Annotated in this window: 25 protein-coding genes and 7 pseudogenes (1 of these 32 cut by a window edge); 12 read left to right on the top strand and 20 right to left on the bottom strand. The window is 70.5% G+C overall.

The window, feature by feature from the left end:
* Both Sri02f_RS41035 and Sri02f_RS01675 read right to left on the bottom strand, forming a co-directional pair.
* Positions 1-468, bottom strand: a 468-nt coding sequence (locus tag Sri02f_RS41035) for an enoyl-CoA hydratase/isomerase family protein (RefSeq protein ID WP_167467462.1), incomplete at its 3' end; no start/stop codon positions are given.
* 596 nt (positions 469-1,064) lie between these two features.
* Complete coding sequence (locus Sri02f_RS01675) at positions 1,065-2,369, bottom strand: YhgE/Pip domain-containing protein (protein WP_245970311.1); 1,305 nt, start codon at positions 2,367-2,369, stop codon at positions 1,065-1,067.
* Between the two features lie 379 nt (positions 2,370-2,748).
* Here Sri02f_RS01675 and Sri02f_RS01670 point away from each other — a divergent pair, with 379 nt between their 5' ends.
* The 7 genes and pseudogenes from Sri02f_RS01670 to Sri02f_RS01640 all read left to right on the top strand — a co-directional run.
* A complete protein-coding gene (locus Sri02f_RS01670; protein WP_108999232.1) occupies positions 2,749-3,297 on the top strand; it encodes a hypothetical protein in 549 nt (182 codons plus the stop codon).
* A 288-nt stretch (positions 3,298-3,585) separates the two neighbouring features.
* The gene (locus Sri02f_RS01665) at positions 3,586-4,197 is read left to right on the top strand and encodes a VOC family protein (protein WP_307721019.1); all 612 of its coding nucleotides are present in this window, start codon (positions 3,586-3,588) and stop codon (positions 4,195-4,197) included.
* Between the two features lie 321 nt (positions 4,198-4,518).
* Entirely contained in the window at positions 4,519-5,127 is a 609-nt protein-coding gene (locus Sri02f_RS01660; RefSeq protein ID WP_108999230.1) for a DJ-1/PfpI family protein, read from the top strand.
* A gap of 1,235 nt (positions 5,128-6,362) precedes the next feature.
* Positions 6,363-6,785, top strand: coding sequence for an SRPBCC family protein (locus Sri02f_RS01655; RefSeq protein ID WP_108999229.1), 423 nt, complete (start codon positions 6,363-6,365; stop codon positions 6,783-6,785).
* A gap of 53 nt (positions 6,786-6,838) precedes the next feature.
* On the top strand, positions 6,839-7,498 hold the full coding sequence (locus tag Sri02f_RS01650; protein ID WP_108999228.1) for a glycosyltransferase: 660 nt from the start codon (positions 6,839-6,841) through the stop codon (positions 7,496-7,498).
* Between the two features lie 698 nt (positions 7,499-8,196).
* Positions 8,197-8,377, top strand: a pseudogene (locus tag Sri02f_RS42510) (IS5/IS1182 family transposase); the annotation flags it as partial.
* Positions 8,378-8,444: 67 nt separating this feature from the next.
* Positions 8,445-9,200, top strand: a pseudogene (locus Sri02f_RS01640) (MFS transporter); the annotation flags it as partial.
* Positions 9,201-9,736: 536 nt separating this feature from the next.
* On the opposite strand, the gene Sri02f_RS01635 reads toward Sri02f_RS01640, so the two are convergent.
* From Sri02f_RS01635 to Sri02f_RS01620, 3 genes are all read right to left on the bottom strand, one after another.
* Complete coding sequence (locus Sri02f_RS01635; protein WP_218029828.1) at positions 9,737-12,361, bottom strand: right-handed parallel beta-helix repeat-containing protein; 2,625 nt, start codon at positions 12,359-12,361, stop codon at positions 9,737-9,739.
* A 566-nt stretch (positions 12,362-12,927) separates the two neighbouring features.
* The gene (locus Sri02f_RS01625; RefSeq protein ID WP_108999226.1) at positions 12,928-15,648 is read right to left on the bottom strand and encodes a glycoside hydrolase family 2 protein; all 2,721 of its coding nucleotides are present in this window, start codon (positions 15,646-15,648) and stop codon (positions 12,928-12,930) included.
* Between the two features lie 140 nt (positions 15,649-15,788).
* On the bottom strand, positions 15,789-16,970 hold the full coding sequence (locus tag Sri02f_RS01620) for an ROK family protein (protein WP_108999225.1): 1,182 nt from the start codon (positions 16,968-16,970) through the stop codon (positions 15,789-15,791).
* 225 nt (positions 16,971-17,195) lie between these two features.
* Here Sri02f_RS01620 and Sri02f_RS01615 point away from each other — a divergent pair, with 225 nt between their 5' ends.
* Positions 17,196-18,650, top strand: a complete 1,455-nt coding sequence (locus tag Sri02f_RS01615) for an APC family permease (protein WP_108999224.1) — start codon at positions 17,196-17,198, stop codon at positions 18,648-18,650.
* 259 nt (positions 18,651-18,909) lie between these two features.
* Here Sri02f_RS01615 and Sri02f_RS01610 read toward each other — a convergent pair whose 3' ends face one another.
* From Sri02f_RS01610 to Sri02f_RS01595, 5 genes and pseudogenes are all read right to left on the bottom strand, one after another.
* Entirely contained in the window at positions 18,910-21,129 is a 2,220-nt protein-coding gene (locus Sri02f_RS01610; protein ID WP_108999223.1) for a trypsin-like peptidase domain-containing protein, read from the bottom strand.
* A 20-nt stretch (positions 21,130-21,149) separates the two neighbouring features.
* Positions 21,150-21,461 (bottom strand): trypco2 family protein, encoded by a 312-nt coding sequence (locus Sri02f_RS42505; protein WP_245970338.1) that lies wholly within the window; start codon positions 21,459-21,461, stop codon positions 21,150-21,152.
* A gap of 180 nt (positions 21,462-21,641) precedes the next feature.
* A pseudogene (locus tag Sri02f_RS01605) lies at positions 21,642-21,939 on the bottom strand (transposase); the annotation flags it as partial.
* A gap of 219 nt (positions 21,940-22,158) precedes the next feature.
* Positions 22,159-22,266: pseudogene (locus Sri02f_RS44320) on the bottom strand (transposase); the annotation flags it as partial.
* A gap of 1 nt (position 22,267) precedes the next feature.
* Positions 22,268-22,390, bottom strand: a pseudogene (locus Sri02f_RS01595) (IS5/IS1182 family transposase); the annotation flags it as partial.
* A 124-nt stretch (positions 22,391-22,514) separates the two neighbouring features.
* On the opposite strand from Sri02f_RS01595, the gene Sri02f_RS01590 reads away from it, so the two are divergent.
* Positions 22,515-23,165: a hypothetical protein gene (locus tag Sri02f_RS01590; protein WP_108999222.1), complete on the top strand. Its 651-nt coding sequence runs from the start codon at positions 22,515-22,517 to the stop codon at positions 23,163-23,165.
* Positions 23,166-23,523: 358 nt separating this feature from the next.
* Here the strand turns inward: Sri02f_RS01590 and Sri02f_RS01585 are convergent, their stop codons facing one another.
* Positions 23,524-24,330 (bottom strand): sensor histidine kinase, encoded by an 807-nt coding sequence (locus Sri02f_RS01585; protein WP_159106647.1) that lies wholly within the window; start codon positions 24,328-24,330, stop codon positions 23,524-23,526.
* 315 nt (positions 24,331-24,645) lie between these two features.
* Between Sri02f_RS01585 and Sri02f_RS01580 the strand changes: the two genes are divergently transcribed.
* Positions 24,646-25,704 carry a cytochrome P450 gene (locus Sri02f_RS01580; RefSeq protein WP_307721020.1) on the top strand — a complete coding sequence of 353 codons (1,059 nt, stop codon included), beginning with the start codon at positions 24,646-24,648 and terminating at the stop codon, positions 25,702-25,704.
* 134 nt (positions 25,705-25,838) lie between these two features.
* On the opposite strand, the gene Sri02f_RS01575 is transcribed toward Sri02f_RS01580, so the two are convergent.
* From Sri02f_RS01575 to Sri02f_RS01530, 7 genes and pseudogenes are all read right to left on the bottom strand, one after another.
* Complete coding sequence (locus Sri02f_RS01575) at positions 25,839-26,999, bottom strand: alpha/beta hydrolase (protein ID WP_108999220.1); 1,161 nt, start codon at positions 26,997-26,999, stop codon at positions 25,839-25,841.
* The gene (locus Sri02f_RS01570) at positions 26,996-29,506 is read right to left on the bottom strand and encodes a thioester reductase domain-containing protein (RefSeq protein ID WP_108999219.1); all 2,511 of its coding nucleotides are present in this window, start codon (positions 29,504-29,506) and stop codon (positions 26,996-26,998) included. The genes Sri02f_RS01575 and Sri02f_RS01570 overlap by 4 nt, the downstream gene beginning before the upstream one ends.
* Positions 29,507-29,624: 118 nt before the next feature.
* On the bottom strand, positions 29,625-44,687 hold the full coding sequence (locus Sri02f_RS42180) for a type I polyketide synthase (protein ID WP_167467461.1): 15,063 nt from the start codon (positions 44,685-44,687) through the stop codon (positions 29,625-29,627).
* Positions 44,688-44,904: 217 nt separating this feature from the next.
* Complete coding sequence (locus Sri02f_RS01545; RefSeq protein WP_108999218.1) at positions 44,905-46,656, bottom strand: fatty acyl-AMP ligase; 1,752 nt, start codon at positions 46,654-46,656, stop codon at positions 44,905-44,907.
* Between the two features lie 275 nt (positions 46,657-46,931).
* Positions 46,932-47,483: pseudogene (locus Sri02f_RS01540) on the bottom strand (IS6 family transposase); the annotation flags it as partial.
* 459 nt (positions 47,484-47,942) lie between these two features.
* A complete protein-coding gene (locus Sri02f_RS01535; RefSeq protein ID WP_245970303.1) occupies positions 47,943-48,842 on the bottom strand; it encodes a hypothetical protein in 900 nt (299 codons plus the stop codon).
* 246 nt (positions 48,843-49,088) lie between these two features.
* Positions 49,089-49,673, bottom strand: a pseudogene (locus tag Sri02f_RS01530) (transposase); the annotation flags it as partial.
* A 55-nt stretch (positions 49,674-49,728) separates the two neighbouring features.
* Here Sri02f_RS01530 and Sri02f_RS42005 point away from each other — a divergent pair.
* A complete protein-coding gene (locus tag Sri02f_RS42005; RefSeq protein ID WP_174855564.1) occupies positions 49,729-50,013 on the top strand; it encodes a hypothetical protein in 285 nt (94 codons plus the stop codon).
* A gap of 302 nt (positions 50,014-50,315) precedes the next feature.
* Here Sri02f_RS42005 and Sri02f_RS41625 read toward each other — a convergent pair whose 3' ends face one another.
* Positions 50,316-50,525: a hypothetical protein gene (locus Sri02f_RS41625; RefSeq protein ID WP_167467459.1), complete on the bottom strand. Its 210-nt coding sequence runs from the start codon at positions 50,523-50,525 to the stop codon at positions 50,316-50,318.
* Positions 50,526-51,402: 877 nt separating this feature from the next.
* On the bottom strand, positions 51,403-52,260 hold the full coding sequence (locus Sri02f_RS01520; RefSeq protein ID WP_108999216.1) for an alpha/beta fold hydrolase: 858 nt from the start codon (positions 52,258-52,260) through the stop codon (positions 51,403-51,405).
* A gap of 60 nt (positions 52,261-52,320) precedes the next feature.
* On the opposite strand from Sri02f_RS01520, the gene Sri02f_RS01515 reads away from it, so the two are divergent.
* A protein-coding gene (locus Sri02f_RS01515) for a TetR/AcrR family transcriptional regulator (protein WP_108999215.1) crosses the window boundary here: on the top strand, positions 52,321-52,844 show its 5' portion. The gene runs 67 nt beyond the window's last position; only the first 524 of its 591 coding nucleotides appear in the window; the start codon lies at positions 52,321-52,323; its stop codon lies beyond the right edge, outside the window.

Below are 52,844 nucleotides of genomic sequence, written 5' to 3'. Positions count from 1 at the left end.
CCCCCCCCCCCCCCCCCCCCCCGCGCCGGGCAGGGCGCCGGTTCCGCACTCGAACTGACCGAAGACCGCGTTCTCACGCGACGCGAAGGTCATGTCGCAGGCCAGCGCGAGTTCGTTGCCGCCGCCGCGGGCACGGCCGCGCACCTTGGCGATGGTGATCACAGGAACGCGCGACAGTCTGTGCAAGAACATCCCGAGTGAGGCGTCACCGGGTCCGCCCGCCTTGGCCGCCTCCGCGGTGTACGGAGGGACCGCGGTGAGGTCCACGTGGGCTGAGAAGTAGTCCGGCGACGCGCTGTCGATGACGACGACGCGCACGTCGGCGGGGTCGTCGTCCAGCGTGTCGACGAGGGAGACCAGGTCACGAACGAGATCGACACCGAGGAGGTTGAGTGGGCCGGCGTCGAGGGTGGCGGACAGAACGCCGTCTTCGAGTCGAGTCCGGATCGAGGAATAGGCGAACGCCATGATGACTCCGTTGAGTGAGCCCGGTTGCGGGACTCGATTCGAGCGCGTGGCGCTTCTGCCGTAAGTCGAGGGACGACGAGCTGGAGGGATGGGTGTTCGGATGGTCGCCCTGGTGGTCCGTTTTGTGGCCGCCCGGACAGGCGGCCATACCGGGCCGCCCACTGGACGTGCGGTATGGATGTCCGAAGGGGGGTTTCCTGGCCGCCGCGCCTTCAGGACTGCCGCCGGCGGGTGAATCGCCGTGCACCGGGCTGGCGTGCGATCGCCCGGGCGCAACGACGCGGTCATGCGCACAGAGGACGCGGAGTAACTGGGCATGCGCCTGACCAACAGCATGCGACTCCGGCCACTTCGCCTGGGAGGCCGACACCCGTGCTGACGTCACTAACCGCTGGTGGGAGGCCAACTGACCCAGGCCCGGCGGACCGCGGTGCGGCAGGGCCAAAGGCTCGCACCGGCTGTTGAACGCTCCACGTGCTTGCACTCCCTCGACAGGTTGCCGCGTGTGCTGTGGGACCTGGTAGTCGCAGGTGGCCGACGCAGCTTCTTGTTCGACGGCTGTACGGTGTGCCCACTCTCGGGCGGTTCGGGGCCGATCACGCTGTCTCACCGGGTTGTGCGGAAGGCCGCGCGGTCAGGCGGTGCAGCCCTTTGCGGTCGTAGTAGAGGGTCATGGCGAACCCGAACAGCAGGGCGAGGACAACGCCGATGGCGATCATGGACCAGCCGCGGGTCAGGCCGGCGTCGGCCCGGGCGTCGAAGTAGAGGATGGATCGCACGCCGTCACTGAGTTGCCGCATCGGTTCGAACAGTGCCAGGAAGCGGTAGAAGCCCGGAACGGCATGGAGGGGAATCGTCGCACCCGAGGACGGCAGGGCCAGGGCGATGAACACGAACATGGACACCACCTGGCCGATCCCGCCGAAGGCCGCGTTGATGGCCTGCACCCCCAGGCCCACGGCCAGGCTGGCGCAGTAGGAGAAGATCCACAGCAGCGGCAGGTGCGATGCGTCCATGCCCAGAATCGTGATTGCGGCGATCATCAACAGGCTGGTGGTCAGCACGGTGATTCCCGCGGTCATGAGCATCTTCAGCAGCAGCGTCTGTGTGCGGCTGATCGGCACCGTCGGCCGCCGGGTGTGCCACGGGCCGATCTCGTTGTCCGTATAGCCCAGGCCCGCGTCGACCCCGCTGTTGATGATGTTTCCGCCCACGAACCCGGTGAGCACCAGGAGCAGGGTGAAGTAGAAGGCGCTCAGGCCGAGGCCGCTGTGCCTGCCGATGGGGTGGCCCACCCGAACGGTGACACCGATCGGGTCGCCCAGCAGCGTACGAGTCCTGGCGTCGGCGCCCTGGCTGGATGCCTGGGTCGTCAACTGCCGGCCGATGGTCAGGGATGCCTGGTGAGCCGCACGCTGGGTGATCTGACTGGCCAGGGAGGAGCCGAGGCTGCCCAGCCCGGGGTTGGTCAGGACCGTGAGGGAGGGCCGCGCCGAGGCTCGGGGCGTCGTCAGCGCCGCCACCGAAGTGGTGAAGTCGGCTGGGATGACCAGGGCGCCGTAGACCTGGCCCGACGCCAGCTGGTCCTGCATCTGCGCCTGGCTGAGCCGACGCCACTGCACGGTGCCCGCTGGGGTCGATGCGACGACCGACCGGCTCATCTGCGCGCCCAGGGCCTGTTGCTGTCCGGGCAGCGGCGGCCCCTGGTCCGTGTCGACCAGGGCGATCGGCAATCGGTGCAGATTTCCGTTCGGGTCGAGGATGCCGCCCATGTAGAGCAGCGTCAGGAACAGCGCCACCAGCGCGCACAGGATGGTCGGCACCAGCCACAACCGCCCATGACGCGCCACAGCAAATGCGCGCGCGAGCGCTTGCCGCTGCCCGGAACCTGCCGAGGTCATGGAACTCCAATGGAAATACGGCCCTGCGCTGTCGGGATTCGCCTGCGGGGGTCGGCTGTTCGCAGGAGCCACACGCCTGTGCATCAGCTGTCCGCACCCTTGGACGTAGGCGAGTAACCGCGGACCCCGTAGGGACGATAACCATCTGTCGGCAGGGCATCACTCAACGACACGGCCGATGCTCGCGTCGAGCGTGGGTGACGGCAGTCACGAAACGAATCTGCACGTCGCCCCGCATGCACCCACGGTCCCTCGCCGCCTGCGCTCGCGGACGTTCGCCGGCCGCCGGATACTCGATGCGGGCGGTATGCCTGTGCGCCGCGGCCCGGGTAAGGAAGGGTGTCATCGTTTCGGCCCTGACCGACATGGAGATTGCGTCATGCGCTCCCGAAGAAACCCGCTGACTCCCCTCGCGGCGGTCACGGCCGGCCTGCTGGCCGGGGCGGTGGGAACGGTGTGTCTGGATGCCGTCCACTACCTGAAGTACCGTCGCTCAGGCGGGACGGACAGCCCACTCGCCTGGGAATTCGCGCCGGTCGAAAGCTGGGAGAAGGCCCCCGATCCGGGGCAGGTGGCGAAGCGGGTCATCGAGGGTTTCACCCAGCGCCGGCTTCCTGAGGGGTCCGCCTGGCTCACGAGCACCATCGCTCACTGGGCCTACGGCTCAGCTGCGGGCGCCGCCTATGGCATCGTGGCCGGATCGCTGCCCAGACCTTCCCCTGTCCATGGCGTGCCGTTGGGTGCCGCGGTGTTCGCCGGTGACTACGTCACCCTGCCGATCGCAGGGCTCTACAGGCCGATCTGGCAGTACGACACAAAGGTCCTGGTCTGGGATCTCGGCGCACACGTCGCCTACGGCACCGGCACCGCGATCACCTTCTGGCTGCTCACCCGACTCGCCTCCGGCGCCGTCAGAGACAGCCCGTAGCCGCCTGCCGGCCACGGCCATGCCCATGTCCGCCACCCGCGTCTGCTGATGCACACAGTTCGCTTCGGGCCCGCTGCCCGGACACCGACAGCCCACGCGATCACGCCTGAGGGCCGCGGAGGCCCCAGGAGGCCTCGCAATGCCGGACGGAGCCGAGCGCGTGGCACGCATCGCCGCCCGGGTAGCCCAGGCCGCCGACCGGCCCCCCCGGGCGTGGCCCGCGTCCGGCGTTGCGAGTCCCGTCGTCACGGCATCTCGTACGCACCCAGGAGGTGTCAGTCAATGGACATGAAACTTGAAGTCGTGGTGGTGCCGGTGTCCGACGTCGACCGGGCCAAGAGCTTCTCCACGCGACTGGGCTGGAGACTGGACGCGGACGTCGCCCCGGACGAGAACTTCCGGGTAGTGCAAGTGACGCCGCCGGGCTCACCGGCATCGGTCATCTTCGGCACCTCGGTCACGTCCCAGGCACCGGGCTCAGCTCAGGGCCTGCACCTGATCGTGGACGACATCAATGCCGCACACGCTGAGCTTGATCGGCTCGGCGCCGAGCCGAGCGCGGTGTTCCGCGACGCCGGCGGCGTCTTCCACCACGCCGGGACAAAGGCCCGGGTGCCAGGACCGGATCCACAGCGGACCAGCTACAGGTCGTTTCTGTCCTTCAGCGACCCGGACGGCAACGGCTGGCTTCTGCAGGAGGTCATCAGCCGGCTTCCGGGACGCCTCGATCCCGCGACCACGACGTTCGCCTCTGCCGAGGACCTGGCGAGCGCCCTGCGCCGTGCCGCGGCCGCGCACGGGGAGCACGAGAGCCGCATCGGTGCGGAGGACGAGAACTGGCCGGACTGGTACGCCCAGTACATGGTGCGCGAGCAGGCAGGGACCGAACTGCCGTCGTGATGGCATCGCTCTGCAGGAGACCGGGACCGGCTCCTCTTCACAGTCGAACGTCGCGGCGGAGGAGGACGAGGCACTTGCCGTGGACGCGACCGCCCTTGTCCGCCGACTGACGCATGCGTGCAGCCGGGCCGGAGGGCCTCGGGGAGCCGGGGGAGGGGCGAGGATCGCCTGATCGGTCCGGGAGCCGTGCGTCGGGACCTGATGTGGGCAGGCGCTCGAGCGATGGTCGGCAGGCCACCGGCAGCAGATTGGCCCTCGTCCGGAACGGGCGGCCCCGGGGAGACTGCTGATGGCGCGGATGCCGTACGTGAAGGAGTTGCGATGCAGGTAGCGGTGGTCACCTTCGACGGGTTCAACGAACTCGACAGCTTCATCGCTTCCGCGCTGATCAACCGATGCCGCGGGGATGGCTTGGAAGCGCTCATCACTACGCCGACACCCGTGGTCACGTCGATGAACGGCGTCGAGGTGACGGGGCAGCGCCCGATGGAGTTCGTTACCGAGGCCGACGTCGTGCTGATCGGCAGCGGCGTGAAGGCGCGAGAGGTGGTGGCCGACGAGCAGCTGATATCCGAGCTGCGGCTCGATTCGTCGCGCCAGCTCATCGGCGCCCAGTGCTCCGGCGCTCTGGTGCTCGCCCGCCTGGGGTTCCTGGACGGCATGCCGGCGTGCACGGACAGGAAGACCCGGCCCTTTGTCGAAGCTCGCGGCATCCCTGTGCTCGACGAGCCGTTTCACGCAGAGGGGAACATCGCCACGGCGGGCGGTTGCCTGGCGTCCCAGTACCTGGCCACCTGGGTGATCACTCGCACGCTCGGGGAGGACGCAGCACGCGACGTCCTCGACTACGTGTCCCCAGTCGGCGAGAACCAGGAGACGATCGAGCGCGCCCTGCGCGCTGTCCACTCCGCCGAAGGCGCACTCGCCTGACGCCCACGCGATCGTGCACGGCGCGGTCGCAGGCGCCACCGTCACTGCGATCGGCCCATCGGGATACGGAGCGGCTGACCACTCCCGCCCAGGATGGACCGATGCCAGGAGCTTGCTCAGGGCCCAGGCGAAAGAAGGCCCCCCGTGGACGATCCTGTGCGGGGCGAGAAATGTGGAGTGGGCCCCGGTGTGGCGGCTGTCCGGGGACCAGCTGAAGAAGCCGGCAGCTGGTGGATCGGAGTATTCGGCACGCGTCGGCACCGGGCTGCGACATCGCGAGCAGTGAAGGACCGGCCGTCGTGCCACGGCCGTCGAGGCGACGTACTCGGACGGACGGCCCGTGGCAGTGGTCGGCGGCGCGACTCGGCAGGCCGAGCGGCACTGTTCTTGGCCCGAACGTCTGAGCCGGTGTACCTGAGCCGGTGTACCTCCTGGTCCGAGGAGGCGATCTTGAGCATTCGATGGTCGATGTCGAGCTGTCTGATCGACGCGATCACCGCCGACCCGAGGGTCCGTGTGCAGGTACCAACAGGTACCAACGGGGGTGGTCGGTATGCCCGCTGACTCCGGGATCACGGGACTCGATGCAGTGGACCGCACGAGCCGGCGGCGCTCCATCGTGGCGGTCAGCGCCGTGTTCGTGTTCATCGGTGCCGCACCGCGTACGGATCGGCTCGCGCAGCAGCCGGCGATGGATCCCGACGGCTTCCTGCTGACCGGACGGGACGTCGCTCTCCCGGCTGACCACCGCATGCCGCTACCCTTCGAAACCAGCATGCCCGGCGTGTTCTGTGTCGGTGATGTACGCAGCGGGAGCGTGAAGCGAGCCGCCGCTGCGGTCGGCGAGGGATCCGCAGCAGTGCGGGCTTGTCTTCGATCGACGCAGAGTCCACGGGGCCGAGGTTGTGTGACGGCCGGCACGGGGACTCGGTGGCAGTCCAGGACGATGTCGACTCCCAGGTCCCGACCGGGCTCCGCGGCCAGTCGCTGTGATCAGCCCGCCTGCGGCAATGCCCGCCTTCCTCACTCCGCGAGACCACGCCGGTCCCGGACACGACCACACGGGTGCGGGCTCGCAACCTGCTGGTGCAGAGCGCTGGGCAGAGGTGCATTCTGGAGGAAGTTGGCCATTCCGGCCATTGCGGACCGGCGGCGGCGAAGTGAGCCAGGCACGCGAGAAACGAAACACCGAAGGCGCCGGCAGGCCGTGGTCATCTCGAACCAGGGAGCAATTCATGCCATCCCTACACTTCCACGTGAACTCCTCGATGAGCCCGGACGAGGTGATGGGTGTGCTGACGAACTTCACCCCATCCCGTGTCGAGGAGTGGTCGTCCATCGATGCCGAGCACTTCCAGGTTCACGAGCGGGGTGAAACCTGGGCGGAGGTGACCGAGGGGAACGGCAAGTCGTGGGAGCGTGCACGCTACGAATGGGACCCTTCGGCGAACAGGGTCACCGTCACCACTCGTGACTCGGTGCCCTTCGGCTCGGGGGGCTGGCAGTTCCAGATGACTCCCACGGACAACGGCACCCGCGTCGACGTCAGACTCGAGCGGCACCCCACCTCGTTGAAGTCAAAGGTGATGTCCTCGATCATCCCCTTCGCCGGGCCGGTGTTCCGCAAGTCCTTCAGGGAACCTCTGCACACCACGTAGTAGCGCGGTCGCTGAAGACGCACCCTCGCCGACATCTCCGAGGGGATCCGCTCATGACCACGGCGAAAGACCTGTTCATGAGCGTCATCGACCCGCGAATGGAAGCGGTCGTCGTCGGCAGCGACCTGCCCGGCCCCGTCCGGCCGGTCGCGGACGCGGTACGCGACGGCGACCGGCCGTTTCCCGTACGGGTGCTGTACGAGCCGACTCCCGGGCTGAGCGCGGGCCGCAACCGCGGGATCTGCGCGGCCCGCGGCCGGTACAGCGCCATCACCGACCCCGACATCACCTCTGCCTCCGGCCGGCTGCAGGCCCTCGCCGACGCCATCGAGGAGGAGAAGGTTTTCGCCGTCGGGGGCCGCACCACCGTGCAGCATCCGGGCGGTCAGGCCGTGGCCCTGACGAAGGCGCTGCGGGAGTGCCACGGCACGGTGGACTGGCCCGGAGGCCGGGAACTGGCCGTGTGGCCGTACTGGGTCACCGGCTGCAATCGGCTTTTTCACCGTCAGACCGCGCTGGACATCGGCCTGTTCCGAACCGATCTCGGACGCCGGGGCCGGTGGATGGCCGACTGCGAGGACCGGGAGTTCATCGACCGGGCCCGCCAGGCCGGCCACCAGATTTTGATCGAGCCGACCGCGATTGTCTCCCACCCGGTCTACCGCCCGGAGACGACCCTCGGGTACTTCGTCCGCCAGACCATGCGCACATGACGTTCTCCGGCCACTGTTGCTCCTGCATCTCCCGCTCCTCGTCCCGCGATGGACATCAAGACCGTGCACGCGCATGCTAGAAGAAGGACTTTTTTACGCTCGAATTGCCGGGTTGTTCGTACGCCTTCCGCGCCAGGTCAAGTGTGACGAGGTGCCGTTTGATTGCTGCTCGCGAACTGGGAAGGTTAAGTCGACTTGCAGAAAGGATCGTCTGATGCCTATCGGATTGACCCCAACGACTCTGGACGTAAACGCCACGGATCAGAACGGGAACCAGGTAACTAGGTTCGGCTTCACAAGGTTTGATGATGGCGGTAATCCTGTGGAGGATTTCTGGTTTGATCACATCCATGGGGACGACGGTCCTGGGGTAGTCACGTCGGATCCTTTCCAGAGCCTGTTTGCTCCACAATCCGGCGATCAAGGTGCGTTGTCATTGCTGGACCTACCAGATGCAAGGCTACTCACACTGACAGACGAAGAGGCGCCACCCACCATTCCGCAGCCAGAGTGGCCTGTGAAGCTCTTCCTGGGTGGGTTCGTATTTGCACAATGGACCCTCGACTTCAATGCGCCAGTTGACTCCTTCGATCTCGACGGTCGGTGGGCAAGGCCGCCTCAGCCGTAAAGGTCCGATGGCGGAACTGAGTAGCACCGCATCCCGTAAGCGATTTCAAATGAGGGATGGTCTTGGGCCCGTGGCTGGTGTGATCACGGCGTCGGGGCCGTCTTGGACAGCCCCGTTTCACCGGGCTGAGTCCGCGCATCTTCGGCAAGTTGGTGAATCAACTGTGCCGCGAGGGCACCGGGACGCCGGGCCGTGGTCGGCCCTGGAAGCTTCCGCTGCAGGACCGGGTGCCGCTGGTGGTCGCGTACTGGGGGCACCTCGGATTCGCGCCGTGGGTGACCACGGTCCACGAGCCCCAGTTGGGCCAGGCGGCCGATCTCCGCCGTCCCCCTCGGCTCCGTACTCGGCGTGCCGGCCGGCACCTTCATCGGCGACCTGACCGGACGGCGCACCGCGTTCGTCGCCATGGGCGGCCTCACCGTCGCCGTGCTGATCATGCTGCTGATTGTCATGCCGCCCCTGCCGCCCCGTCAGACGACTCGCCTGACCGTGCTGCGCGGCATGCTCAACAGCGTCGCCACCCGCTTCGCGCTGCTGCTGACCGTGCTGGTCGTCCTGGCGCACTTCGGGACCTATACCTACGTCACCCCATTCCTCGAGCAGGTCACCAACGTCAGCTCCGGGCTGCTCACCGTCTTCCTGCTCATCTACGGCGTGGCGGGCATCCTCGGCAACTTCCTGGGCGGCTCATTGGTCACGCGCCACCCGCGCGCCACCTTGGGTGCCGCCGCCGGCATGATCGCGGTCGCCACGTTGCTCCTTCCCGTGCTGGGGCAGTGGAAAGCCGGAGCCATCGCTCTCCTCGTCGTCTGGGGCGTGGGCTACGGGGCCGTTCCCGTCTCGTCCCAGACCTGGTTCACCAAGGCGAGCCCCGACACCCCCGAGGCTGCGTCCGTCATGTTCACCGCTTCCTTCCAAGCCACGATCTCCCTCGGCGCCCTGCGCGGCGGCTTCGTCGTCGACGCCGGCTCGCCCCCGACGGTCATGACCCTGGGCGGCATGACAGCCGTACTCATGGTCATGGCCGTATGGGCCCACTACGCCCGACACTTGACCTGGCCGGTCAACGATTGATCCCACACGGCCACTTGTGACCCGACCGGCACGCCCCGGACCCGGCCGAACCGCGTACGGCCGGGGCGGCCGATCTGGGATCCTCACCCAAAGCGACACCGAAGTCGTCCTTCGCGCCTATCTGCAGTGGCGCGCGGACTTCGTGATCGGGACGCGTCCAGGCCGGCAACGCGCGGCGTAAGCCCACCTTCGGCACACGACACAGCGCCGCGGCCCGGCCCCGGGGCCGCGGCCTTCAAGAACACCTCACCGTCGCCCTGTAGAGCCCCGACGACGTGCCGACCGGGGAGTCTGTCTCGCCCGGGATGTAGTCGAAGTTGGGGGTGAGCGTTCCGAGCATGCTTTTCCTCACCGTCGAGCCGACGTGAGCGGTCTCATGAGTGCCCTCCCCCGACGCCCACCCGTGGAGGTGGGCGTACCGGGTTCGGACACGGGATCAGTCGGTTCCGGCAGCAGCCTCAGGTCGAGGGCCTGTCCTCGACCGTCGGCGGAAGCGGCCGGCGTCGGGCTGCGGGGTCCTGGACGGCTTCGGTGGGCTACCCGGCGGTCGTGGTCCCGCTGACCGTGGCCGCGGGGCCCGTGCCCGCCGCCGTGACCGCGGCGACCGTGACGGTGTAGGCCGTGCCGGGCTTCAGTCCGCCGATCACCCGGAACATGCCCTTGGCGGAGGGCTGGGTGACCAGGACGTCCCGGCCGGTCACCGCGATCGGGTCGCGTCCGTCGGAGACGGTCACCCGGTATCCGATGATCTTCGCGTCACCCGTACCGGTCGGCGGGGTCCAGACGAGGGTGGCGGCCGTGGCCGCGGTGCGCAGCTTCGGGCTCGTCGGCGCGGCGGGCAGCGCGCTCGCGGCCGTAGGTCTCAGCGGCGCCGAGGCGAGCGAGGGAGCGCCGGTGCCCTGGCCGTTGCTCGCGGCGACGGTCACCGTGAAGGGGCCGCCGCCCGCCGGCAGTCCGCCGATGCGCAGCAGGGCGGTGCGTTTGAACTCGGCGGCGCCGACGGACTGTTGGGCTACCTGACGGCCCGCGGGGTCGTACGCCCGTGCCGTGTAGCCGGTCACCGGCGAACCGCCGTCCGCGAAGGTGGGGTTGAAGGTCACGTACAGCGCGTCGGCCCCCGCCGTGCTGGTGCCGACCCGGGTCGGCGCCTCGGGCACGGAGACGCCGCCGACGCGCAGGGTCAGCAGGTGCCGGTAGGCGGGTTCGAGTCCGGCGTTCGCGAGGACGTCCGGCGGTGCGTCGGACAATCCGGCCATGATCTTGTTGCCGCGGGTCACCAGGCCCTTGTTGTCCCCGTCGGCCGTGCCTTCCTCCCACCAGTTGTCCTTGATCAGGGTGGGGTCGTTGTTGCCGAGGCCGTCGCGGTAGTCGGTGTGCCGGGAGGCGACGTTGGCGTAGGAGGCGCGGTAGAGGACATTGCCCTCGACGGTCTCGTAGGTGCAGCCGTTGTCGGTGTAGACGCTCTTGCCCAGTCCCCACTGGTCATGGATGACGTTGCCGGTGACTTTCTCACCGTCGGTCAGGGAGGTGCCGGTCAGGCCCTGGGTGTAGACGCCGCCGCCGTCGTCGAGCAGTTGCATGTAGTCGAAGACCAGGTTGTCGCGTACGACGTTGTCATGGCTGGGATTCGGGGTCGCGGGTTCGCCGATCTTGTCGGGCCAGCCACCCCAGCCCATCGAGATCGCCGAGTAGGCGACGTGGTCGATCTGGTTGTGGGCGATGGTGGTGTGCTGGGTGTAGCCGTTGAGGATGCCCACCCCGCCGTGGTACTCGCGGGGCAGCCCGTAGAGGTGGTTGTCCGTCACCCGCACGCCCGACGCCGGGGTCTGTCCGTCCACTCCGCCGATCTCCAGCCCGTTGCCGGACACGTCGGTGAAGACACTCCCGCTGACCGAGGAGTCCGCGCTGCCGGCGGCCAGTTCCAGTCCGGAGGCGCCGAGATGGGCGAAGACGTCGTCGGTGAACTCCACGCGCTGGTCGTGGGCGAAGGAGACATTGCCCGGCATCCTGGTCCAGGAGGCGAACGGGCAGGTTCCGCCCTGGACGTACTGGCACAGACCCTGTGTGGCCCAGCCGTGGTCGCCGGTGACCGTGTAGCCGGCCTGGATCTCGGAGAAGCCCTCCGGCCGGGACGGAGTCAGCCAGGTCGCGTAGCTGAACCGGATGCCGCGGAAGGAGATGTCATGGACGGGGGAGTCCGCGGTGCCGCGTCCGTCGAGCAGTTTCTCGGCCGCGGCTGCCTCGACGTCGGCGCGGCCGAGGTCCTCGCCCTGACGGGGAAGGTAGTAGACCGTGTGGTCGCCCTTGTCGAGGTACCACTCGCCGGGCTGGTCGAGGAGTTCGTAGGCGTTCTCAACGTACGACGGCTTGCCGCCGTTGGTGAGGCGGCCGGGGCCGACCATGCTCACCGTGCGGCCGGGGATGTCGGGGAACTCGACCCGCTTGTTGGAGTTGTCCCAGCAGGGCTGCGCCATGGTGATGGCGGTGCCGTCGGCGGAGGCGATCGGGCAGCGCGGCTCGGTCCACTGGCCGAGCCCGTTGCGTTCGATGTTCCACAGGGCTTCGCCGCTGGTGTAGACGAACTCGGCGTCCTCGGGGTGCTTCCAGTGGGCGAGGCCGTCGGAGGAGGCGGTGTAGCCGGTCGCGGTCTGGGTCAGCGTGACCGGCACGGCGCCGCGGGCCCGCTGGGCGCGTACTCCGTCGACGTACAACTGCCGAGTGCCGGTGAGTCCTCGGGGAGCGGGAGCGGCCCACAGGCCCTTGTGCCCCGGGGCCCGGTGCCATCCGGCAACCCGGAGCCCGCCGCTGATGACCGAGTCGCCGACGCCCTGCCAGATCACCCGGTGCCCGTTCGCCCCCGAGTCGCGGGCGTCCAGCACGAGCGGGCCGGTACGGCGATAGGTGCCCGGCGCGAGATGGACCGTCAGGTCGGCGCGCATGCCGGCGACCCGGCCCCGCACCACGTCCCGGGCGCGGTCCAGCGTGCGGACGGGGTGCCGGGCGCTGCCGTCGGCGTGGTCGTCGCCTCGGGGTGCCACGTAGACATCCGCGGATGCGGCGGGGCCCGGAGTGGCGAGCGAGTGAGCGGCGAGCGCCGGTGGGCCGAGGGTCAGGACGGTGGATACGAGGGTGACGAGGGCGGCTCTGCGGCGCGTGGGCATAGACCCCTCCCGTGGGATCACCGGAACTCAACCCAGGGAAAGGTAGGACCACTTAGATCTCAGGTCAATACAGACTGCGGCATTACGGGCCACGGATCGACGTTTCTCGATAATTCATCGGGCCATTTCAGTCGAAGCGAAGGGCGCCCCGGGTCTGGAAGGGGGGTTGGTCGGAGGAAACGATGCCGCCATGTCCGACCAGAACACCCTCGGCTTGCCGCAGGATCCGGGCTTTCGGCAGGAGAGGCCTGAGGCCCCGCCTCAGGTGCCGTTCATCGGCCACTCGGGCTGGCACGAGTCTCGGTGTCCGAGTCTTCCGCCGCCTGGATGGCGCGGTGGGCGACCATGGGGGACGGGTCGACGCGGGCCGTTCTGCGGCAGTACGAGCGCAGCAGTCCGTGGGGGTCGGCGGCCGCCACCCCGCGCTGCCTCGCCGGGCCGGGCCGGGAACACCCTTGCGGTGGTGGGCGCGCACCGCGAGAGACACCGCTCGTCATCGACGACACCGGGCCCAACGTGACCTGAACCCCCACGGGGGTGGGCCGGGCCGGCCCACCCCCGTCGGATCAGGCCGCCGGAACCGTGCGCTCCGGTGTGTTCCACCCGGAGACCCGCACCCGCGGCTGGGACCCGTGCAGATCGGTCGTCCGGTACGTGGCCGTCAGGGTGACCGACTCGCCGGGCCAGAGACCGACCTCGTTGTCGGACCACCGCACCGGCAGCACCGGCTTGCCCGCCCCGTCCACCAGGTGCACGTCCGTCAGCAGCGACGGCGTCCTGCCGCCGTCCGTGTTGCGCACGGTGACCGTCGTGGTCGACGTGTCACCCGACGAGGTCGTCGACGCCGTGGCAGACACCGGCGCCTGCGCCATGGCGCTCAGCCCCTTCAGGTCCGCGTAGCTCGTCGTGGGCGTGTAGTACCAGTCGGTGTTGTCCCAGTCGAGCGTGTCGGGCTTGGTGGAGAGCCAGTAGACGTTGCGGCTCACCTCCTTGCCCGTGGAGTCGCTCAGGACGAGGCGTGCGAGGTACGTCGGCGACAGACCGCTCACCGAGGAGGGCAGCGTGAGCGCGGTGCCGCGCGCACCGTCGCCGCCGACCGTCACTCCGGTGACGGTCTTGTCGTACTTCTGCGTGCCGTCAGTGCTGAAGAGCGTGGCGCGGGCGGTGAGGCCGGACGCGGAGGCGTGCCGGTTGTTCACCACGACGACCGACCGGTCGTCGTAGGAGTACTGGACGTGCAGCGGCTCGTTCGCCTTCTTCGCACCGAAGTACGCGCCGCCCTGGTCGAGGTAACGGTCCATCAGCTGCCAGTGGAGCGAGGTCCAGCCGCTGTTGAACATCCAGTAGACAACCCCGGTCGACGGCTTGGAAGAGTCGCTGGCGTTGCGTCCGTACGCCTCGAACTGGGCCCGGACGTTCTCGTACTGGGCTAGCTGTGCTTTGCGTACGTAGTCGGTGAGGCTGCTGGGGGCTCCGTAGCGTTCGGTCAGCGCGTCGTCGTAGAGCTTCAGGGTGCTGAAGGTCGACGACGGCGACCGGTGGTACTGCTTGGCGCTCGGGTTCTTCCAGAGGGTGTCGAGTTCTGCCGCGCTCATCATGCGGCGCAGTGTGTCGAGTGTGGGGATGTCGGGACCCGCGCTGGTCTCGGAGTTGAAGCCGGTGGCGCCGCCCTCTCGCTTGGCGTACCAGTAGTTCGGCGGGATCCAGTCGTAGGGGCCGGACATCTTCATGCCTGAACGTCCGCTGACAGGTGAGGATGTGTCGGAGGCGGCCGCGACCACCGGGGTGGGCCAGTCGGCGGCCTTCAGTGCGTCGAGGTAGGTATTCTCGGTGGTCGCGTCGGGAGCGAAGTCGCTGCCGATGAGGAAGGAGATGACGCTGGGGTGGTCACGCAGCCGGGCGGCCTCGGCGGCCATCGACGCCCCTGCGACCGGGTAGTCCTCGGCGGTCCACTTGTCGCCGGGCTCGCCGCCGTTGACGTTCCCCTCCCATTTGTCGCAGCACTCCCAGCCGGGCAGCGTGAGGATGCCGTAGCGGTCCGCGAGGTCGAAGAACTCGTCCGGCTCGATGTGCCCTTCGAGGCGGACGGTGTTAAGGCCGAGGTCGAGCGCGTACTTCAGGCGGTCCTCGGCGTATGTCCTGTCCCAGCGAAGGTACTCGTCGGGCGACCAGCCGCCTCCCCTGATGAGCAGCTTGCGTCCGTTGACGCTGTACTGCCGGGCGCCGTCGGAGTCGAGGGGGGCCTTCACGTCGCGGATACCGAAGTTCTCGTGCGCCGCGTCCGAGACGATGCCGGCGACGGACGCGCTGAGGTCGAGGGCGTACAGGGGTTGCCCGCCCATTCCGGCGGGCCACCACACCTTCGGCGAGGCCAGTCGCAGCCCGGGGACCTCGGCCGGAGCGAAGGTGACCGTCTTGGTCGCGTGGGCGGCCAGGAACACGGACTTGCTGAACGAGATCGCGCCGATGCTGCCCGAGACGGTGGTCGTGACGGGCGAGTCCGAGTCGTTGCGGGCCCGGGCCTTGACCGTCAGGTCCGCGGTGGAGAGGGACGGCACATCGAGTCCGGTGACGACGTGCGCGTCGCGCAGGGCGACCGGGCCGCCGCGCCGCACCAGCACATCGCGGACGATCCCCATGTTCTCGTCGGGGGGCGGCTGCAGCCAGTCGATCCAGCCCATGGTGAGGTTCTTGCGGGGGTCGTTGCGCTGGATGCGGAAGGCCACCGTGTTGGTGCCCGGGCGCACCAGTGAGGTGACGTCCAGCTCGTGTCGGGTGTACGTGCCCGCCATGTCGGCGGCCTTGGCGACCTGCTGTCCGTCGACGTAGACGTCGGCCGCCGAGATCACCCCGCTGAAGTCCAGATACGTGCGCTCGGAGGTGTCGGCGACCGTGAAGTCCGACCGGTACCACCAGGGAACCTGGAAGTCGGCCTTGGGGATCTGCCGCTGGTTGGTCGAGTAGAACGGATCGGCGTATTTCCCGTCCGCCAGCAGCGCCGCGAGCACCGTGGAGCGGGAGCCCGCCGGATACCAGCCGCTCGCCGGATACCCCGGGGAGGAGACGGCCGCCGCGGAGTCGGTGACCTTCGCGGTCGACTGGATGGTGTAGCCGGACAGCGCGGTGGCACTGCCGGCGCGGGAGGCGACGGCGGTGGTCTGCGTCCGGTAGCGGGGCGGTGCCGCGTCGCGGGCACCGGCCCACGCGCTCGTGGAGAGCGTACAGAGCAGGCCCAGGGCGACGGCTGCCGTGGCGAGGCGGGTTCTGGCGGCAGGGCGGTGGAACACGTCTGTCTCCTAGAGAGGTGGGGAGCATCCGCGCTACGGCACTGCAGTTCAAGCGTTCAAGTTAGGAAACTTTACTAACCAGCCTCAAGCTAGGGGGCCGGGCGAGACGTGTCAATCACCTTTGCCGGTATGCGAGTTGGTCAGGACGCCGATCGGCGCTCGAACACCACGTCCCGCGCCGTCCCCAGGGCCGTGGCCACCGCGCCCAGCAGCACCGCGTCCTCGCCGAGCCGGCTGGGCACGATCTTCGGCCGCAGGGGGGTGAGCGCGCGTAGGTTCTCCCGTACGGGCCGCAGCAGCAGGTCCACGCTGTGCCCCACGCCCCCGCCGAGGACCACGAGATCCGGGTCGAGCACGGCCGCGGCCGCCGCGACCGTGTGCGCGATCCGCTCGCTCTCCAGCTCAACCGCCTTGACCGCGGCGGGATTTCCCTGCCGGGCCGAGTCGAAGACCGCCTTGGCGGTGAGCTGCCCGGTCATCCCGAACCTACGCGCCGACTCCACGACCGCCACTCCCGAGACGGCGTCCTCCAGCGTCCGGAGCCGCTGCTGCCCGGGCCACGGCAGGAACCCGATCTCCCCGGCACCGCCGTGCGCCCCGGAGAACACCCGGCCCTCGCTGACCACGCCCATGCCGAGCCCCGTACCGATCATGATGTACGCGAAGAGCCTGCTGCCCGCGCCGACGCCGTACGTGTACTCGCCGAACGCCGCCAGATTGGCGTCGTTGTGGACCTCCAGCGGTACGCCCAGTTCCTCACGCATCCGGTCGACCAACCCGGCCCGCCCCCAGCCCGGCAGATGCATCGCGAAGCGCACCCGCCGCCGCTCCGCGTCGTACACGCCCGGCGTGCCCACCACGGCGTGGGCCACCTCGTCCTGGGCGACACCGGAGTTCGCGACCACCTGCCGCGCTGTGGCGACCACGAGATCGGCCAGGCCTCCCGAGGAGCGGGCCCGGTTGCGCACGTCCGCCCGGGCCACCAGCTCGCCGTCCAGGTTGGCGACCGCCACGCGCAGCCAACCGCGCCCGATATCGATGCCGAGCGCGTACCCCGCGGACGGGTCCGGGGCGTAGAGGACGGCGACCCGGCCGCGTTCCGGCGCGTGCGTGCCGACCTCGCGCACCAGGCCCGCCTCCGCCAGGGCCGCCAGCGCGCTGGAGACGGTCGGCTTCGACAGGCCCGTCTCCCGGGCGAGTTGCGCGCGTGAAGCGGCGCCGGCGGAACGCAGCCGGTCCAGGAGCAGGCGCTCGTTGGTGCTGCGCAACCGCTGACGGTTCCACGGCTGATCCGGCTGCTCGGCGACGTCGCTGGCGGGCATCGCACCATTCTCACGCATGTGGGACACCCTCTTGACGCATCTAGTAAGGCTCCTTAACTTTATCGCCCAAGCGAGAGTCAGTGCCCGAGAGCCGGCTCTCAGCCTCGCCGGGTGAGCCAAGGGGAGCCCTGCGTCGGCCGGATACCTGCCGCCCTTGATCCGTCGGCCGCCGAGTGGCGTCGGTCGGCCCGTCGCACCTCTCCCGCGTCCGCTTCAGGAGGACCCATGTCCGGTAGCCCGCCACCCGAGGGCGGCTTCGTCCGCCGTGTCGGCCTGTTCCAGGCCACCACCATCAACATGAGCCAGATGTGCGGCATCGGGCCGTTCGTGACGATCCCGCTGATGGTCACCGCGTTCGGCGGCCCGCAGGCGGTGATCGGCTTTCTCGCCGGTGCGCTGCTGGCCCTCGCCGACGGCCTGGTCTGGGCCGAACTGGGCGCGGCGATGCCAGGCTCCGGCGGCAGCTATGTGTATCTGCGCCAGGCCTTCCAGTACCGCACCGGACGGCTGATGCCGTTCCTGTTCGTCTGGACGGCGATGCTCTTCATCCCGCTGATCATGTCCACCGGCGTGGTCGGCTTCGTGCAGTACCTCGGCTATCTGGCACCGGACATGGGCAAGACGACCGGCGATCTGGTCGGCCTCGGCATGATCCTGCTGGTGATCGTCCTGCTGTGGCGGGGCATCGAGCACATCGCCCGGATCACGGCCGTGATGTGGACCGTCATGATCACCTCGGTCCTCCTGGTGATCGTGGCCGCGGCCACCGACTTCAGCGCGGACCTGGCCTTCACCTACCCGGCGCACGCCTTCGACCTCACCAGCAACCACTTCTGGCTGGGCTTCGCCGCGGGCCTGACGATCGGCGTCTACGACTACCTCGGCTACAACACGACCGCGTACATGGGCGCCGAGATCAAGGACCCGGGCCGTACACTGCCCCGCTCCATCATCTTCTCCATCCTCGGCATCATGGCCATCTACCTGCTGCTGCAGATCGGCACGCTCGGCGTCATCGACTGGCACCGCATGAAGGACGCGGGCGACATCGCCTCCACCTCCGTCGCCTCGGCAGTCCTGGAGGAGACCTGGGGCAGGGGCGCGGCCGACACCGTCACCGTCCTCATCCTGATCACCGCCTTCGCCTCCGTCTTCACCGGCCTTCTGGGCGGCTCCCGGGTACCGTACGACGCGGCCCGCGAACGGGTCTTCTTCCGCCCGTACGCCAAGCTGCACCCCAGGCACCGCTTCCCCACGCTGGGCCTGGCCACCATGGGGGTGGTGACGGCGATCGGTTTCCTCATCGGCCGCCACACCGACCTGGCGACGCTGATCCAGCTCCTCACCACGGTGATGGTCCTCGTCCAGGCGCTCGCCCAGATCGCCGCGGTGACGGTCCTGCGCAGGCGGCAGCCGAACCTGCGCCGCCCGTACAAGATGTGGCTGTATCCCCTGCCCAGCCTGCTCGCCCTGGTCGGCTGGCTGGTGATCTACGGCTATGCCGACAAGAACTCGCCCGGCCGCCATCCCATCGAATGGTCGCTGGCCTGGCTGGCGCTCGGCATCGTGGCGTACGTGCTGTGGGCGCGCTTCGAGAAGGTCTGGCCGTTCGGACCGAAGGAGATCACGGAGGAATACCTCACCGCGCCGGTCCCGGACACGGAGTCCGCACAGGCGTGAGGGAGGGGCGGGCGTGCGGGTGCCCGTGCTCGGATCGCTCGTCTGGGGGCGCGTGGCCGGCTGGCGACTTCGTCCGCTACCTGGCGGACTTTTGCCATACTGATCTGTCGCCGCGAACAGGGCGATTGGCAAGAACCTGAGGAAGAGTCACTTCCGACTCTCGCACGACAAGGCGAACGCCGTCCGTTACGGAGCCGGTGCGCGGGCGGTGGTAGGGGTCGCTCGGAGGCTCCTGAGGTCTCTCGAACGCGCATTCAGCTCACCATTCGAGGCCGCCCAGGTCGTCCGGGCTTTCTGGGCCTTCCCGGAAGTCCGGTGGTTGGTTCGGGCTGGTGTCGGGGGGGAGGGGCTCGTCCAGGGGGCCCTCGACAGTGAAGCCGAACGGCTCGATATCGGGGTCGAGCAGAGCCGGTGGAGCGGCATCGGGTCCAGGGAAGGGCGGTTCTTCCGGTCCCCGCGTGAACCACTCGGGAAGTCCGTAGCCCAGAGCGTCCGCGATGTGGCGTGCGAGACCGGTCAGGCCGGGACGGTGGGAGGCGCCCAGCAGCAGGGTTTCCAGACCCGCTTGGCGCTGGTCCCGGCTCAGTCCCGGAGCCGTGAGGATGGAGCGCGTCAGCCCCGGATCGTCGTGCTCGGCGGATTCGATCAGATGGGCGGACAGGGCGTGCGGGCCGAGGCGGCCCCACTCGGCGTCGTGCGAGGGGTAGAGGGCGCGCAGGAGGCGGTGCAGCGGCCTGAGCTGGTCGGGCCTCGGCTGGTCGTCCCCCCAGTGTCGGTAGTGCGCGCTCCGGCCCGCTCTGAGCGCGGCCGCCGCCTCGCGCACGTCCCGGCCGCCGCACAGCGTCTGCGTGACGACGAGCGTGCGCAGCAGTTCCAGGGTCTCGCGGTCGTCAGACAGTCCGAACACCCCGGCGCCGCGCATCCAGTACCGCTCCTCCCTGGCCAGGACGACCTCAAAGGGAGACGCCGGTGTCGCGCGGCCGGAGGCGGCTCCCTCGAACGCGGTGATCGCGGCCGCGCACGCCGCGAGGCTGAGGGAGAACGGATCCGTCGGCGGACGGTCGGGAAGATGCTGGTAGATGGCCGATTCAAACAGAAAGTTGAGCGGATCTTCTCCGTACAGCCGCCGTACGAAGGCATGGGCGGCATCGGACAGGGACACCGTCGGGTCGTGGTCGCCCGGCTCCAGCGGCCCGATCCGGAGAGTCTTGTCGCCGTCGGCGCGGAGGCCTGCGTGCTCGCACTGCCGCATGGCTTCGTCGTGGAACGGCTCCGCGACCCGGGACAGCAGAAGCAGCCTCACCGGGACCCGGTCGCGGCCGTAACCCCCCAGTGCCCGCAGGACCAATCTCAGCCACGCGGGCCGGGTCTCGGCGTAGTCGATCACCAGCAGAATCGGACGGGCGCTGGTGGTGAGGGGGTGCAGGGCCGGTGGGGGCGAGGCGCGGGGTGGTTCGGTCCGCAGGAATCCGGTGACCCATTCGTCGCCCAGGCACTGCGCCAGCTCGACGGCCAGCCTCGTCTTTCCGGCGCCCATCGGACCCGTTACCGTCATGAAGTCGAAGGGGCGCGGCGAATCGGCCCATTTCCTGAGGTGGTGCTGCTCCGGGCCGCGCCCGATGAACGGCACTGTTCGGATGCGCGGATGGAGGAGGTAGGAGACCGACGGCCCGCCCTCGTAGGGCGTCGTCAGGGCGCGCGGGCCGGGACGGGGAGGCGCCTCCAGCAAAGGCTGCAGCTCGACGGATTCAAGAGCAGGTACCTCGCATTCCGGCCCGCACGGCGCCCTGAGCGCGGAATGCGGGTCGACCGATCCAGGTCTGGGCGACTCGCACCCCGTCCCGCACAGCGCCGTCCGGAAAGAGGCGTCCCGAAGCAGCAGAGCTACGGGTACGGCGTTGACCCGCGCCGCGTGAAAGCCGTCCGGGACGCTGCGTACGACAGCGATGAGCAGCGGACCGCAGAATACGGCCGCGCCGGACATGCCGCTCCAGTCACTACGGCGTTCCAAGGGCGCCAGCTGGATCTGGTAACGGGAGCTGAACTTCAGGGTCGACGCGTCGACCGTTCCAGAGACGCCCATCGGCTCCCGCCCGTGCGGTGTGGCCTGCACCTGGGGAAAGCCGATCACACCGCAACCGGCGGGGTGCTGCGGATCGGCGCCGGTGAGCTCGCCGTAGCGGACCGGGGAGGTGAACGAACGGTCCGTGGACACCGCCAGCAGTGCAGCGTCCAGACACTCGTCGTGCCAGATCACGTAGGCCTGTACCCAGTCGGCGCCCTCCACCATGAACCTGACCTTCGCCGCCCGGTCGCGGCGTGAATCACCGTTCCTCACTACGTGGCCCGAGGTGAGCACAAGGCCGGCATCGACCTCGTACCCTGATCCGTAGGAGCCGTTTTCGCCCAGGACTTCGGCGACTGACGCCGCGTCGAAGGTCACGCCTCTCCCTCCCGTTTGCCGGTCTCCCCTAGTCATGGCCCCGGCCAAGCCGCGTTTCAGCGCCCTCCCGGCCGACGCAACTGATCCCGGCGCACGCGATCCCTCACCGGCAGCTCCCCACCGTCCCTGTCTGTTACGCGGAACCGGACGGTGATGTGCTGGGCACGGGTCCCAGCCGACTCGCCCCCGGCGTCGGCCGACAGCACGAACGCCTTCGCCCCGCCGCCGGCCCTCATGCTGCGACGCAACTCGATGGCGAAGTCGAGGACCACCTCTTCCGGAACGAACCTCACATCGCTGCCCACACCCTCGTCCCTGGCGCCGGCGAGCCCAGCGCGCACCGCGGCGATCGCCTCCGATAGCTCCATGCCGTCCGACTCCATGCGGTCCCCCGCCCCCGTCCACGACCGGTCCGGTCCTGCTGCCCATTGTGCGGATACACGCCGCGGGCGCCAGAGGGCGTCTGAGGCCAGATGACCGTCAGTCGCAGCAGAGCGCCGAGCGTCGATGCCGAGGGCACCAGCGGAAGCCAGACCGTGATGATCCGGCCCGACAATCCGGTCGTAGAACTCAAGCGCGATCCATTTGAGCCGGGCGAAGACGCCGAGTCGTATCCACTCATCGCGGCGGTTGCGGATGGTGGTCGCCGAGCGGGTCGTGTCGGAGATCGCCTGGTAGGAGCAGCCGAACCGCAGGAGCTGCGGCAACTTGTCGAACACGATCCGGTCGCTGCCGGCGGCGGTGGCAACCCAACGGATGGGATGGATCGATCGTAGGGTGCTTGGGCAACAACGCCGCGAATTGGTCCCACAGCGGGTCGGTCAGCCATGAAGGAAGAACGGGCACAGGTCTCCCACTGGTCACAGAGCGTCCCAACTCCGTGATCACCGAGACCTGGCCTGCCTCGATGCCGGCGCTCCCCATGCCGCCCATCTGCGCGAGCTCTGAATCTAACGGCGAATCCGACGATCACGAGGGCCACGTCAAGTGGCCGACAACGCTGTGGAGTTGGAGACCGTGGAGCCTGTCGAGAAGGGCCTGTCCGGGCCGCCCGTGTCCGTGTCGGATGAGCCCTTCCAGGGCGGACTCCAGGACCCGCTTGGTCAGCTGCTGCAGCAGCCCGCCCTGCCCGGTCAGCTGCAGTCCCTCTCACCGGGCCCGCTCCACCAGCATTGCCCGAGTAGAACGGCCGGTCGGCCGCGACCCGGTCGATGGGCAGCAGGGTGCCGTCGGGCAGGACGAACGCCTTCCTCGACGCGGTGCGGGCGGCTTGCTCGAGCGTGGGTGCCAGGGCTGCGAAATGGTTCGAGCCCCGGGAGCCCGCGCCCGTCGGCTGAGGGCTACGGACCGTCAGAAGTCGTGCCCCCCATTGGCCCGGATATGGTCGGGGCGCTCTTGCGGACCGGTCCTACGCTGGAGGCATGGCCACCGATCCCTTGCTGAGACAAGGCCCCGACTCGACGGATCTGGTCCTGCGCGCCGGCCCGGTCGGATCGGCGTGGAACGCGTTGACCTCGGCGGGGGCGGCGCTGTTCACTCCGTTAGTCCTGGGCGTGCCGACCCTGCTCGTCGCCTTCTGGATGGCGCTGGCCGGGGCGCGGGCGTCGACCGTGTTCGTGGTGGTGGGAGTGATCGCCGGGCTGGAGTACCTGATCGGCTGGCCGGTGTTGGCCTTTTCCAGGGCCCGCGACATTCTGCGGGTGGAGTTCGCGCCGGCCGGGGTGCCCGCGTCCCTGCGGTTGGTTCGGGCCGCCGGGCCGGATGGCTGGCTGCCCGTCAAGGCCCTGCGCGAGGTGCGGCTGACGCACAAGGTGGTGGAGCCGTACCAGGGGGACTACAAGCCGGCCGTCTCCACGCTTGCGCTGGAACTCGTCCTGCGGGGCGTCCGGGAGCAGCTCGCGCTCCCGTTCGGGGGCGACCCGCAGCGGCTCGCCGACGCGCTGGAGGCCCTGCTGGGCCCGGCTGGGATTGTGGTGGAGCTGCGCACCGAGCGCAGCACGCGCGCTCGGCCGCAGCCCAACTCCGGCTGGACCTCCGGCGGTTCGGCCTCGGCCGGCTCGGGTGGCGGCTGACGCCGGGCTGCGTCCCCTCCTCGCTCCCGGCTTCGAGAGGGAAGACCGGGGCCATCTGCCATGACAGACGGTCACCGGAAAAACATGACCCGACAGTCCCGGCATCTTTGCCCCGCAACGACCGGCCTTTTGCTGACCGCCCTGGTGACGGTCGCGAGCGTTCCACCTCGGTTACGACTCACGGTTGTCGGCCAGGTCACGCTGGATGATCCATCGGTTCCCATCCATCCGGCGGGCGCTCGCGGGGAGTCGGGGGGCCGGCCGGGTGGCCTGCTCCACGGGGCCGCCGGCGTGGTGGGTCATGCGCGCCGCTCAATGGGCAACAGGTCTCCCGTGCCTTCGAACGCCACGCTTCAGGTCAGCGCGGCCGGGGCACCACGGCGCGCGTTCCGCCGCCGTCGGTCTCGGTGAGCGTGATCCTGGCGCCGTGCGCTGTGGCGATCTCCCGGGCGATGGGCAGCCCGAGTCCGGTGGAGCGGGTGCCGTGTCCCCGGTCGGCGTCGAGGCGGACGAAGCGGTCGAAGACCCGCTCGCGTTCCTCGACCGGGATTCCCGGTCCGTCATCGCCGATCTCGACCCGGATGGCGTCCGGTTCGGCCCCCGCCGTGAGGGACACCCTCGTCCGTGCGTACCGGGCGGCGTTGTCGATGAGGTTGCGGAAGAGCCGGGAGAGGTCCTCCGGGTTGCCGGTCACCGTGGTGTGCGCCGGGACCGTGAGCTCGGTCTCCAGGTGCGGCGCCGTGGTGGTCGTCCGGATCTCGGCGAGCAACGCGGACAGGTCGACGGTTTGCCGGCGCGCGGCCGGCTGTCCGGCGTCGGCCCTGGCCAGAACGAGGAGCTGGGAGATCAGCGCTTCGAGGCGTTCGGTCTGCCGGGCGGCGCGTGAGGCGATGTCGGGCCAGGGCGCGCGGTCGGGGTGTGCGAGTCCGACCTCGAGGCCGGTGCGGATGGCCGTCAGGGGGCTGCGGAGTTCGTGGCTGGCGTCGGCGAGGAAGCGGCGTTGCCGTGCGGCGGAGTCGTCCAGCCGGGCGAGCATGTCGTTCATGGTGCGGGCCAGGTGGCCGATCTCGTCGGTGCCGGGCTCGGGGACGCGCTGGGACAACTCGGTGGCAGTGATGGCGGTGGCGGTGCGAGCCCTGCCCATCAGCCATCGGTCATCGGTCATCGGCCACAGGGTGGGCAGATCGCTGGAATCGAGCCCTTCTCTTTGACTGGATATGGACAATCGCTTTCCGGCCGGGTGATGCGAATATATTGGTATCGATCTTCCGCCGAGTCGTGACGACCTGCGGAAACCACTCATCCTCCCGGAGGAAAATTGTCTCTGGAGAACAGTGCAGTTATGCCCGGCGCGCCCGGCGACCCGTTAGTCCCGATGCATTGTCCGCGCGTAAGTGAACCGCTGGGGCCGCCCTTTCTTTCCCGGTTGGGCACAGGGACGCCGGTTTGGGTGGTCAGGCGCCACGCGGACGTGCGCCAGATGCTCGCCGATCCGCGGCTGAACAGAGCTCATCTCTTTGCTGCCGACGCGCCCCGACTCACGCCTTATCCAAACCTGCTGGACAACCCGGATATTCTGAATAATCTGGACGGAATTGAGCACCAGCGGCTGCGTCGCACGGTGAGCCGGACCTTTACGCCCCGGGCTCTTGCCCGATGGCGGCCCTGGGTTTCCTCGGTGGTCGACGAGCTGATCGATCGGCTTGTCGAGAGCGACCGGCCGGTGGACCTCATCGGCGGCTTCGCCCGTTCGTTACCCGTCGCGGTGTTCAGCCGGCTGATGGGCCTCGACGGTCTTGACAACAAGCGTCTGGCCTACTGGGGTGACCATGCCTTCGCCGCTGCGGCCTTTCCGTCCCATCAGGTCCAGGAGGCGTTGACGGACTTCATCGCCTTCGGCACCGAACTGGTGGCGCAGCGTCGTGCCGATCCTGGCGAGGACCTGGTCAGCACGCTGGTCCAAGCCGCCGACGAGGACGACGAGGTGACGGAGCAGCAGATCGTCTCTCTGGTCATCCTGTTGGTGATGGCCGGGCACGAAGTATCGACCACTGTGTTCGGCAACACCCTGGTCTACCTGCTCACCGACGGCCGGGCCACCTGGCGCGAACTGGGCAGCGACGAGAGCAAGGCCCCGGCGGCCGTCGACCAGCTGCTGCGTGGCATTCCGATCAGCGACCGGGATGTGCTCCCGGGATTCCTGCGCCGTGCGGTGGAGGACGTGGAGATCGGCGGGGTGGTGATCCCGGCGGGCAGCGTGGTCGCGGCGGACACGATGTCGGCCAACCTGGATCCCGAGGTCTACCCGGAGGACTGGCGGGTCGAGACCTTCAGTCCGCTGGACACCCCGCATCTCGCCTTCGGCGCCGGCCCGCACTACTGCCTGGGCGCCTGGTTGGCGAGGCTGGAGATGGAACTCGCCCTGCACCGGCTGCCCAAGCGCCTGCCCGGACTACGGCTGGCCGTGCCCCTGGAGGCGATCGAGTGGCGCGAGGGCCTGCTCACCCGCAGCCCGCAGAACCTCCCGGTCACCTGGTGAGGCAGCGGTGAGGCAGCGGTAAGGCAGGTGAGGGTGAGAGACGCGTTCGTCCTCACCCTCGGCCTCGCCGCGGACACACGTCGCGTCCGTGCCGTGCTGGGCCGGTCCGCCGTACGGCGGCCCGGCCCGGATCGTCACCGCCGCCTGTCGAGGAAGTCCAGGATGTACCCGAACACGTCGAGCGCGGCGCCCCGGCCGAGGAACGTGTCCAGGTGGCCGTAGCCGGGGATCTCCCGGTAGGTCACGTCCAGTTGGGGCTGGCGATGGGTGAGGACCTCCTGGCAGAGCTTCTGGGAGTCCAGCCACAGTTTGTTCTCGCTGCCCGCGATGAGCAGCACCGGGGTGTCGATACGTCCGGCGGCGTCGAGGGCGTTCTGCGGCAGCGCCCGGTAGCGGTGGTCGGTGTCGTGCCAGCGGACCACGCTCCGGGCCAGTTCGATACGGCGCAGATGCGGCACGATCCACAGCGGTGCCGGGCCGAACAGATCCGCCAGCCGGTCGTGGGTGGTCTCGGTCAGGTTGTCGTGGACGAAGAGCGAGGCGCCCATGCCCCAGGCCGAGTTGTGCAGCATCTGGCAGGTCGGGTCCGGGCAGTCAGCCTTGAAGGAGGCCAGCGCGAAGAGCGGGGTGTACTTGGACCACAGCCCCACCCTGCGGAAGTCGACCGGCACGTGATCCAGGCGTTTCTTCAGCAGTTCGTGCGCCACCGACATGCTCAGCGACATACGGCCCGCGAGTTTCGGCGTCAGGAACACGCCCTGCGAGACCACGCCCGCGAGCCCCGGGACCAGGCCGGCCGCCATGCTCATCGACAGGGTCATCGAGCCGATGCAGTGCGCGACGGCGAACAGCGGCCGGTCCCCGATCCGCTGCCGGATGTGGGAGACGGCGTCGGGGATGTCGTACAGGGATACGTCGTCGTACGTGTACTTCCGGCCGGTCTCGCTGTACGGGAGACGGCAGCTGCCCCGCCAGTCGAGGAGCCACGGCTCGTACCCGCCGTCCAGCAAAACATCGACGAGGTTGCGGGTCTCGGGCAGCAGGAACATGTCGGCGGACGCGGTGTGCCCGTGCAGGAGCAGTACGGCGGGCCGGTCATCCCGGGTGTTCCGGTCGGTCCCGCCGGGTCCGATGCGGGTCAGGCCGAGGCGGACGCCGTCCCTCGCGTGGAACGGGATCTCCTCCACGGACGCCGGGTCGAGACGGTGGTACAGCGGCCGGAGGGCGGCGCCCGTGCGGACCTTGCGGACGAGGGACCTGCTGCCGGCCGGCCTGGGGGTCCTGGAGAGGATCATCGGTTGCGCTCCGTGAAGTTCGGGTTCTGACGCAGGTCGAGCAGGTCCGCCGCGGCCCGGGCGAAGGGACCGAGCACGCTGCGGCCCGTCTCCATGCCGAACCAGGCGAGCCAGGTGAGCTTCGCGGCCCGCTTCTCCTGGGCGGTGAGCCGTGGGTCGACCTTGATGCCGTCGATCTGGTCGCGCACGTAACTGTCGGAGGGGACGACGATCTCGCCCTCGTACCGTGCGGGTTCCTTCTCGACGCCGATCCTGACGGTCAGCGCCCGGGTCTGCCGCCACACGTCACGGCGGGCGCGCATGAACTTGCGGCCCTCCAGCCACCAGTCGCGCCCGTCGGCGTCCCGCAGCCACAGCCGGTACAGCAGGAACGGGTGCCGCAGCCCGTGCTCCAGCGGAATGCCCTCCTCCGGGCGGACCCAGGCGTCGCCGTGCTGCACCACCAGCGGTTCGGGGTGCAGGGCCGTGCAGACCAGCTCGCCGCTGACATCGATCCGGCGCTCCTTCACCAGCTGGTACATGCCGGCGATGGAGAGCGTGAGCGCCATCGAGCAGGGGGTGTCGGGGCGTTCGCCGACCGGGCCGACCGTGCCCTCGATCGTCTCGGGGAACCACAGGTACGGCTGGTCGTCCTTGTGCGGGAGCCGGGACAGGCCGTTGTCCGCCAGCCGTTCGAACGTCTTCAGCTGGAGCTGGGCGCCGTAGCGGACCGCGGCCGGCAGGCCGAGCGCCTCGACGAGCGCGTCGGTGCGCTCGGTGGTGGCCGCCGGTCCCTTCAGCGTGGCCTCACAGAGCTTGAGGGCCGTGGGGCTCTGCAACACCCGGGTGAGGAAGTCCAGTTCGGGGATCGGCTCGGTCTGGAGCCGGTCCAGAGTGTCCATGCGCCACTCGTCCCAGTCCATGACGCGCGCGTTCATCCCGCTGAGCGCCATGTCCCCTACGGCGTCGTCCAGGGTGTTCGGCACACCGGTGAGGTTGTAGTCGTACCCCCAGGCATCCGGTTCGCAGACGACGCCGACCGCGACGCGGCTCACCCAGTCGACGGGCGCCCCGTTGAGGTAGCGGAAGGCGGGCATGGTGCGGAAGCGGGCGAATGCCGAGAACAGGCCGCTGCTCAGGTCCTGCGGGTTGTAGGCGCCGGTGAGGGTGTGGCCGGCGATACCGCCGGGACGCAGCGCGCTGACCACCAGCCCGTGGTCCCGGGCCCGGCGCAGCGCGACCTCCGCGGCCCACTTCGTCTGGTCGTAGCCGGAGACGAGCCGGTCCACGTGGGCGAGGGGGTCGTCCTCACCCATGGCGGTGATGCCGACCTGGTTGAAGACGGCGATGGAGGAGATGTGGTGCAGCGGCTTGGGCCGGCCGGTCGCCGCCAGCTCCGCCAGGGTCAGCGCGCCGAGGACGTTGCTGCGGCGCAGTGACTGGTAGCCGCGCAGGAAGTCCACGGCGGCGGCCACGCCGACGATGCTGTCCAGCTCGTACGCCAGGGCGTTCCACACGTCGTCGGGGAGACCGAGGCGGGGTTCGCGGATATCGCCGGGCAGGACGGTCACCCGGCGGCGGACCTCGGCGGACCACGGAATCTCGTAGCTGCGCAGCGCCTCGCCGAGCCGGGCGACGGCCGCCTTCTCGTCGGCTGCGCGGACCAGGCAGTAGACGTGGGCGTCGCTGTGCCGCAGCAGGTCGAGGAGCATATGGCCGCCGAGGAAGCCGGTGGCGCCGGTCAGCAGGACGCGGGTGGGCGGCAGCGGCTCGGGGACCTCGGTCCACGGGAGGCGGTCGGCGAGGGAGAGGTCGGCGAGGATCTGGTCGAGGTCCTCGGGGCGGGCGGTGGTGTGGGGGGCGTCGGCGCTGGTGAGCGTGGTGGGGAACGCGGGGGTCGCCGAAGGGTGGGACACGGGGCGGTGGGTGTGGGGCGCGGGCGCGGGGGCGGTGCCCGCCGCGGAGAGAGGGAGGGCGCCGCGGAGGGCGGGGACGGGAATCGGCTTTACGTCAGGTGTCGCCGGCCTTCCGTCAGGTGTCGCCGACCTGATGTCGGGTGCTTCGGGCGTCGCGGGTGCTTCGGCCGTCCCGGTGGCCTTGAACCAGCGGGCGGCCAGGGACCGGGGGCGGGCGTCGGCGAACACGTCGTCGAGGGCGATCGTCAGGCCCAGCTCGCGTTCGAGCGTGGCGACGAGTTCCACCGCGTGGACGGAGGTTCCGCCCGCGTCGAAGAAGTCGGCGTCCGGTGACAGCCGCCCGTCAGGCAGATGGCGGCCCGCCTCGGCGGCGATGGCGGCGGCCAGACCGTCCACGGTCCGCGGGGGCGCGGTGGCGCCCGCACGCGGGCCCGACCCGTCCGCGCCCGCGTCGCCCGGCTCCGCGGCCGGCAGGGGCGCCGACGTGGTCATGACCTGGGCCAGCAGGTCGCTCACGCTGAGCCCACCGCCACCCCGTTCGATCGACTCGCCGGCCGGACGCCGTCCCCGTCCGTCGCCGTACGCCGTTGTGTCCTCGTTCAGGTCACGCATCAAGAGCCCTTCGCGGTGTGCTTGTCGTTCACGGTGTGCTGCTCCTCCGTCGTGCGCGTGGTGCGTGTCGTGCGCTCGTTCCGGCGGTTCCCGTCGTTACGGCCGTTCCCGTCGTGGGTCACCGCTGCCAGGACCGAAACGCGCGCAGCTGTTCTGGTGTCGTCACCAGGCTCAGCCGTTCGTCGTCCTGATCGCCGCCCCCGAGTGCCGCGATCAGCCGGCGGGCCGGTACGTTGCGCGGGGTGCGTTCCGCCGACAGGCGGATCTTCGTGCAGTCCAGTTCCTCGGCGCGGCCGGCCAGCCAGCCCAGCAGCCGTTCCTCGACGCCGCGGCCCAGGGCCCGGCAGCTCATCGCCCAGCCCAGGACGTCGAGTTGGTCGCCGTCCCGGCGAACGGCGATGAGTCCGATCTGGCCGTAGTCGCCGAACCGGTCCCGGGCAGCCGCCGTCCACACCTCACCGGACCGCCGCCACCGCTCCAGGTCACGGCCGTCCGCCGAACGGGCCCGCATCGTGAACTGGTTGGTGCGGCGCACCAGTTGCTCGGCCCGCTGGACGTCGTCCCCCGTCAGTTCCCGGATGTCGACCTCCAGGCCCAGCTGGGCGAGGAACTCCTCGAAGCCGGCGCTCTCGCGTACGGCGTCGCGCTCCCGTTCCTGCTCGTAGAACTGCGCCCGCCGGGAGTCCTCCGCCGTCGCGGCGAGGGGCACCATCGGCCACAACCGGCCCAGGAACTCTTCCAGTCCGCCGACCGGCGGGCAGGTCACGGACAGCACCTGAGGGAGCGCCGCACGCACGCCCGCGATCTCGACCGGGTTGTCGTCCAGGAACAGGAAGCTGTCCGTTCCGAGGTTCAGCTCCCGTGCCGCGTTCGCCAGGCGATCCGACTTGGGACCCCAGGTCGCGGAGAACACACTGAAGTGCTCCTCCTTGAGCAGGCTGTCCGGGCGGTTCAGGACCGCCCGGACGGTGGTCTCGTCGTTGTTGCTGACCAGGACCAGCAGGGTGCCCGCGGCCCGCCACTGGAGGAGCCTGCGGGCGAGCAGGGCACGGGGACCGGTCAGGTCCACCGCCTCCGGGCCGGCCTCCCCGGCCACGCCGCTCCACAGGGTCTCGTCGCCGTCCACCGCGATCACCTTCGGCGCGGGGCGCCGCACGGCCCGGACGACGTCCGCCAGGGTCAGGGCCACCGCCGCCTGGAAGGGCGGGGTGAAGGGGAGATGGGCGAGCCGCTCGGTGCCGGGGTCGAAGACCTTGTCCACGGCGTGGTGCCGGGTCCAGTCGTCGGGCCGCAGCACCGCGATGCCGGGCGTCTCGGACAGCTCGTCTGCGATCTCCTGTTCCCAGCGGGCCAGCCGTTCGTCCGGGGCGGCTGTCGGCAGGAAGCCGACGACCAGGGGCTTACGGGTCCGCTCGGCCAGGGCGCGCAAGGCCTTCGGGTACTGGGTGCGCAGTTCGGCCAGGATCGTGTCGTCGACCGGGCCGAAGCGTTCCAGGTCCGCTGCCCGCAGCAGGGCCACGCCCACCGCCGCCGACGGGTCGGCGAAGACCCCGGCCGGATCGTGCAGGCTCGCCAGCACCTGGTGGTACGGGGCCTCCGCCACCGTGAGCGGGTCGCCGTCCGGGGTCCCGGCGCCGAGGGCCGCCTCGCACATCGCCGGGAGGTTGCCGAGCGCGAAGGTGGCGGCGAGCGCGAGGGTCGGCCGTGGGGTCGGGGCCGGGCGTACCGGGAGGGTGGGGTCCTCGGCCGCCTCGGTGAGCAGCCGCAGGAACTCCTCTCCCAGTGCGGTGGTGGCCGCCTTGTCAAGGATGTCGAGGTTGTGGTCGAGCCTGATCCAGCCCGCGTCCGGGATCATCGTGATCATCAGGTCGAGGTCGGAGTAGCCCGTCCCGACCGGCAGCATGGCCAGCCGGTCGAACCGGCCGCCGCCCGAGGCCCGTACGAAGTTGAAGTACACCTCGACGAGCGGTGCGTTCGGCCGGTGAAGTCCCTGTGCGGCGAGCGTGGGCAGCACGTCCGAGAACATGGCGCCCCGCGTGAGCACCCGGTTGAGGCGGCTGTCGGTGCGGCGCAACACCTCCGCGACGGATTCCTCGCCGCGGGCCTCGGCCGGGAAGGGCACCGGCACTCCGAAGAAACCGATCGCGTCGAACGCGTCGGCGTGGATGCGGGTGTCCACGGGGACGGCCAGGACGAAGCGGTCCCGCTGCCGCTCGCGTGCGAGGAGCACGGTCAGGATGCCCAGACAGAAGGCGGCGGGAGTGATCGCCAACCGGCTCGCCCGCTTCGATACCCGTTCCATCAGCTCGTCGGGGATCGCGAGGGTCACGCCGCCGGCCCGGAAGGACCGCGTCTCGGGACGAGGCCGGGACAGCTCCAGGTCGAGCCGGGCGCTGCCGTCGAACGCGGCGCGCCACTCGGCCGCCCCCGGGTCGGGGAGACCGTCCCCGGTCTGCTGCGCCTCGATGAGCAGGTCGATGTCCCGGTTGGTGACGGTGTCGTCCAGCGGGGTGCCGGACAGTTCGGCGTCGATCTCGGTCGCGACGAGCAGCAGCGACTGCAGGTCGCTCACCGCGTGGTGGGCGCCGAAGACCAGGATCTGGCCGCCCTCGGCACCGCCGTCGAGCAGCTCGAAACGCCACAGGGAGGAGGCGGTGAGGTCGAACGGCGGCTCCAGAAGCGCCCGCAGCCGTTCACCGGCGTCCACCGCGCCGTCCACGGTCGTGTTGTGCTTCAGCAGCGGCACTGCCGTCTCCCGGTCCACCCGCAACTGCCGCTCACGTCCCGTGCCGTCGACGATAGCCGTACGCAGGGCCGCGTGCCGTGCCGCCAGCCGGCGCAGGATCTCCGCCAGCGTGTCGCCGGTGGTCTGCGTCGTCAGCCGTACGGCGAGGCCGATGGCGTGCGCGGCGCTCGGGACGCCCTGCTGGGCGGTGCGCAGCAGGCGTACGACGTCCCGGGTCGCGGACCGCAGCTCGGTCTCGGCCACCTCGGGCCGGGCCGGGCCGGCGGCGGTGCCGGCCGTGGGCTCCCCGTCCGCCGCGGCCCTGGTGGCGCGCTCCGGCAGAGCCTCGCCAAGGGCGCGGGCGAGGCTGCGGATGTCGGCGGCCGAGAACACGGTGGCGGCGGGCAGCCGGACGTCCAGGTCCCGGGTGAAGGCGTTGCGCAGCCTGACCAGCATCAGGGAGTCCAGGCCCAGTTCCTTCAGGGCGGTGGTCGGGGACAGCTCGGTGGCCCCGCCCGAGACTTCGCCGACCCTGGCCCGTACATAGGCTTCGAGACGTTCGGCGCGGTCCTGGTCCCCGGTTGCCGTGAGCACCCTCCTGGCCAGGTCGTCCGAGCCGTCCGGGACGTCATCCGCGGAGACGCCGACGACATCACCGAGGATCGGGAGGGCCCGTGCCAGGTCCGGGTCGTGCGCGAAGGTCTCCCGGTCCAGGGCGACGGGGGCGAGCTGGCGGCGGCCGGAGGACAGCACGCGCTCGAACAGTTCGCCGCCGTCTCGAGGGGACAGGCCGACCAGTCCGGACCGGCTGGTCGAGGCGGCCCGGACATCGGACCCGGCGACCATGCCGACGCCGGTCCACGCACCCCAGTCGAGGCTGAGCGCGGCGCGTCCGAGGTGGGAGAGATGGTGCGCCCAGGCGTCGAGGAAGGCGTTCGCCGCCGAGTAGGGGCTTTGGCCCGCCGAGCCGAACAGGCCGGCCACGGAGGAGAAGAACACCAGGCTCTCGGCCTCGGGGACCAGCTCGGTGAGCAGGACGGTGCCCAGCGTCTTGGGAGCGAGGACACGCAGGACACGCTCGTCGGTCAGGTTGGGCACGGTGGCGTCGTCCAGCACACCGGCCGCGTGCACGACACCTGTGATCGGCCCGAGCGCGGTGCGTACGGTGTCCAGCGCGGCGTTCAGTCCGGCGCGGTCGGCCACGTCCGCGTGGGCCACATGCACGCGTACACCGCGTTCCTCGAGTGCCGCGATCCAGCCCGCCGCCTCGGCCGAGGGGGTGCCCCGGCTCATCAGGGCCAGCCGCCGGGCGCCGAGCCGCACCAGCCGCTCGGCGATGACCTGGCCGAGTCCGCCCAGGCCACCGGTGACCAGATACGTGCCGTCCGGGCGGACCCGGGCGCCGCTCGTGCCGCCGGTCTCGTACGCGTGCGCGTCGTCCGGGCGGGTGCGGGCCAGCCGGGGCACCAGGCGCCCGGTGTCGCGCAGGGCGACGAGAGGTTCGTCGTCGGCGTGGCGCAGCTGGGTCCACAGGGCCTCGGCACCGCCGTCGGACGGCAGGTCGACCAGCGTGACCGACAGCTCCGGGTACTCCTGCGCCACCGCGAGACCGAAGCCCCAGGCGAGCGCCTGCTCCGGGCGGGTCACCTCGGTGCTGCCCCCGGCGGCCTGACTGCCCCGTACGACCATGAACAGGCGGGGCGAACGGCCCCGGGAACCTTCGGCGAGCGCCCGCACCAGGTGCAGCGGGACAAGGACACCCAGCCGGGCCGCCTCCGCCACCGTGTCGGTCGGGTCGGCCGTGCCGACGGCCGGGGCGTCGAGCGCGGACAGCAGCACCACCCGCTCGGGCGCTCCGCCGTCCCCGAACGCCTCGTCCAGCAGGCGGGACAGGTGCTCCGGGTTCAGCGGGTCGAGGAGATACCGGCCGGGAGCCTCGGCCGTGAACGTCGTGGACCTGCGAGCCACGACGTGCGGCGCGTCGCCCAGGCGCGCCGCGAGGTCGTCGGCCACGCCCGTGTCGTCGGCGAGGATCAGCCACGGGCCGCGCGTCGGCGGCTCCTGGGCGGCGGGCCGGGGCTGCCAGCGGGTCTCGAAGAGGGCCTGGTCGAGTGGGGACGACGCGGCCAGCGTGAATTCCCCGATCTCCAGGAGGGGGCGCTCCTCCTCGTCCAGGACGGCGAGGTCCAGGGTGAGGCGGTCGCCGTCCACGGTGCGCAGCCGGCAGGCCGTCCAGGCCGGTGCGGTGCCCAGGCCGGTGAAGCGGAGCCGCCCGAGCCCGGCCGGCACGAACGTCCTGCCGGACGGTGTGTCGCCGGGCAGGGCCACCACCTGGAGGGCCGCGTCGAGCAGCGCCGGGTGCAGGAGGTGCCCGCCGCGCGCCTGTTCGGCGAGACGGCCCAGCGCCTGACGTCGTCCCGCCCGGCCTTCCCGGACGAGGCGGAAGGCGGGGCCGTAGTCGAGGCCGGCAGCGGTGAACCCGGTGTAGACGGCGGACGCGTCGACCGGATCGGCGCACTCCTCCCGCAGCGCGGCCGGGGTCAGATCGGCGAGGGGCTCGGCAGCGTCGGCGGCGGGGCTGTCGGCGGTGGGGCCGACGAGACCGGTGACGTGCGGTGTCCACGGGCCGGGCCGGCGGCCGCCCGCGGTGGCGGGCGGGGTCGGCCGGGAGGCGATGGTGAAGGCACGGGAGCCGTCCGCCTCCGGCCGCAGGACCAACTGCACCTGGACCGGCGTCTCGGCCTCGAGACGGAGCGGTCCCACGAACCCGACATCGGTCAGCCGCAGTTGCCGGCTGTCCCCGTTGCCCTGGCCGCGCAGGCCGTTCCCGCCGTCCTGGACCACGGACGCCGCTTCGAGCGCCATCTCCAGGAACGCGGCGGCGGGCAGCCAGACCTCGCCGGAGACGCGGTGGTCGGCCAGATAGGCGAAGCGGGCGTCGCGCAGGTCGAGGGTCGTCTGGAAGACGTGCCGGCCGGGTTCGTCGCTGGGCTCGACGTGTGTGCCGATCAGGGGCGTACCGGAGATCCCGGCGGTCTCGGCGGAGCCGGGTGTCAGCCAGTGCCGCTCGCGGGTGAAGGGGTAGGTGGGCAGGTCGACACGGTTTCCCGAGGGGAACGCGACGGACCAGTCAGGAGTGTGACCGGCCACGTACAGCTCGCCCGCCCGGCGCAGCAGATCCGCCATGTCACCGCCGTCGCGGCGCAGCGAGCCGACCGTCACCGCGGCCACGCCCGCCGAGGCGGCGATCTCCTCGATCGACGCGGCCAGCGACGGATGCGGGCTCAGCTCGACGAAGTACCGGTAGCCGTCGTCCAGCATGCGCCCGATGGTGTCGGCGAACCGTACCGGCTCGCGCAGGTTGGCGTACCAGTAGTCCGCGTCCAGCAGTTCACCGGGCACCGGCTCGGCCAGCACCGACGAGTAGAGCGGGACCCGCGGCTGCCCCCCGGTGACGTTCGCGAGCGCGTCCAGCAGTTCCGCGCGCACGGCTTCCATCCGGGGGCTGTGCGAGGCGAACGGCGTGCTCAGCCCGTGGACCTTTGCCCCGCGCTCCTCGCAGTCCCGGCGCAGCCGCGCCAGGGCGTCCACGTCACCGGAGACCGCCGTGGAGTGCGCGTGGTTGACGGCCCCGATGAAGAGTTCGCCCTCGTACGGGGCGAGCAGCGCCTCCACCTCGGCCGGGGAGAGTCCCACGGCCAGCATGCCGCCCCGGCCCACCAGCGGCGCGACCGCGGCGGCCCGCCGGATCACCACAGCGGCCGCGTCGTCCAGCGACAGCGCGCCCGCCGTGTACGCGGCGGCGATCTCGCCCAGGCTGTGTCCGACCACCGCGTCCGGCGACACTCCGAGGGCGCGCCAGGCAGCGGCCAGCGCGGCGTTCACCGCGAACAGCACCGGCTGCAGCACCTCCGTACGGCCGAAGGCGGCTTCGGCGTCCGCCGAGCGCAGTACGTCGACGACCGACCATCCGGCATGACGCCGGATCGCCTCGTCGATGCGGGACAGCTCCTCCCGGAACACCTCGGACCCGGCCATCAGGTCCGTGCACATGCCCGGCCACTGACCGCCGTGCCCGGAGAACACGAACGCGACCTTGCCGTCGGCCCCGGTGGGGGAGCCCGACGGCCGGACGTGCCCGGCCGCCAGGGCGTCCAGTTCCGTCAGCAGCCCGTCCCGGTCGTCCGCGACCACGGCCGCGCGCCGCTCGAAGTGACTGCGATGCCGGGCCAGTGTGAACGCCACATCCTGCGGCGGCAGTTCGGCCCCTGCCGCTCCCTCTGCCCGGGCCGTCCGCTCGGCCAGCCCTGCCGCCTGGGCGCGCAGGGCGGTGTCGTCGCGGGCGGAGAGCACGAACAGCCCCGGTCGTCCCGCGGCGGGCAGGGCGGACCCGACGGACACGGCGGCCTGCGTCCTGGTCTGCGAGGCGATGGGCGCGGTGGTCCGCGAGGCGGCCTGCGGGGTGGCCTGTGGGGCCTCCTCCACGATCACGTGCGCGTTGGTGCCGCTGATCCCGAACGAGCTGATCCCGGCCCGCCGTACCCGTTCACCGTCCGCCGGCCAGGCGACCTCCTCCCGAAGCAGCCGCAACCCGCTGCTCTCCCAGTCCACATGGCGGGTCGGTATGTCCGCGTGGAGGGTCCTCGGCAGGGTGTGGTGCCGCAGCGACTGCACGACCTTGATCAGTCCGACGATGCCCGAAGCCGCCTGCAGATGCCCGATGTTGGACTTCAGCGAGCCCAGATGGAGCGGCCGGTCCTCGGGACGGGAGCCGCCGAACACCGCTGCCAGGGCGTTCGCCTCGATCGGGTCCCCCAGCGTCGTACCCGTGCCGTGCGCCTCGACGAAGTCGATGTCCCCGGGGGCCAGCCCGGACTGTTCCAGCGCGCGTCGGATCACCTGCTCCTGCGCCGGACCGTTGGGAGCGCTGAGCCCCTGACTGTGACCGTCCTGGTTGACCGCCGTGCCGCGCAGCACGGCGAGCACCTCGTCGCCGTCCCGCCGCGCGTCGCTCAGCCGCTTCAGTACGACCATGCCGGCGCCCTCGCCCCACACGGCGCCGTCGGCGTCGTCGGAGAAGGACCGGCAGCGACCCGTCGGGGACAGCCCGCGCAGCCGGCTGAACTCGACGAAGATCTGCGGCGTGACCATCAGCGTCACGCCACCGGTCAGCGCCAGGTCGCACTCGCCCGAACGCAGCGCCTGCGCCGCCAGATGCAGCGCCACCAACGACGACGAGCACGCCGTGTCCACGGTCAGCGCCGGCCCGTGCAGGCCCAGGGAGTAGGCGAGCCGGCCCGAGGCCACGCTCAGCGCGGAACCCGTGCCGACGTAGCCGTTGAACTGGTCGAGCCGGGAACCGGCCGAGTACTCGCTGCCGAACAGCCCGAGATAGACCCCCGTGGTGCTGCCAGTGAGGTCCGCGGGCACGATCCCGGCGCGCTCCAGGGCTTCCCACGCCGTCTCCAGGAGCAGCCGCTGCTGCGGGTCCATCGCCGCCGCCTCGACCGGGGTGATCCCGAAGAAGGCCGCGTCGAAGGAGTCGATCCCGTCGAGGAAACCGCCCTCCCGGACGTAGGACTTGCCCATCACCTCCGGGTCCGGGTCGTACAGCGCGTCCACGTCCCAGCGCTCCGCCGGGAACGGGCCCACCGCGTCCCGTCCCTCCACGACGAGGCGCCACAGCCCCTCGGGGTCACGGACTCCGCCGGGCACGCGACAGGCCATGGAGACCACGGCCACCGGTTCGTCGGTCGCGGGGGCCGGCACACGTGGCCGTACGGCGTCGGACACGGTCGGCGTGGCGTGGTCGGCCTCGGCCCCGGACCCGGGCAGGCTCCGCAGCAGGTACTGGGCGAGCCGGGCCGGCGTCGGGTGGTCGAACAGCAGCGTCGCCGGGAGCTTGCGGCCGAGGCGGGCACTGAGGCGGTTGCGGAGTTCGACGGCGAGGAGCGAGTCGAGGCCGAGGTCACGCAGGGGCCGGCCGAGGTTCACGGAGCCCGCCGCGTCCAGGTTCAGGACATCGCAGACCTGCTCTCGGACCAACGCGGTGACCTGATCGGCCCGTTCGGGCGCGGGAAGGCGGGCCAGCCGGTCCGCGAGGTTTGTGCCGGCCTCCTGACCGGCGACGGCGACCCGGCGCAAGGGGGCGGGCGCCCGGATCAGGCCGCGGAGCAAGGGCGGAACGGGCCCGGTGAGGCGGTCGGTGTCGAGCTTCGCGGGGATCACGACGGAAAGGCCGGTGTTCAGCGCGGAGTCGAGGAGAGCCATTCCCTCCTCGGCGGTGAGCGCGTCGGCGCCCGCCCGGGCCAGTCGGCGCAGTTCCGCCTCGCCGAGGTGAGCGGTCATCCCACCGCGCGGGGCCCACAGGCCCCAGGCGAGCGACACCGCGGGCAGCCCGACCGACCGCCGTCGCCCGGCGAGAGCGTCCAGCCCGGCGTTCGCGGACGCGTAGTTGGCCTGGCCCGCGTTGCCGATCACCCCGGCCAGCGAGGAGAACAGGACGAACCACGCCAGGTCGAGACCGGCTGTCAGCTCGTGCAGCACCACCGCGGCGTCGGACTTGGGGCGGGCCACCGTCGTCAGTCGTTCCGGTGTGAGCTGCTCGACCACACCGTCGTCGAGGACACCGGCCGCGTGGATCACCGCCGTCAGCGGATGCTCCCCGGGTATGCCCGCGAGGAGTGCGGCGACCGCGTCCCGGTCGGCGACGTCGCACGCGGCCACGGACGCCGTGGCGCCGAGTCCGCCGAGTTCCTCGGTGAGTTCGCGCATACCGTCGGCATCCGCGCCGCGCCGGCCGACGAGGAGCAGTCGGCGGGCGCCGTGCCGCGTCACCAGATGCCGGGCCACCAGCCGGCCCAGGGTGCCGGTGGCGCCGGTGATCAGTACGGTGCCGTCCGGGTCGAGTGGCACGGGGACCGTCAGGACGATCTTGCCGGTGTGCCGTCCCTGGCTCAGCCGGCGGAACGCCTCCGGGGCCCTTCGCACGTCCCACACCGTGAGCGGCGGCGGCGTCAGCACGCCCTCGCCGAACAGCCGCAGCACCTCGGCGAGCAGCTGCCCGATCCGTTCGTGCCCCGCCTCCCACAGATCGCAGGAACAGTAGGATGTGCCGGGGTACCGGGCGGCCGTCTCGTCCGCGTCCCCGATGCCGGTCCTGCCCAGCTCGACGAACCGGCCGCCGTCGGCCAGCGTCCGCAGCGACGCGTCCGCGAACTCGCCCTCGAGCGAGCCGAGCACGACGTCCACGCCCCGTCCGTCCGTCGCCGCCCGCACGCGCTGTTCGAACTCCAGGTCGCGGGAGGCCGCGATGTGTGTCTCGTCGAGGCCCTGGGCCCGCAGTGCGTCCCACTTCCCGGGACTCGCCGTAGCGAACACCTCGGCCCCGAGATGCCGGGCGAGCTGCACCGCCGCCATGCCCACCCCGTCGGCCGCGTCATGGATCAGCACCGACTCCCCGGCCCGCAGACCGGCCAGCTCCACCAGACCGTGGTACGCGCTCAGATACGCCACCGGCACCGCCGCCGCCTGCGCGTACGACCAGCCATCCGGGATGCGCGCCATCGTCCGGTGGTCCGCCACGGTCACCGGACCCAACGCGCCCCCGGGCACCAGCCCCATGACCCGGTCGCCGGGCGCGAGGCCGCGCACCTCCGGGCCGGCCTCCGTCACCACGCCCGCGATCTCCCCGCCGAGGCCCGGTCGGCTGTCGGCCGTGCCGAGAGCGACGGCCACGTCGCGGAAGTCCAGACCGGCGGCACGTACGGCGATCCGGACCTCGCCCGTCCCCAGGGGGCGGCCGATGTCGTCGTGGGGGACGAGTGTGAGGCCGTCCGGCGTCTTGTCACCGGTGGCCTCCAGCCGCCAGGCCGACGCCCCGTCGTCCGGGACGACCAGTGTCCCGCGACCCGTCAGGGGGGCCAGCCGCGGCGCGAACGGCTTCCCGCCGCGAACGGCGAGTTGGTGCTCGCCCGTGGCCAGGGCGGTCGCGAGCGCGGGCCGCCACTCGTCCGACCCGTCGTCGAGGTCCACGAGCACGAACCGGCCCGGGTGCTCCGACTGCGCCGAGCGCACCAGCCCCCATACGGCTGCCTGCGCCGGGTCGGGGGCGTCGTCGTCGGGACCGGTGGTGACCGCGTGGCGGGTGACCAGCAGCAGCCGGGTGTCGGCGGAGAGGCTGGCATGCACTCCGGCCAGCGCCTCGGTGACGGTGGGGCGGATGAGAACGGCCGTTTCCGGGACGGCCGTTTCCGGAGCGGTGCTGTCCGGAGCAGTGGGTTCCGGAGCAGTGGGTTCCGAGATGGCATCGTGCGGGGCTGTGAGGTCTGGGACGGTGGCTGCCCGGGCGGCCGGCACCGCGGCAATCCGTTCCACCTCGGTCCACTCCACCTCGTACAGCGAGTCGAGCCGAGGGACCGGGAGGGCACCGGACAACTCGCGCAGGGCGAGGGAGTCCACCGTGACCACGGGCGCGCCCGTGGCGTCGACGGCGAGCAGGGCGAGCTCGCGGTCCCCCGTGCGCCGCAGCCGCAGCCGCAGCCGGGACGCGCCCGTCGCGTGCAGCCGAACGCCGGACCAGCTGAACGGCAGCAGGGCCCGGGACTCGTCGTGATCCCCCGCCCGCAGCGCGTGCAGTGCCGCGTCCCACAGGGCGGGGTGCAGGCCGAAGCGGTCCACGCCGTCCACATGTTCGGGAAGCGCCACCTCGGCGTAGAGGTCGCCGTCCGAGCGCCATACGGCACCGAGGCCCCGGAAGGCCGGGCCGTATCCGTAGCCGTCCTCGCGAAGCCGGTCGTACAGGTCGTCGACGGGGAGCGGCAGGGCGCCGGGCGGCGGCCACTGGCCGAGACCGTCGGCGGGGACCGCCGGTCCGGCGGCCAGGGTGCCGGAGGCGTGCCGGGTCCAGGTCCGGCTCCCGGCCGAGGCGTCGGGGCAGGAGGACACGGTGAGCGGGCGGCGGCCGTCCGCGTCGGGGGCGTCCACCCACACCTGGACGCGTACGGCGTCGCCGGGAGCGAGTACCAGCGGGGTGTGCAGGGTCAGTTCCTCGACGACCGGACAGCCGACCTGGTCCCCGGCGCGGACCGCCATCTCGGCGAAGGCCGTTCCGGGAAGCAGGACGTTGCCGTTGACGGCGTGGTCGACGAGCCAGGGGTGGGCACCGGGCGACAGCACTCCACTGAGCAGCCACTGGTCGGCGCCGGCCACCGCGACGGCGGCGGTCAGCAGGGCGTGCCCGGTGCTCTCCAGACCGGCGGCGGTGACGTCCGAGCCGCCGTCGGCCGCATGGTCCAGCCAGTACCGGCTGCTCTGGAAGGCGTAGGTCGGAAGGTCGGTGACGGGCCCCGGGGCGACCAGCCGATGCCAGTCCACCGGTCGTCCGTGGACGTGGAGTTCGGCGGCGGCCCGGTCTAGGCAGGCGGGCCCGTCCTCGTGCCGGCGCAGGGAACCGGCCGCGACGATGTCCCGGTCCGTGTCCTCGGCGACGGTCCGCAGGGCGGTGAGGAGGGCTGGGTGCGGGCTCAGTTCGACGAAGTAGCGGTAGCCGTCGGCGGCCATGCGCTCCACGGTCGGGGCGAAGCGGACCGGTTCACGCAGGTTGCGGTACCAGTAGTCGGCCTCCAGCTCCTCGGCCACCGGCTCTCCGGAGACGGTGGAGTACCAGTCGACCGAGGTGGGGAGGGCCACCACCCCGTCGAGTTCCGCGAGGATCGTCTCCCGGACCGGCTCGACCCGGGCGCTGTGGGAGGCGTAGTCGACATCGATACGGCGGACGAACACCTGCTGCCGGTCGAGGTCGGCGAGGAGGGCTTCCAACGCTTCCACCTCGCCGGCGACCACCGTCGACCTGCCGCTGTTGATCGCGGCGACGGAGACCCTGCCGTCGAGGTCGGCGAGGTGTGCGGCCACCTCCTCGTGCGGCAGGGCCACGACGGCCATGGTGCCGGTGCCGGCGAGGCCGGTCAGGGCCTGGCTGCGCAGGGCGACCACGGCCGCCGCGTCGTTGAGGCTGAGCGCCCCGGCGACACAGGCGGCGGCCACCTCGCCCTGGCTGTGCCCGATCACGGCGTCGGGGCGTACGCCGCGGGACCGCCACACTGCGGCCAACGAGACCATGACGGCGAAGAGCACCGGCTGGACCACGTCGACCCGGTCCAGGGACGGGGCTCCGGTGCCGCCGCGCAGGACCGTGGCCACCGACCAGCCGGTGAAGGGGCGCAGGGCGGCGTCGCAGCGGTCGAGTTCGTCCGCGAACACCGGGTCACGGTCGAGCAGATCCCGGGCCATACCGGCCCACTGGGAACCCTGGCCGGGAAAGACGAAGGCCACCTTTCCCGGGGGAAGGGTCTGCCCGGGGCCGACGACCGTGTCCGTTCCGTCCCGTCCCTCGGCCAGGTCGGCCAGAGCGGCGAGGAGTTCGTCGGAGTGGGCCGCTTGGACGACGGCACGGTGCTCGAAGTGCGTACGGTGACGGGCCAGCGTCCTGGCGACCCCGGGGAGAGGCGTCCGGGGTTCGGCCGCGAGGGCGTCGAGTAAGCGGGCGGCCTGCCCGCGCAGGGCGGGGAGGGTACGGGCGGAGAGGGGGAAGAGCAGCGGCGCGGCGGACGCGGTACCCGGCTGGTCGTCGGCAGAGAGGGCGCCGGGCGGCTGCCGGGTGGACGTGGGGTCGACGGTGGTGGCTTCGTCGGCGGTGGGTTCGGTGGCCGTGGGCTCGTCGGTCGTGGGGCCGGTGGCGGTATTTTCGACGGCTGTCGGCTGCCCGGTCTCCGTCGTCGGGGCGTCGGCCGTCGGCCGTCCGGCCCGTGTCGGCCGACGGGCACCCGTCAGGTCCGCGGGTGCCTCTTCCAGGACGACGTGGGCGTTGGTGCCGCTGATGCCGAAGGCGCTGATGCCTGCCCGTCGTACCCGGTGGCCGTCGCGTGGCCAGGACTGTGCCTGACTCCGCACGCGCAGTCCGCTGTCCGCCCAGTCGACGTACTCCGTCGGCGTCCCGGCGTGCAGGGACGCCGGAAGCAGCTCCTCGCCGAGGGCCAGCACCGTCTTGATGACGCCGCCGACGCCCGCCGCTGCCCCCATGTGGCCGATGTTGGACTTCAACGAGCCCACGCCCAGCGGCTGTTCCACGGGACGTCCCGGCCCGAACACCGCAGCCAGCGCCCGGCCCTCGATGGGGTCCCCGAGCTTCGTTCCGGTGCCGTGGGCCTCGATGTAGTCCACGTCGTGCGGCGTGAGCCCGGCGGCGTCCAGGGCCGCGCGCACCACCCGCTCCTGCGCGAGGCCGTTGGGTGCGCTGAGCCCTTGGCTGCGGCCGTCCTGGTTGACCGCGGACCCCTTGACGACTGCGAGCACGCGGTCACCGTCCCGGCGCGCGTCACTCAGTCGCTTGAGCAGCACGAGACCGCAGCCCTCGGCCCACACGACACCGTCGGCCCCGGCCCCGAACGGGCTGCACCTCCCGGACGGCGACAAGCCGCGCAGCCTGCTGAACTCGACGTGGCCGCGCGCGGAGACCAGGAGCGTCGCACCGCCCGCCAGTGCGAGGTCGCACTCACCGGCGGCCAGCGCACGCGCGGCCAGATGCAGGGCGACCAGAGAGGAGGAGCAGGCGGTGTCCACGGTCACGGCCGGCCCCTGGAGGCCCAGGGTGTACGCGATACGGCCGGAGGCCACGCTGGACGCCGAGCCCGTACCCACATGCCCGTCCAGCTGGTCCAGGCCGGCCGCCGCGAGGTATCGGCTGTTGTACAGGCCGACGTAGACGCCCGTGGAGCTGCCGTTCAGCGTCTCGGGAACGATCCCGGCGCGCTCGATCGTCTCCCAGGAGGTTTCCAGCAGCAGCCGCTGCTGGGGGTCCATCGCGGCGGCCTCGCGGGGCGAGATCCCAAAGAAGGAGGCGTCGAAGCGGTCGATGCCCGAGAGGAAGCCGCCGCGCAGGCTGTACGCCTTGCCGGTGGCGTCGGGGTCGGGGTCGTAGAGTCCCGGGGTGTCCCAACGGCCCGCCGGTGCCTCCGTGATGACGTCCGCGCCGTCGACGAGCAGTCTCCACAACGCCTCGGGGGTGTCGGCTCCGCCGGGGAACCGGCAGGCCATGGAGATGATCGCGATGTCGTCCGCGACGGCGGGTGTGCCCTTCGGCGCGGCGGCCGACGTCGCGGGCGACGCCGCCCTGGCCGGGCCGTCGTCGAGGACGGCCTCGGCGATCGACGCGACGGTGGGGTGGTTGTACAGGAGGGACGGGTCCAGCGGGCGGCCGACCAGCGAGGAGAGGCCTGCGGCCAGGGAGACCAACTGACGTGAGCCCAGGCCGAACTCGGCGATCGGCCGGTCCGGTCCGATATCGGCCGGGTCCAGAGCCCCTTGCTCGGCGATGGCGGTCGCGAGCCAGGCGCGTACACCTTCCGCGGTCGTGGGGGACGGGGTGGAGGCGTGCTTCCGGGAATCGTGCGCAGGCATCTGGGAAGAGGTTCCTCGTGTGGCTGGGCCCAGCCGCCCTCGGCCGGAGAACGGCAGGGCGGCGCGCGAGCGGTGTACGGAGGCGTGGGGAACACGGAGGCGCTGGGGACACGGCCGTGGGGAATGCGTCGCGGTGAACACGGCCGCCCCGATCCGGCCCGCACGGTGAGGGTGGGGCCGAGAGGTCACCGGCCCCGGCCGGCGCGGCCGGGGTACGTCATCTCGCCGCGAGTTCGCCGATCACGGCCAGGGAGCCACCGAGGTACGCCTCGCGGGAGGCGCGGCGCTGGATCTTCCCGCTGGACGTCTTGGGGATGGTGCCGGGGCGGACCAGGACGACGTCACGCACCGACAGCCCGTGAGCCTCGCCGATAGCGTTACGGATCTCGCTGGTGATGGTGCCGGACTGGTCCGCCGACTCCGGGGCCACCTCGGCGACGATGACGGGCTGTTCGCCCTCGGTCCCGTGCTCGCCCACCTCCACGGGGAACGCGGCGATGCAGCCGGGGCGTAGGGCCGGGTGGGACAACTCCGCCGAGAGTTCCAGGTCCTGGGGGTAGTGATTGCGGCCGTCGATCACCATCAGGTCCTTCAGCCGCCCCGTGACGAACAGTTCACCGTCGCGCAGGAATCCGAGGTCACCGGTCCGCAGGAAGCGGGTGGCACCGTGCTCGCCGGAGCCCTCCTCCAGAGTGGCCCGGAACGTCTCCCGGGTCGCGACGGCGTTGCGCCAGTAGCCCTTGGCGACGCTGGCACCGGCCACCCAGATCTCGCCGACCTCGCCCTCGGGGAGTGCCCTGTGCCGTTCGGGATCGGCGATCACCACGTTCGTGCCGGGGCCCGGCCGTCCGGAACTGACGGCCGCCGCGTCCGCCGCGCCCGCGTGCGGGCCGTTCTCGTCGGCCGCGATCAGGTTCGGCGGCGTGCCGACGGTATGGCCGCTGACCATCAGGGTGGCCTCGGCCAGCCCGTAGCAGGGATACATGGCCTCGCGCCGGAATCCCGCCGCCCCCCCGAAGGTCTCGGTGAACCGGCGCAGGGTCGCGGCCCGCACCGGCTCGGCGCCGTTGAAGGCGACCTTCCACCGGCTCAGGTCCAGGCGGTCGAGGAGGTCGGGCGTGGCGTGCTTCAGGCACAGTTCGAAGGCGAAGTTCGGGCCGCCGCTGGTGTGCGGGCGGTACTTCGTGATCGCGGTCAGCCAGCGCTCGGGTTTCTGCAGGAAGTGCAGGGGCGAGAAGAGTGTGGTCGTCGCACCGAGGTACAGGGTGTTCAGGACAGGGAGGATGAGGCCCATGTCGTGGTAGACGGGCAGCCAGCTGACGAACAGTTCGTTGTCGTACTCCGCGAGCGCCTCCGGCGTGTGGCCCATCCGCTCCGTGAGCAAACGCTCGTTGTCCACAAGGTTGCCGTGCGTCACCATCACACCGCGCGGGGCCGAGGTGGAGCCCGAGGTGTACTGGAGGAAGGCGACCGAGTCAGCGCCGAGATCGGGCTCGTGCCAGGAGGCGGCCAGGTCGTCGGGGATGTCGTTGGTGACGACCTGGGTGATCTCCGCCAGTTCGGGCAGGTGCTGGGCCATGGTCGCGAGTGCCTCGGACACGCCAAGGCCGCTGAGGATCACCTTGGCGTCGGCGTCGGCGATCAGGCGCTTCATACGGGTGAGGGCCCGGTGGTTCTGCGAACGTCCCTGCGGTGGCACGCCCGGCACGGCGACGACCCCGGCCGAGAGACAGCCCAGATACGCCGAGATGAACTCGATGCCCGGGGGATAGAGGAGTATCGCGCGGGAACCGGCGAGGCCGTGTTCCTGTAACCAGGCGGCGATGGCCCGTGCCCGGCCCGCCAGACGCGCGTACGAGATGTCCTGGACCTCCCCGTCGCTGTCACCGGTGACCAGATAGCGGTAGGCGGTCCGATCGGGGTGCCGCGAGGCGTGCGCAGAGAGTGTATCGACGAGGGAACGAACCATGTGCGTGTTCCACCTACCTTGCAGAGGCGTCCCAAGGCACGGGAAACCCAGGAGCCATCGAACGTGTGCTGGCACCGCAAGTATTGACGGCCCCTCCCACGAGAGTTCAACTGTTTACTTTCGTGCCGTGCAAGTTGAGCCGCAATGCGTCTCAAAGGCATGCGCTTTTGGCGGATTATGGATCACAGGTGTCGCAAGGGCGCTGTCACGCTGTTGGGCGTGTGGGTGTCTGACGGTGCGTCGGGGCGTGGCGGGGTCCGGTTCGGAGCCGGTGCTCAGATCGTCATGGGCTGGTCGGCGGCGCCTGTGATGTGGTTCCAGACGGCGAAGCGGACGGTCATCTCGGCTCGGTAGCCGGAGGCGGGCATGAGAGGGCGGCGGGGCCGGAAGTCGGGCGAGATCCTGCTGAACGCGGACAGAAACCGCTGCGTCCCGCCGACGGAACGGAAGCCCTTCATCGCGTGTTCACGCTGCCCGGCTGGCTGGTGGCTAGTCTCCGCCCGGTTGCTCAGCCCCTTGTGCGAGCGGTGTTCGACAGTGGGCATCACCTGGCGACGGTTGGCTCCGTAGGAGCGGAGCTTGTCCGTGACGACCACCCGCGGCACCGTGGCGGTCGTCTTCATCAGGCGGCGGAAGAAGCGCTTGGCCGCGGTCATGACCCGGTGGTTCTGCACCAGGATGTCGAGCACCATGCCGTCCTGATCCACGGCCCGCCACAGATATTCCTGCTCGCCGTTGATCTTGATGAAGACCTCGTCCAGATGTCACTTGTCCCCAGGCCGACGCTGCCTGCGACGCAGCGTATGGGCGTACTGCTGCCCGAACTTGTGCGTTGCTGACGTGGTTGCTTAATGATCTTGGTTCGAGGGCTTCCCGGTGCCGGTCCCGGTCGAGGGGCTGGCAGATGCCGAGGGCGCGGGTTCACCGGACGGTGCGGCTGACCTTTCACGGGACGGTCCGGCGGACGGTACCGTCGCCGGGGACAGGCGGGGCGCCGATGTGGAGTCCTGAACTGTGGCCTGCGCCTGGGCGAGGCTTCCCCCTTCGGTCAGGAACAGGGTAGTTCCGGCCGCGAGGATCACGAGGCGCGATATTCGTCTGTGTGAGGTAAGCAAGGAATGCTTTCTGAGTCATGGACAAACTGCCTCCGGACCGGAAGCGGCCGGAGGCAGCGAAGGAAAGATGAAGGGAGTACCGGAGAAGGCGGGGAACACAGTTCGGCACGCGCCCACCGGTGCCCGCTCGAGCCGCTCGGGGTTGACGGTCCGCGGCCGCCACGTTCGCCGCTACGCGGAGGGCGCAGCCTTCCGTGAGCGGCGGCGCCGTACCGCGAACGCGCCGCCGGAGGCGAGGACCAAGGCCGCGGCCGCGCTGCCACCGGTGACTGCCCAGGACGGGCCGCCGCCGTCCGCGATGGGCTGACCGGCGATCGTGACGTGCTGCTTCGTGGTCTGCTGCCCATGGTGGCTGACCACGGTCACGGTGTGGCGGCCGCTGGGTACGTCGCCTCGCAGCTGTCCGTGGCCCGCGTATACCGTGCCAGGGTCGTCGCATTTGCAGCCGGGGTCGTCCGGGCTGTCCGTCTTGATCGTCAACGGGCCCTTGAGGATGGGCGACGTGATGGTCAGGGAGTTCTCCCCCGGTGCGGCCCGCAGGTCGGTGAGGACCACCCGGACGTCGCTGCCCGGGCGGAGGGAGGCGGGTGTGCCGCTGCCGGGGGACGCGTTCCTGGGCACGATGACGAACCGGTAGATCTGCGCAGTGTTCTCCGCCAGGACCTTGAGTTGTGCGGTGGCGATGGTACGGCCGTGGCTCGTCGCGGTGACCGGATAGGTGCCCGCGCGCAGGCCCGAGCGGACGCGGTGGTCTGTTCCTGGCGCGTCCACCTGGACCGACTGCGTCGAGCCCTTCTTCAGGGGAGTCAGGGTGATTGGCTCCTGCAGGGCCGGGGAGGTGACCTCGACCTTGTCCCATCCCGGTGGCATTCCGCCGAGGCTGAAAGAGATGTCGTCACCCGCCTCCAGGGCGAGGTTCTGATCCACGTGGTACTCCAGGCGGACCGCCGGAGACGGGCTGCCGCCCGGAGCGGGGCTCGCGCCCTCGGCGGCCGACACCCCCGTCGCTCCTCCCAGCAAGGGCATCACGGCAAGACCGGCCACGCCCACGGCCCGAACTGCGTTGCGCAACAATGATTCTCCTTTGATGCAGGACAGTTGAGCCGGGAAGGCCACATCGGTATCGATCCGGCCTCGAGGAAGAGGGCAAAGGCGCGCATCAGGTTGCGAAAGATCCCGTTCACGATGCACGGCCCCTCGCCGAGGACGAACACCCCTACGCATCCCCCATGCGCCGCACGCAGTCCGACAGCTACGCGCTGAACTACGCCGCCGTTGAAAGAGCGTTTTGTCCCGGTGAGGTTTTTGGTTCGAGGTTCAGGTGTCGCGCCAGTTCAGGGTGGATTCGCGGGTGAGTCTGCGGCTTATGAGGTCGATCACCGCGACGTGGATGATGGCTTCGGAGCGGTGGGGGTGGGTCTCGTAGTCGCGGGCCAGCCGGCGGTGGTGCATGAGCAAGCCGAAGGTGCGCTCGACGACCCAGCGTCGCGGGATCACCTTGAAGCCTATGGCGCCCGGGGTGCGTTGGACGACTTCCACGTCGATCCCGAGGCGGGCGCCGTGTTCAATGGCTTTGGTGCGGTAGCCGGTGTCTGCCCATGCTCTGGTCACGCGAGGGTGAGTGGCGGCGATGTGGGACATCAAGTGCATGCCGCCGACGTTGTCGGAAACGCTCGCCGCGGTGACCCAGACAGCCAGAAGCAGGCCGAGGGTGTCCACCCCGATATGGTGCTTGCGACCTGCGACTTTCTCGCCGGCATCGATGCCCTCGCTGGTCGCGGGCACGTTCGCGGAGGTCTTCACGCTTTGAGCGTCCAGCGCGCAGGCGGTTGGCTCGCCGTCACGGCCTTCGGCCTCCCGGACCAGGCGCCGCAGGAGACCGTTGAGTCGGTCGAAGACGCCTTCCAGGGAGTACGCGACCGCTGCTGCCGCTGTCCGCCGTCCGCAAGGCGGCTCCATGACGGCGGTCCGGACACCCGCTCAGGTCCTGGCCGAGGCACGGCGAGCCGACAGCCAGCGCAAACGGCACAGCGTCCTGGCGGCACTCCAGACCCTGGCGGCGGCCGGCGAGCGCATCACCTTCGCCACAGTCGCGCGAGCGGCCGGCGTGTCCACCTGGCTCGTCTACGCCGAAGGAGTAAGCGAACATGTCCAGGCCGCGATCGACCAGCAGTCTGATGAACCTGCGAAGGCCCGCAGCCAGGGCCGGCAGACCAGTCCGGCGAGTCCCAAGACCGACTAGCCAGGGCCGGCAGGCCAGTCCGGCGAGTCTCAAGACCGACCTCGCCCTGGCCCGGGAAGAGATCACCTCTCTGCGGGATGAACGCGACCGGCTCCGTGAGGCCGTCCGGCAGCAACTCGGCCAGCAGCTCGACCAGGTCAGCAATCGGCAGCTGACCGACCTCATCAGCGAACTCACGGAACAGGTACGGCAGTTGGAACGGTCCGAAGCTCAGGCCAGGACCGAGGCCGAGCAACTCGGCTCACGCGTCGCGGAGCTGCAGGCCGACCTTGCGGCGGCCCGCACCAGCCTGCGGAAGATGATCAGGCAGCAGGCAGGCCCACCCGATGAGCAACGACCTCGGCCGGCTCGGCCAGCAGCTCGGAGGCCAGGTCCAGCAGCGGGGGCGTCAGTTCGGGGTGATCGCCCCGGCTGCCCGCCATCAGCAGCTCGGCCACCGCGAACAACTGGACCTGACGCCCTCCAGCAGCGGTCAGGAAGCCGGAGAAGCGGTCCGTGATCTCCGCGGCCACGGTGGGCTGCAGGAGCGAGGTACACCCGCAGAACGGCAACATCCCACCCCGCCGGCGCCATCCCCCATCCCTCCCAGCCAAGAAGAACGCAGGCCGGAGCCGTCAGATTCGCCCAGTGCAGATCACCATGACTGGCCTTCCACACGGCGACTTCCCGATCGACTCGGCCGCCGCTGATCCACTCCAGGCGCCGGTTCACCAGGTCCTGACGGACCGACACCCGGTCCGTCGCGGTCGCCGCCACGGCTTCGAGGGACGTCTCCAGTCCCTTCCACCAGCTCTCCGACAACTGCACGGGTCCCCGCAGCTCGGGCGTCACGGAGACCGGCGCGTCCTCGACGAACGTCGAAAGCTCGGCCCGGAAACGAAGACCCTCCTCAGCCCAGTCACGCATCCCCACCAGCTCCGGCCGGGACGCCCCCGCGATGACCTGCGCGGACTCGATACCCATCCAGAGCTTCCCGCTGACCTTGTCCGCCGGCGCAGCGACCACCCGAAGCCACCTGGCAAGTCCGTTCATCGTCACCTTGCCGCCCAGAGTCCGCCCTCTCCAACCCTCAGCCCGAACCCCATCGGCGGTCTGGCAGCCGAACCCCTCCGCGGCCCGCACAAACACTTTTCGGAGGAGCTGGAGATCAGCCTCAGACGGCTCCCACATCGGCACCGTTCGTCCCCTCAGATCGACCGTTCACCCTTCTGGACAAGGATTCCAGAGCTGGCTGCTCCAGTTTCCGCAAGAGTCGTTTCGCTGGTGGGTTCGGGAGTCGTTCCACGGCGCCCAGCATGATCAATCATGACTGAGTATCCCAGTTGCCAGTGTGAGCACTTCAGTTGACCGATGGGCGGTAGCGGCTGTTTCCGGCTACTTCCCCCGCACTCAGCCGGCGTGTCGGGCCGGCTCTGCTCCGGTCTGGACAAGAAAGTCAGTCAGCACGTCGGCAAGCCGTTTGGGCTGGTCCTCGGGGATGAGGGTGGACGAGTCGGCGATCTCGATCAGCCGGCCCTGCGGGTACAACTCGGCCAGTCGGGGGCCGTGCTCACGCGGCATCAGTCTGTCCTCGGTCGCCCAGACGACCAGTACCGGGCGGTCGAATTCACGCAACCGCTCGCTCCAGTCCAGCAGTGTCCTGCGGTCGGGTGCTCCGGTGGCGAACTTGGCGAGGTCCTTGCGAATGGCCCTGCTGTGGGTGGCGGGAGCGAACCAGTCGTCCATGATCTCGTCGGGGATCCCGCGCAGGCTCATCCCACCGTATCCGGCCCGGTTGTGGCGGAACGCGGGGATACCCATGAGTCGGGTCAGGAGCCAGACGCCGCCGGGGACCCTGCATACCTGGGCCATCGCCTTGGCGGGTCCGGGGGGAAAGTTGTCGAAGGCCTCGCAGGACACCAGCACCAGACGCGCGAGCCTCTGGGCCCGCCCTTCCGACACCAGGAACTGGCCCCCGCCCCAGTCGTTGAGGACAAGGGTCACCTCGTCCAGGCCGAGCCGTTCGATGAACTCACCTAAGAGCCGGGCGACACCTCGCTGAGACAGGTCTGCATCCGGGTTCATCGGCCGGCGGTGACCGCCGAGGGGCAGCGTAGGCAGGACACAGCGGTAACCGTCCAGCAGTGGGACCACCTTGCGCCACTGGGTCTCGTTCATCGGCATACCGTGGCCGAACACCAGCACCGGCCCATCACCGCCGGTGTCCTGGTAGTCAACCGGTCCAGACGACAGCTCGATCCTCGGCATCGAACCCCCATTTGATAGATTGTTCTACTGTAATCTTGGAGGCAGGAAAAGCTGGGGGCAATGGGGCAATCGGACACACGATCCAGGATCCAGGCCGCCGCCGCGATGCTGTTCCGCCGCCACGGCTACTCGGCCACCGGCCTCAAGCGGGTCGCGACAGCGGCAGAAGCGCCGTTCGGCTCGATCTATCACTTCTTCCCCGGTGGCAAGCAGCAACTGGCCGAGGACATGATCCGCACGTCCGGACCCGAGTACGGCCGAATGGTGTTGGCTCTGCTGGACAGTGTGCCGGACCCTGCCGAATCCCTCGTGCACGCCTTCGAGGCAGCTGCGGACGACATTGCCGCGGCGAACTATGCCGACGCATGCCCGATCGGGACGGTGGCATTGGAGGTTGCCAGCAGCAATGAGGTGCTGAGGGCCGCGACGGCAGAGGTCTTCGAGGAGTGGGTCGACGACGCGGCGCAGTGGTTCGGCCGTTGGGTCGACGACCCAACCGCGGCGCGATCGCTCGCCTACTCGATGATCATGATGCTTGAGGGGGCGTTTATGCTCGGCCGGGCTGCTCGTGATCCGGAACCGCT

It is taken from the genome of Streptomyces rishiriensis (assembly GCF_003112535.1).
Classification (GTDB): domain Bacteria; phylum Actinomycetota; class Actinomycetes; order Streptomycetales; family Streptomycetaceae; genus Streptomyces; species Streptomyces rishiriensis.
Note: the sequence above shows the minus strand (reverse complement) of the source record. Positions and strands in the feature narration are given on the sequence as shown.

Excerpts from the sequence above, each read along its gene's own strand:
- Sri02f_RS01675 (WP_245970311.1), bottom strand. The coding sequence starts at position 2,369 with ATGACCTCGGCAGGTTCCGGGCAGCGGCAAGCGCTCGCGCGCGCATTT.
- Sri02f_RS01670 (WP_108999232.1), top strand. The coding sequence starts at position 2,749 with ATGCGCTCCCGAAGAAACCCGCTGACTCCCCTCGCGGCGGTCACGGCC.
- Sri02f_RS01665 (WP_307721019.1), top strand. The coding sequence starts at position 3,586 with ATGAAACTTGAAGTCGTGGTGGTGCCGGTGTCCGACGTCGACCGGGCC.
- Sri02f_RS01660 (WP_108999230.1), top strand. The coding sequence starts at position 4,519 with ATGCAGGTAGCGGTGGTCACCTTCGACGGGTTCAACGAACTCGACAGC.
- Sri02f_RS01655 (WP_108999229.1), top strand. The coding sequence starts at position 6,363 with ATGCCATCCCTACACTTCCACGTGAACTCCTCGATGAGCCCGGACGAG.
- Sri02f_RS01650 (WP_108999228.1), top strand. The coding sequence starts at position 6,839 with ATGACCACGGCGAAAGACCTGTTCATGAGCGTCATCGACCCGCGAATG.
- Sri02f_RS01635 (WP_218029828.1), bottom strand. The coding sequence starts at position 12,361 with ATGCCCACGCGCCGCAGAGCCGCCCTCGTCACCCTCGTATCCACCGTC.
- Sri02f_RS01620 (WP_108999225.1), bottom strand. The coding sequence starts at position 16,970 with ATGCCCGCCAGCGACGTCGCCGAGCAGCCGGATCAGCCGTGGAACCGT.
- Sri02f_RS01615 (WP_108999224.1), top strand. The coding sequence starts at position 17,196 with ATGTCCGGTAGCCCGCCACCCGAGGGCGGCTTCGTCCGCCGTGTCGGC.
- Sri02f_RS01610 (WP_108999223.1), bottom strand. The coding sequence starts at position 21,129 with ATGACTAGGGGAGACCGGCAAACGGGAGGGAGAGGCGTGACCTTCGAC.
- Sri02f_RS42505 (WP_245970338.1), bottom strand. The coding sequence starts at position 21,461 with ATGGAGCTATCGGAGGCGATCGCCGCGGTGCGCGCTGGGCTCGCCGGC.
- Sri02f_RS01590 (WP_108999222.1), top strand. The coding sequence starts at position 22,515 with ATGGCCACCGATCCCTTGCTGAGACAAGGCCCCGACTCGACGGATCTG.
- Sri02f_RS01585 (WP_159106647.1), bottom strand. The coding sequence starts at position 24,330 with ATGACCGATGACCGATGGCTGATGGGCAGGGCTCGCACCGCCACCGCC.
- Sri02f_RS01580 (WP_307721020.1), top strand. The coding sequence starts at position 24,646 with ATGCTCGCCGATCCGCGGCTGAACAGAGCTCATCTCTTTGCTGCCGAC.
- Sri02f_RS01575 (WP_108999220.1), bottom strand. The coding sequence starts at position 26,999 with ATGATCCTCTCCAGGACCCCCAGGCCGGCCGGCAGCAGGTCCCTCGTC.
- Sri02f_RS01570 (WP_108999219.1), bottom strand. The coding sequence starts at position 29,506 with ATGCGTGACCTGAACGAGGACACAACGGCGTACGGCGACGGACGGGGA.
- Sri02f_RS42180 (WP_167467461.1), bottom strand. The coding sequence starts at position 44,687 with ATGCCTGCGCACGATTCCCGGAAGCACGCCTCCACCCCGTCCCCCACG.
- Sri02f_RS01545 (WP_108999218.1), bottom strand. The coding sequence starts at position 46,656 with ATGGTTCGTTCCCTCGTCGATACACTCTCTGCGCACGCCTCGCGGCAC.
- Sri02f_RS42005 (WP_174855564.1), top strand. The coding sequence starts at position 49,729 with ATGACGGCGGTCCGGACACCCGCTCAGGTCCTGGCCGAGGCACGGCGA.
- Sri02f_RS01520 (WP_108999216.1), bottom strand. The coding sequence starts at position 52,260 with ATGCCGAGGATCGAGCTGTCGTCTGGACCGGTTGACTACCAGGACACC.